The 56,389-nt window shown below is 75.2% G+C and carries 49 protein-coding genes (2 of these 49 cut by a window edge); 33 read left to right on the top strand and 16 right to left on the bottom strand.

Annotation, left to right across the window (positions count from 1 at the left end; genetic code table 11):
- From thiE to thiC, 7 genes are all read left to right on the top strand, one after another.
- Window positions 1-543 carry the 3' portion of a thiamine phosphate synthase gene (thiE, locus tag AB0H57_RS08025; protein WP_357503905.1) on the top strand. It extends 84 nt beyond the left edge of the window, so the window shows 543 of its 627 coding nt (coding positions 85-627); its start codon lies beyond the left edge, outside the window; it ends in the stop codon at window positions 541-543.
- Window positions 537-1,691: a glycine oxidase ThiO gene (gene thiO / locus AB0H57_RS08020; RefSeq protein WP_357503903.1), complete on the top strand. Its 1,155-nt coding sequence runs from the start codon at window positions 537-539 to the stop codon at window positions 1,689-1,691. Before thiE ends, thiO begins: the two co-directional genes overlap by 7 nt.
- Entirely contained in the window at window positions 1,682-1,882 is a 201-nt protein-coding gene (gene thiS, locus AB0H57_RS08015) for a sulfur carrier protein ThiS (protein ID WP_357503901.1), read from the top strand. The genes thiO and thiS overlap by 10 nt, the downstream gene beginning before the upstream one ends.
- Before the next feature lie 5 nt (window positions 1,883-1,887).
- Complete coding sequence (locus tag AB0H57_RS08010) at window positions 1,888-2,658, top strand: thiazole synthase (RefSeq protein ID WP_357503899.1); 771 nt, start codon at window positions 1,888-1,890, stop codon at window positions 2,656-2,658.
- A gap of 74 nt (window positions 2,659-2,732) precedes the next feature.
- On the top strand, window positions 2,733-3,416 hold the full coding sequence (locus AB0H57_RS08005; RefSeq protein ID WP_357504002.1) for a thiamine phosphate synthase: 684 nt from the start codon (window positions 2,733-2,735) through the stop codon (window positions 3,414-3,416).
- Entirely contained in the window at window positions 3,413-4,201 is a 789-nt protein-coding gene (thiD, locus tag AB0H57_RS08000) for a bifunctional hydroxymethylpyrimidine kinase/phosphomethylpyrimidine kinase (protein WP_357503897.1), read from the top strand. Before AB0H57_RS08005 ends, thiD begins: the two co-directional genes overlap by 4 nt.
- Before the next feature lie 18 nt (window positions 4,202-4,219).
- Window positions 4,220-5,812: a phosphomethylpyrimidine synthase ThiC gene (gene thiC, locus AB0H57_RS07995; protein WP_357503895.1), complete on the top strand. Its 1,593-nt coding sequence runs from the start codon at window positions 4,220-4,222 to the stop codon at window positions 5,810-5,812.
- A 52-nt stretch (window positions 5,813-5,864) separates the two neighbouring features.
- On the opposite strand, the gene AB0H57_RS07990 is transcribed toward thiC, so the two are convergent.
- A complete protein-coding gene (locus AB0H57_RS07990; protein WP_357503894.1) occupies window positions 5,865-8,675 on the bottom strand; it encodes a hypothetical protein in 2,811 nt (936 codons plus the stop codon).
- 732 nt (window positions 8,676-9,407) lie between these two features.
- On the opposite strand from AB0H57_RS07990, the gene AB0H57_RS07985 reads away from it, so the two are divergent.
- The 4 genes from AB0H57_RS07985 to AB0H57_RS07970 are packed head-to-tail and all read left to right on the top strand — an operon-like array spanning window position 9,408 to window position 14,140.
- Window positions 9,408-12,716, top strand: coding sequence for a nitrate- and nitrite sensing domain-containing protein (locus AB0H57_RS07985; protein ID WP_357503892.1), 3,309 nt, complete (start codon window positions 9,408-9,410; stop codon window positions 12,714-12,716).
- Window positions 12,713-13,120 (top strand): roadblock/LC7 domain-containing protein, encoded by a 408-nt coding sequence (locus AB0H57_RS07980; protein ID WP_007465177.1) that lies wholly within the window; start codon window positions 12,713-12,715, stop codon window positions 13,118-13,120. The genes AB0H57_RS07985 and AB0H57_RS07980 overlap by 4 nt, the downstream gene beginning before the upstream one ends.
- Window positions 13,121-13,170: 50 nt before the next feature.
- Window positions 13,171-13,536: a DUF742 domain-containing protein gene (locus AB0H57_RS07975; protein WP_357503890.1), complete on the top strand. Its 366-nt coding sequence runs from the start codon at window positions 13,171-13,173 to the stop codon at window positions 13,534-13,536.
- On the top strand, window positions 13,517-14,140 hold the full coding sequence (locus AB0H57_RS07970) for an ATP/GTP-binding protein (protein WP_357503888.1): 624 nt from the start codon (window positions 13,517-13,519) through the stop codon (window positions 14,138-14,140). Before AB0H57_RS07975 ends, AB0H57_RS07970 begins: the two co-directional genes overlap by 20 nt.
- 79 nt (window positions 14,141-14,219) lie before the next feature.
- Here the strand turns inward: AB0H57_RS07970 and AB0H57_RS07965 are convergent, their stop codons facing one another.
- The 5 genes from AB0H57_RS07965 to AB0H57_RS07945 form a co-directional block, all read right to left on the bottom strand.
- Window positions 14,220-15,308, bottom strand: a complete 1,089-nt coding sequence (locus AB0H57_RS07965; RefSeq protein ID WP_357503886.1) for a uroporphyrinogen-III synthase — start codon at window positions 15,306-15,308, stop codon at window positions 14,220-14,222.
- A complete protein-coding gene (nirD, locus tag AB0H57_RS07960; protein ID WP_357503884.1) occupies window positions 15,308-15,646 on the bottom strand; it encodes a nitrite reductase small subunit NirD in 339 nt (112 codons plus the stop codon). The genes AB0H57_RS07965 and nirD overlap by 1 nt, the downstream gene beginning before the upstream one ends.
- Window positions 15,643-18,168, bottom strand: a complete 2,526-nt coding sequence (gene nirB, locus AB0H57_RS07955) for a nitrite reductase large subunit NirB (protein ID WP_357503882.1) — start codon at window positions 18,166-18,168, stop codon at window positions 15,643-15,645. The genes nirD and nirB overlap by 4 nt, the downstream gene beginning before the upstream one ends.
- An 84-nt stretch (window positions 18,169-18,252) precedes the next feature.
- Window positions 18,253-19,680 carry an FAD-dependent oxidoreductase gene (locus tag AB0H57_RS07950; RefSeq protein ID WP_357503880.1) on the bottom strand — a complete coding sequence of 476 codons (1,428 nt, stop codon included), beginning with the start codon at window positions 19,678-19,680 and terminating at the stop codon, window positions 18,253-18,255.
- 61 nt (window positions 19,681-19,741) lie between these two features.
- The gene (locus AB0H57_RS07945; RefSeq protein ID WP_357503878.1) at window positions 19,742-21,898 is read right to left on the bottom strand and encodes a molybdopterin oxidoreductase family protein; all 2,157 of its coding nucleotides are present in this window, start codon (window positions 21,896-21,898) and stop codon (window positions 19,742-19,744) included.
- Window positions 21,899-22,113: 215 nt separating this feature from the next.
- Here AB0H57_RS07945 and AB0H57_RS07940 point away from each other — a divergent pair, with 215 nt between their 5' ends.
- From AB0H57_RS07940 to glmM, 6 genes are all read left to right on the top strand, one after another.
- Window positions 22,114-22,371: a DUF6364 family protein gene (locus AB0H57_RS07940; protein ID WP_357503876.1), complete on the top strand. Its 258-nt coding sequence runs from the start codon at window positions 22,114-22,116 to the stop codon at window positions 22,369-22,371.
- Window positions 22,361-22,654, top strand: a complete 294-nt coding sequence (locus AB0H57_RS07935) for a type II toxin-antitoxin system PemK/MazF family toxin (RefSeq protein WP_222956355.1) — start codon at window positions 22,361-22,363, stop codon at window positions 22,652-22,654. The genes AB0H57_RS07940 and AB0H57_RS07935 overlap by 11 nt, the downstream gene beginning before the upstream one ends.
- A gap of 189 nt (window positions 22,655-22,843) precedes the next feature.
- Window positions 22,844-24,208, top strand: a complete 1,365-nt coding sequence (locus AB0H57_RS07930; protein WP_357503874.1) for a nitrate/nitrite transporter — start codon at window positions 22,844-22,846, stop codon at window positions 24,206-24,208.
- 206 nt (window positions 24,209-24,414) lie between these two features.
- The gene (gene rplM / locus AB0H57_RS07925; protein ID WP_357503872.1) at window positions 24,415-24,858 is read left to right on the top strand and encodes a 50S ribosomal protein L13; all 444 of its coding nucleotides are present in this window, start codon (window positions 24,415-24,417) and stop codon (window positions 24,856-24,858) included.
- A gap of 20 nt (window positions 24,859-24,878) precedes the next feature.
- Window positions 24,879-25,343: a 30S ribosomal protein S9 gene (rpsI, locus tag AB0H57_RS07920; RefSeq protein ID WP_169595863.1), complete on the top strand. Its 465-nt coding sequence runs from the start codon at window positions 24,879-24,881 to the stop codon at window positions 25,341-25,343.
- A 111-nt stretch (window positions 25,344-25,454) separates the two neighbouring features.
- Window positions 25,455-26,810, top strand: a complete 1,356-nt coding sequence (gene glmM / locus AB0H57_RS07915) for a phosphoglucosamine mutase (protein ID WP_357503870.1) — start codon at window positions 25,455-25,457, stop codon at window positions 26,808-26,810.
- A 181-nt stretch (window positions 26,811-26,991) separates the two neighbouring features.
- On the opposite strand, the gene AB0H57_RS07910 is transcribed toward glmM, so the two are convergent.
- From AB0H57_RS07910 to AB0H57_RS07900, 3 genes are read right to left on the bottom strand one after another with little or no spacing between them, the layout of a single operon-like run.
- Window positions 26,992-29,817, bottom strand: a complete 2,826-nt coding sequence (locus AB0H57_RS07910) for an FtsX-like permease family protein (RefSeq protein WP_357503868.1) — start codon at window positions 29,815-29,817, stop codon at window positions 26,992-26,994.
- Between the two features lie 44 nt (window positions 29,818-29,861).
- Entirely contained in the window at window positions 29,862-30,608 is a 747-nt protein-coding gene (locus tag AB0H57_RS07905) for an ABC transporter ATP-binding protein (RefSeq protein ID WP_357503866.1), read from the bottom strand.
- A 2-nt stretch (window positions 30,609-30,610) separates the two neighbouring features.
- Entirely contained in the window at window positions 30,611-33,439 is a 2,829-nt protein-coding gene (locus AB0H57_RS07900) for an FtsX-like permease family protein (RefSeq protein ID WP_357503864.1), read from the bottom strand.
- A gap of 97 nt (window positions 33,440-33,536) precedes the next feature.
- Between AB0H57_RS07900 and AB0H57_RS07895 the strand changes: the two genes are divergently transcribed.
- The gene (locus AB0H57_RS07895; protein ID WP_357503862.1) at window positions 33,537-34,247 is read left to right on the top strand and encodes a helix-turn-helix transcriptional regulator; all 711 of its coding nucleotides are present in this window, start codon (window positions 33,537-33,539) and stop codon (window positions 34,245-34,247) included.
- Between the two features lie 49 nt (window positions 34,248-34,296).
- Here the strand turns inward: AB0H57_RS07895 and AB0H57_RS07890 are convergent, their stop codons facing one another.
- Genes AB0H57_RS07890 through AB0H57_RS07880 form a run of 3 tightly spaced genes read right to left on the bottom strand, consistent with a single transcriptional unit; the run spans window position 34,297 to window position 37,203 of the window.
- Complete coding sequence (locus AB0H57_RS07890; RefSeq protein ID WP_357503860.1) at window positions 34,297-35,394, bottom strand: beta-eliminating lyase-related protein; 1,098 nt, start codon at window positions 35,392-35,394, stop codon at window positions 34,297-34,299.
- Complete coding sequence (locus tag AB0H57_RS07885) at window positions 35,391-36,584, bottom strand: pyridoxal phosphate-dependent aminotransferase (protein WP_357503858.1); 1,194 nt, start codon at window positions 36,582-36,584, stop codon at window positions 35,391-35,393. The genes AB0H57_RS07890 and AB0H57_RS07885 overlap by 4 nt, the downstream gene beginning before the upstream one ends.
- Window positions 36,585-36,594: 10 nt before the next feature.
- A complete protein-coding gene (locus tag AB0H57_RS07880; protein WP_357503856.1) occupies window positions 36,595-37,203 on the bottom strand; it encodes an MmpS family transport accessory protein in 609 nt (202 codons plus the stop codon).
- A 198-nt stretch (window positions 37,204-37,401) separates the two neighbouring features.
- Here AB0H57_RS07880 and glmS point away from each other — a divergent pair, with 198 nt between their 5' ends.
- On the top strand, window positions 37,402-39,315 hold the full coding sequence (gene glmS / locus AB0H57_RS07875) for a glutamine--fructose-6-phosphate transaminase (isomerizing) (RefSeq protein ID WP_357503853.1): 1,914 nt from the start codon (window positions 37,402-37,404) through the stop codon (window positions 39,313-39,315).
- 97 nt (window positions 39,316-39,412) lie between these two features.
- Here the strand turns inward: glmS and AB0H57_RS07870 are convergent, their stop codons facing one another.
- Together AB0H57_RS07870 and AB0H57_RS07865 are read right to left on the bottom strand one after the other, a co-directional pair.
- Entirely contained in the window at window positions 39,413-40,990 is a 1,578-nt protein-coding gene (locus AB0H57_RS07870) for an alpha/beta hydrolase (protein WP_357503851.1), read from the bottom strand.
- 28 nt (window positions 40,991-41,018) lie between these two features.
- Window positions 41,019-41,315: a hypothetical protein gene (locus tag AB0H57_RS07865; protein ID WP_357503849.1), complete on the bottom strand. Its 297-nt coding sequence runs from the start codon at window positions 41,313-41,315 to the stop codon at window positions 41,019-41,021.
- A 177-nt stretch (window positions 41,316-41,492) separates the two neighbouring features.
- Here AB0H57_RS07865 and AB0H57_RS07860 point away from each other — a divergent pair, with 177 nt between their 5' ends.
- The 6 genes from AB0H57_RS07860 to ung all read left to right on the top strand — a co-directional run bounded on the left by AB0H57_RS07860 (window position 41,493) and on the right by ung (window position 47,075).
- Entirely contained in the window at window positions 41,493-41,861 is a 369-nt protein-coding gene (locus AB0H57_RS07860; RefSeq protein WP_357503847.1) for a holo-ACP synthase, read from the top strand.
- A 44-nt stretch (window positions 41,862-41,905) separates the two neighbouring features.
- On the top strand, window positions 41,906-43,399 hold the full coding sequence (locus AB0H57_RS07855; protein ID WP_357503845.1) for an NAD(P)H-hydrate dehydratase: 1,494 nt from the start codon (window positions 41,906-41,908) through the stop codon (window positions 43,397-43,399).
- Between the two features lie 24 nt (window positions 43,400-43,423).
- Window positions 43,424-44,542, top strand: coding sequence for an alanine racemase (gene alr / locus AB0H57_RS07850; protein ID WP_357503843.1), 1,119 nt, complete (start codon window positions 43,424-43,426; stop codon window positions 44,540-44,542).
- Window positions 44,543-44,736: 194 nt separating this feature from the next.
- Window positions 44,737-45,834, top strand: a complete 1,098-nt coding sequence (locus AB0H57_RS07845; protein ID WP_357503841.1) for an alpha/beta hydrolase — start codon at window positions 44,737-44,739, stop codon at window positions 45,832-45,834.
- Entirely contained in the window at window positions 45,831-46,313 is a 483-nt protein-coding gene (gene tsaE / locus AB0H57_RS07840; protein WP_357503839.1) for a tRNA (adenosine(37)-N6)-threonylcarbamoyltransferase complex ATPase subunit type 1 TsaE, read from the top strand. The genes AB0H57_RS07845 and tsaE overlap by 4 nt, the downstream gene beginning before the upstream one ends.
- Before the next feature lie 60 nt (window positions 46,314-46,373).
- Window positions 46,374-47,075, top strand: coding sequence for a uracil-DNA glycosylase (gene ung / locus AB0H57_RS07835; protein WP_357503837.1), 702 nt, complete (start codon window positions 46,374-46,376; stop codon window positions 47,073-47,075).
- Between the two features lie 6 nt (window positions 47,076-47,081).
- On the opposite strand, the gene AB0H57_RS07830 is transcribed toward ung, so the two are convergent.
- Window positions 47,082-47,780, bottom strand: a complete 699-nt coding sequence (locus AB0H57_RS07830) for a helix-turn-helix transcriptional regulator (protein WP_357503835.1) — start codon at window positions 47,778-47,780, stop codon at window positions 47,082-47,084.
- Between the two features lie 188 nt (window positions 47,781-47,968).
- Between AB0H57_RS07830 and tsaB the strand changes: the two genes are divergently transcribed.
- From tsaB to AB0H57_RS07810, 4 genes are read left to right on the top strand one after another with little or no spacing between them, the layout of a single operon-like run.
- The gene (tsaB, locus tag AB0H57_RS07825) at window positions 47,969-48,646 is read left to right on the top strand and encodes a tRNA (adenosine(37)-N6)-threonylcarbamoyltransferase complex dimerization subunit type 1 TsaB (protein ID WP_357503833.1); all 678 of its coding nucleotides are present in this window, start codon (window positions 47,969-47,971) and stop codon (window positions 48,644-48,646) included.
- 11 nt (window positions 48,647-48,657) lie between these two features.
- Complete coding sequence (gene rimI / locus AB0H57_RS07820; protein ID WP_357504000.1) at window positions 48,658-49,101, top strand: ribosomal protein S18-alanine N-acetyltransferase; 444 nt, start codon at window positions 48,658-48,660, stop codon at window positions 49,099-49,101.
- Window positions 49,102-49,104: 3 nt separating this feature from the next.
- Window positions 49,105-50,151: a tRNA (adenosine(37)-N6)-threonylcarbamoyltransferase complex transferase subunit TsaD gene (tsaD, locus tag AB0H57_RS07815; RefSeq protein WP_357503831.1), complete on the top strand. Its 1,047-nt coding sequence runs from the start codon at window positions 49,105-49,107 to the stop codon at window positions 50,149-50,151.
- A gap of 16 nt (window positions 50,152-50,167) precedes the next feature.
- A complete protein-coding gene (locus tag AB0H57_RS07810; protein ID WP_222956376.1) occupies window positions 50,168-50,422 on the top strand; it encodes a hypothetical protein in 255 nt (84 codons plus the stop codon).
- 16 nt (window positions 50,423-50,438) lie between these two features.
- Here AB0H57_RS07810 and AB0H57_RS07805 read toward each other — a convergent pair whose 3' ends face one another.
- On the bottom strand, window positions 50,439-51,179 hold the full coding sequence (locus AB0H57_RS07805; protein WP_357503829.1) for a DUF4142 domain-containing protein: 741 nt from the start codon (window positions 51,177-51,179) through the stop codon (window positions 50,439-50,441).
- Between the two features lie 169 nt (window positions 51,180-51,348).
- Between AB0H57_RS07805 and AB0H57_RS07800 the strand changes: the two genes are divergently transcribed.
- From AB0H57_RS07800 to mmsB, 4 genes are all read left to right on the top strand, one after another.
- On the top strand, window positions 51,349-51,963 hold the full coding sequence (locus AB0H57_RS07800) for a winged helix-turn-helix domain-containing protein (RefSeq protein WP_357503827.1): 615 nt from the start codon (window positions 51,349-51,351) through the stop codon (window positions 51,961-51,963).
- On the top strand, window positions 51,960-53,327 hold the full coding sequence (locus tag AB0H57_RS07795) for an MFS transporter (protein ID WP_357503825.1): 1,368 nt from the start codon (window positions 51,960-51,962) through the stop codon (window positions 53,325-53,327). Before AB0H57_RS07800 ends, AB0H57_RS07795 begins: the two co-directional genes overlap by 4 nt.
- 281 nt (window positions 53,328-53,608) lie before the next feature.
- On the top strand, window positions 53,609-55,156 hold the full coding sequence (gene mmsA / locus AB0H57_RS07790; RefSeq protein WP_357503823.1) for a multiple monosaccharide ABC transporter ATP-binding protein: 1,548 nt from the start codon (window positions 53,609-53,611) through the stop codon (window positions 55,154-55,156).
- On the top strand, window positions 55,153-56,389 hold the 5' portion of the coding sequence (gene mmsB / locus AB0H57_RS07785) for a multiple monosaccharide ABC transporter permease (RefSeq protein WP_357503821.1). It continues 68 nt past the right edge of the window; only the first 1,237 of its 1,305 coding nucleotides appear in the window; its start codon is at window positions 55,153-55,155; its stop codon lies off the right edge, out of view. The genes mmsA and mmsB overlap by 4 nt, the downstream gene beginning before the upstream one ends.

Below are 56,389 nucleotides of genomic sequence, written 5' to 3'. Positions count from 1 at the left end.
GTGGCCCGCGCCGAGCTGGTCGTCCAGGTCCGGGTGACCGACGACGCCACCGACCGCGAGGCGTACGAGCTGGCCCGCGCGGCGGTCGCGCTCTGCCGGCCGTACGGGGCGACCTGCCTGGTCAACGACCGGCTGCACGTGGCGCTGGCGGCCGGCGCCGCGGGCGGGCACGTCGGTGCGGACGACCTGCCCGTCGAGGCGGCCCGCCGGGTGCTCGGGCCCACGGCGGTGCTCGGCGCCACCGCCCGGGAGCCGGACACCGCCGCCGCGGCGGTCGCCGCCGGGGCCGGCTACCTCGGCGTCGGCCCCTGCCACGCCACCGACACCAAGACCGGCCTGCCCGACCCGATCGGCCCCGCGGGCGTGCGCGCGGTCGCCCGGGCGGTGTCCGTACCGGTGATCGCGATCGGCGGGGTGACCGCCGCGACGGTGCCGGCACTGCGCGCCGCCGGGGCGTACGGGGTGGCGGTGGTCGGTGCGCTCTCGGCCGCCACCGACCCGGCCCGCGCCACCGCCGAGCTGATCGAGTCGCTGACGTGTTAAGCGGGGGCCCCGCTACTACCGAAAGCGTTAACCGGGGTCCCTTCCTTGCGGATGTGGGGGTGGTGGGGGCGGGGCCGGTCGGGCTGGCGATCGCGTGGCGGTGCGCGGCTCGGGGACTGCGCGTCGTGGTGCACGATCCGGCGCCCGGGTCGGGGGCGTCGCACGTCGCCGCCGGGATGCTGTCGCCGGTGGCCGAGGCGTACTTCGGCGAGCGGGAGCTGACCGGGCTGCTCGCCGAGTCCGCCGCCCGGTGGCCCGGGTTCGCCGCCGAGCTGGCCGAGGCGGCCGGCGCCGACCTGGGCTACCGCACCGACGGGACGCTGGTGGTCGGGCTGACCGCCGACGACCTGGCCGAGGCGCGCCGGCTCTGGGCGTACCAGCAGGGGCTGGGGCTGCCGATCAGCGCCCTGCGCCCGTCGCAGCTGCGGGACCGCGAACCGGCGCTGGCGCCCCGGGTGCGCGGTGGGGCGGTCGCCCCCGGCGACCACCAGGTCGATCCGCGCCGGCTGGTCGCCGCGCTGCGCACCGCCGCGCGACGGGCCGGCGCCACGCTGCTGCCCGGCGCGGTCACCGCGCCGAACGAGGTGGCCGCGCCGGTGGTCGTGGTCGCCGCCGGCTGCGGCGCCGCCGCGCTGACCGGCCTGCCGGTCCGGCCGGTGAAGGGCCAGGTCCTCCGGCTCCGCGCGCCCGGCCGTGGCGCGCCGGGCTTCCGGCACGTGATCCGGGGGTACGCCGACGGCGAGTCGGTCTACCTGGTGCCCCGGGACAGCGGCGAGGTGGTGGTCGGGGCGACCGTCGAGGAGCGCGCCGACACCGAGGTCACCGCCGGCGCGGTGCTGCGGCTGCTGCGCGCCGCCGTCGACCTGGTCCCCGAGCTGGCCGAGTACGAGCTGGTCGAGGCGTCCGCCGGGCTGCGCCCCGGCACGCCGGACAACGCGCCGATCATCGGACCGCTGCCCGGCCGGCCCGGTGTGCTCGCGGCCACCGGGCACCACCGGCACGGCATCGTGCTCACCCCGGTCACCGCCGACCTGGTCACCGAGCTGATCGTCACCGGCACCCCGGACCCGCTGCTCGCGCCGTTCCGGCCGGACCGGTTCGCCGGCGCGGCCGGGCAACCCGTCACGCAGGAGGAGACGTGGAACTGACCGTCAACGGCGCCGGGCGGGAAGTGCCCGGCGGAACGAGCGTCGAGGACCTGGTCCGCGCCGTCACCGACCAGCGGCGCGGGCTCGCCGTCGCGGTCAACGGGGAGGTGGTGCCGCGCGGCGGGTGGCCGGCCACCGTGCTGCGCGACGGCGACCGGGTCGAGGTGCTCAGCGCCGCCCAGGGCGGGTGAGCGCGGTGGCGCTGACCATCGGCGGCGAGACCTACGGCTCGCGGCTCATCCTCGGCACCGGCGGCGCGGCCAACCTGCACGTGCTGGAGCAGGCCGTCCGGGCCGCCGGCACCGAGCTGGTGACCCTCGCCCTGCGCCGGGTCGACACCAACGCGGTGGCCGGCGGCGGGCTGCTCGACCTGCTGGAGCGGTGCGGGGTGCGGCTGCTGCCGAACACGGCCGGCTGCCACACCGCCGCCGAGGCGGTGAAGGTGGCCCACCTGGCCCGGGAGGCGTTCGGCACCGACCGGGTGAAGCTGGAGGTGATCGGCGACGAGCGCACCCTGCTGCCGGACGGGGTGGAGCTGCTGCGCGCCGCGGAGGAGCTGGTGGCCGACGGGTTCACCGTGCTGCCGTACACCTCGGACGACCCGATCCTGGCCCGGCGGCTGGCCGACGTGGGGTGCGCGGCGGTGATGCCGGCCGGCGCGCCCATCGGCTCCGGCCTGGGGGTGAGCAACCCGCACCACATCCGGCTGATCCGGCAGGGCGTCGACGTGCCGGTGATCCTGGACGCGGGGATCGGCACCGCCTCCGACGCCGCGCTCGCCATGGAACTGGGCTGCGACGGCGTGCTGCTGGCCAGCGCCGTCACCCGCGCCGCCGACCCGGTGGCGATGGCCACGGCGATGCGGTACGCCGTCGAGGCCGGCCGCCTCGCCGCCGGCGCCGGTCGGATCCCCCGCCGGTTCCACGCCCTGGCGTCCACCCCGGACGAGGGGCGGCCCGAGCTGTGACCCGTGCGGAGCGGACCCGCCCCGGGCACCGGGCCGGGCCGGTGGGGGCGCCCGGGCCGGTGGCGCCGGCCGGAATGGTGGGGGCGCCCGGGCCGGTGCCGGCCGGGCCGGTGGTGCTCACCGACCGGCGGCTGGCGCGCGGGCCACTGGTGGGGGTGGTCGCGGCGGCCGTCGCCGGGGGAGTGCGCTGGGTGGTGCTGCGGGAGCGGGACCTGCCCCGGGCCGAGCGGGCCGCCCTCGCCGCCGACCTGCGCCGGGTCCTCGCCGAGGCCGGCGGCACCCTGATCGTCGCCGGGCCGGACCCGCTCGGCGGCGCCGCCGTCCACCTGCCCGCCGCCGGCCCGTACCCGCCGCCCCGGCACACCCTGGTCGGCCGCTCCTGCCACGACGCGGCGGAACTCGACCGGCTCACCACCGAGGACTACGTCACCCTCTCCCCGGTCTTCCCCACCAGGACCAAACCCGGCTACGGCCCGCCGTTGCACGCCGACGGGCTCCGCCGGCTGGTCGCACTCAGCCCGGTCCCGGTCCTCGCCCTGGGCGGCATCGAAACCCCCGCCCAGGTTCGCCGGTGCGTCGCGGCCGGCGCGGTCGGGGTGGCGGTGCTCGGTGCCGTCATGCGGGCGGGCGACCCGGCCGAGACCGCCACCACGTTGCGCGACGCCTTCGACAAGGCGGCCACCACGCTGGGCAGCGCCGTCGAGGAGGCGGCCACCCCCCAGCCGCAGCCCCAACCGCAGCCACGGGAGAGCCAGTGACCCCGAGAACCGTCCTCACCATCGCCGGCTCGGACTCCGGCGCGGGCGCCGGCATCCAGGCCGACCTCAAGGTCTTCGCCGCCCTCGGCGCGTACGGCACCAGCGTGCTCACCGCCGTCACCGCGCAGAACACCCGAGGCGTGGACGCCGTCCTGCCCCTGCCGCCGCAGACCGTCAGCGACCAGCTCGCCAGCGTCCTCGGCGACTTCGCCGTACGCGCGGTGAAGACCGGCATGCTCGGCAGCCCGGCGATCGCCGACGCGGTGGCCGGGGCGGCGCGGGCCGGGCGGCTGCCGCACCTCGTCGTCGACCCGGTGCTGGTGGCGACCAGCGGGCACCGCCTGGGCGTGGTGGCGGCGGTCGAGCGGCTGCTGCCGTACGCGGAGGTGGCGACGCCGAACTGCGCGGAGGCCGCGGCCCTCACCGGACGCCCGGTGACCACGGTCGAGGAGATGGTCGCGGCGGCCGAGGCCCTGGCGGCCGGCGGGCCGGCGCACGTGGTGGTGACCGGCGGCGACGTGGCCGCCGGTGGCGAGGCGGTGGACGTGCTCAGCGGCGGCGGGCGCACCACGCTGCTGCGCGCGCCGCGGGTGGACACCCGGCACAACCACGGCACCGGCTGCTCGTTCTCGGCCGCGGTCGCGGTCCGGCTGGCGGCCGGTGATCCGGTGCCGGTGGCGGTGGCCGCCGCCAAGGAGTACGTCACCCGGGCGCTGACCGGCGCCCGGGACTGGGAGTTGGGCGCGGGACGCGGCCCGCTGGACCACTTCGGCTGGTCGCGTTGACCGCAGAGGGAGGCTGTCATGCAGGCACGGCGCAAGGTGTACGTGGAGGGTTCCCGGCCGGACATCCGGGTGCCGTTCGCCGAGGTGGAGCTGACCGGGGACAACCCGCCGGTACGGCTCTACGACACCTCGGGCCCCGGCTCGGACCCGGCGGCCGGGTTGCCTCCGCTACGCGGACCGTGGATCGCCGAGCGCGGGGACGTCGCCCCGGTGCGCGGCGCGGGCACCCCGCTGGCCGGGGCGGACGGCCGGCGGCCGACGCAGCTCGGGTACGCGCGGGCGGGGCTCGTCACGCCGGAGATGGAGTTCGTGGCGATCCGGGAGGGGATGACGCCGGAGTTCGTCCGGGCCGAGATCGCCGCCGGCCGGGCGGTGCTGCCGCTCAACGTCAACCACCCGGAGTGCGAGCCGGCGATCATCGGCAAGGCGTTCCTGGTCAAGGTCAACGCCAACATCGGCACCTCGGCGGTCAGCTCCTCGGTCGCCGAGGAGGTGGAGAAGCTGACCTGGGCCACCCGGTGGGGCGCGGACACCGTGATGGACCTGTCCACCGGGAAGCGGATCCACCAGACCCGCGAGGCGATCGTGCGCAACTCGCCGGTGCCGATCGGGACGGTGCCGATCTACCAGGCCCTCGAAAAGGTCGGCGGTGACCCGGCGAAGCTGAGCTGGGAGGTGTTCCGGGAGACGGTGATCGAGCAGGCCGAGCAGGGCGTGGACTACATGACCGTGCACGCCGGGGTGCTGCTGCCGTACGTGCCGCTGGCGGTCGGCCGGGTGACCGGGATCGTGTCCCGGGGCGGCTCGATCATGGCCGCCTGGTGCCTGGCGCACCACGAGGAGAACTTCCTCTACACCAACTTCCGCGAACTGTGCGCGCTGCTCGCCCGCTACGACGTGACGTTCTCGCTCGGCGACGGGCTGCGCCCCGGCTCCATCGCGGACGCCAACGACGAGGCGCAGTTCGCCGAGCTGCGCACCCTCGGCGAGCTGACGAAGGTGGCCTGGGAGCACGACGTCCAGGTGATGATCGAGGGCCCGGGGCACGTGCCGATGCACAAGATCAAGGAGAACGTGGACCGCCAGCAGGAGTGGTGCCACGAGGCGCCGTTCTACACGCTCGGCCCGCTGACCACGGACATCGCGCCCGCGTACGACCACATCACCTCGGCGATCGGCGCCGCGATGATCGGCATGTTCGGCACCGCGATGCTCTGCTACGTCACGCCCAAGGAGCACCTCGGCCTGCCGGACCGGGACGACGTGAAGGCGGGCGTGATCGCGTACAAGATCGCGGCGCACGCCGCCGACCTGGCCAAGGGCCACCCCGGGGCGCAGGCCTGGGACGACGCGCTCTCCAAGGCGCGGTTCGAGTTCCGCTGGTCCGACCAGTTCAACCTGTCGCTGGACCCGGAGACCGCGCGGTCGTACCACGACGCGACGCTGCCGGCCGAGCCGGCGAAGACCGCACACTTCTGCTCGATGTGCGGGCCGAAGTTCTGCTCCATGAAGATCACGCAGGAGCTGACGGAGTACGCGGCCCGCGGCATGCGCGACAAGTCGGCGGAGTTCGTCTCCTCCGGTGGGCGGGTGTACCTGCCGCTGGCCTGACGACGCTCGCCGATCCGTCCGGCGCCGGTCGGTCGGCGCCGGACGGTGGCGGTCAGTCGCGGTGGTGCCGGCCGGTGGAGCGCAGCGAGCGGCGTCCCGGCTCCTCGGCCGCCGGCTCGGACGCCTCCTTGGCCAGGCCGGTGACCCAGTCGACGTACTCCTCGTCCCGGGGCGGCAGTGGTTCCTCCGCTGGCGGGCGGTCCGGCTCTTCGGCCCGCGACCGGTTGCGCCGGAACAGCCCCCGCTTCGGGCGGGCCTTCTCCGGGGCCGGCGCGGCGGCCTCCCGATCGCCGTCCGGCTGCTGGGGGACGGCTGGCTCCTCGGCGGCGGCCGGTGCCGGCGGCGGACCCGAGGCCGGCTCCGGCTCCGGCGGCGCGGTACGCCGGAACCCGTTGCCGAAGGCGTCCCAACTCGCCGCCCGGTCCAGGTCGGGCAGCGGCGCGCGGTGCCGGGGGCGGGGCGCGTTCGGCTCGACGCCGTCCGGCCGGCCCGCCCGGTCGTGCTCCTCGGGCTGCGCCGTCCCGGGGCCGGCTGGCCCGGCCAGCGGTGCCCGGCCGAGCGGGGCCGGCCGCCCCGGTGCGACCGGCCAGGCCGGCACCGGGCCGCGCCGCTCCTCGTCCGGCGGGCCCGGGGGGAACGGCGACTCGGCCGGGGCGGGCCGATCGTCGGGCGTGGCCGGCCGGTCGCCCCCGGCCGGGGCTGCCGCCGGCTGTGCGGCGGGCGTGGCTGCGGCCGGCTGTGCGGCGGGCGTGGCTGCGGCCGGCTTCGTCGCGGGCGTAGCTGCCGTCGGCTGTGCGGCGGGCGTGGCTGCGGCCGGCTGCCCGGCGGGCGTGGCTGCCGCCGGCTCCCGCGTGGCGGCGTCCGGGTTGGCCGGCGCGGGGCCGGGCGGATCACCGCTGGCGGCGCTCCCCGGGCGGGCCGGGTCGAGCGGGGCCGGGTCGGGCGCGTCGGCGACGGCCGGGCCGCTGCCGGTGGGTGGTACCTCGGTCGCGGCGGCACCGGCCCGGGACGCGCGGGCCCGCTTCGGCCGGGGCGCGGGCGTCGCCCCGGCCGGCGTGCCGGCGGTCGCGTCCGGTTCGTCCGGGGTCGCGGCCGGTGCGCCCGCCGCCGCGGCGCTGGCCGGGCGGGCCGGGGCGACCGGGTCGGCCCCGGCCGGGGACTTCTCGCCCGTCGCCTCCGCACCGGTCGCCGCCGCGGCGGCGGTCCGGCGACGGGCGCGCTTCGCCGTCGGCGCCGGGCCCGGGGCTTCCGTGCGCCCTGCCGTCGTGCTTTCTGTGCCCGTCGTGGCAGCCGGGCCCGCCGCGGGAGCGGTGGTCGCCGCCGAGTCGGCCGTACGCCGGGTGCGCCGGGGCCGGCGGGGGGTCCCGGCTGCCGCCGCCTTGCCGGCTGCCGCCAGCTTGCCGGCTGCCGTCGCGGCGACCGCACCGGCCATCCCGTCGGCCGGCGTACCCGATCCGCTCGCCGTCGGTGCGCCGGCCGGCCGGGCCGCCGACGGTTCCGCCGGGGCGGTGTCGGCGGGCGATTCGGGGCCGTCGGCCGGCGGCCGGTCGGGGCCGGTGGCGCGGGCGAGGTCGATCCCACCGGCGACTGGCGACCGGTCCGCGCCCGGGGCCGGCGGCAGCTCCGCGCCGGTGGCCGGTACGTCGGTCGCCGGCCGGTCGGACCGGGCCGCGGCCGAGGTGACGCCGGTCGCGGACGAGGCGACGGCGTCCCCGACCGGGGCGGTGGCCGGCGACGCGGACGGGGCCGGCCAGTCCCAGTGCGGCGGCGTGCTCCCGGCGGGCCGGGCGGACTCGAAGAGGTCGGCGTGCGCCCTGCCGGCCGTGGTGCGGAACCCGTCCCGGGCGTCGCCCGGTGCCGCCACCAGGCCCGTGCGGTCGCCGCCGGGCTCCGCGGCCGGTGGCGCGCCGGCCGCCGGGGCGTCCGGCAGCCCGGTCCCGGCGGGCAGCGGGCGGAGGATGTCGGTCGGCGTGATGGCGTCCTGCCGTGACCGCGCGCCGGCCCGGCCGGCCGGCAGGACCGGCCAGCGCAGCAGCGCCGCGGCGGTCGAGCCGAGCACGCCGGTGGCGAGCGCGATGAGGGCCGCGTAGTAGGGCACCAGCTGGTACCGGTCCACGCTGTCACCCGGGCCGGCGGAGAGGTAGGCGAAGGCGATCAGCGCCGGACCGGCCGCGCCGGCCACTCCGCTGACCAGGGGCGGGTGACCGCGCCGGCGGGCCACGGCCCCCGTCGCGGCACCGCTGATCAGGGCCACCACCGGGAGGATCACCAGGGCCAGGCGCTCCGCCGTGTCCGGGGCGAGGCCGTACGGCTCCAGCACCCCGAGCCGGACGGTGGGCAGCGGGCCGCTGCCCACCAGCGACGGCGCCGCCGAGACCAGGGCGAGCAGCCAGACCAGGCCGGCCAGCACCGCCACGTTCCAGCCCAGCGGCGGCCGGAGCAGCACGGCCAGCGCGGCGCCCGCGCCGACCACCGCGCCGAGTACCGCGCAGATGCCGACCGCCCAGACCGGGTCGACGGAGAGGAATTCGGCGGCCCGCGCCGGCTGCATGCACAGTGGCGCCACCACCGTCGCGCCGAGCGCCGCGGCGCCCGCGACGGAGAGTTGCTCCGCCGTCTCGGCCGGCGCCTCGTCACGCCGGACCAGCCGCTCGGTGAGAATCGCGCCGGCCACCGCGGCGAGCGCCGCGAACCAGCTCACCCAGACCAGCTGGGCCGGCCACCGGTTGACCGAGCCGTCCGTGAACTCGCCGGTCAGCCGGACGATGCCGAACCCGTACGCGATGCCGAGCTGACCGGCGCCAGCCAGCACGCTCAAACCGAGCGCCGTGAGGAGCAGTCTGCCCCACGTCCGATTGGCCATGTCGCGCACGTTACGGGCCGGTGCGCCCGATCGCCACCTTGGCGCCGCGCGGCGCGGCGACGCGCCCGAGCTGCGACTATCCCGGGGCGTCGGACCGGACCGCCGGGTCGGGTCCCCGACAGCTCGTCGGGGGTACGCGCGGTGCCCGGCCCGTGCCGTGCGCCGGCCGGGGCGGCGATTGTTCTCGATGGGGCGCCGCTGGCGGGTAATTCGCTTTCTGTCGATGATCCAGCGGCCCGGCCATCGATTTCCGGCTGATCGCCGCCGGAGTCCGGCGGAATGGCGGCCCCGGGGTCGCCGGACCGCCGATCTTCCGGGCCGGTGGCCCGCCGCCCCGGTGCTCCGCCGGCCGGCGGATCGCGTCCGAATCCTGAGTGGATGATCTGTGCCGCACGCCGTACGGTGTGGGGGGAGCTGAGCTGATCCACCGCGATGGGCGCTGCATGTCGGGATGCGCGTCCCACATCGTGGTGATACGCACTGTTAACAAATGCTCACCTTGAATAAGCAGATGACCACTCTGGAGTTACATGCCCTGTTCAGGGACTCGGCAAGTCGGCGGTATTCGGTGCGCGGATCAAGGACGGAATGCCGAACGGCTGATTTCCACCGCATCGCCGCTTCCCAAACAGGATCTTGTCTGATGAAATTCCGGCCGTGTCGCGCGTGGCGCCGTCCGCTGCAGGCGCGGGTCGGCGGTACAGGCGCGGAAGAAACGACGGAGGCGATGTCGTGAGCACCGGACCTACGACCCTGCCCGAAAGCGGTGGCCCCGGCCAGCTCAACCGTCGTCGCGGGCTGCCCCGGCTGCGGGACGCCCGGATCCGTACCAAACTCGCGCTGATCCTCGTCGTGCCGATCGCCGCCGTCATCACGCTGGCCACCGTCCGGCTGGTGGCGGTCGCCGAGGGCGCCGACGACGCCACCCGGGTCCGGTCGATGACCGCGCTCGCCGTCGACGTGTCCGCGCTCTCCGAGAGGCTGCACGCCGAGCGGATGGCCGCCCTGGGCTTCCTGACCGACCCGAAGGGCGCGCCCGACGACTACAAACTGCTGGCCCGCGCCACCGACGAGCGGATCACCGCGTACCAGGCCGCCCGGGGACGGGTCGAGGAGCCGCCGCCGCTCGTCGACGACCTGCTCACCGACATCGACGAAGGGCTGGCCACCCTGCCCGACATCCGCAGGCAGGCGCTCGGCCGCCAGGGGTCGTCGGCCGGGGACCCGGGCCAGCGGTACGAGGAGGTCCTCTCCTCGCTCAGCACGTACGGCGACGCCCTGGCCCAGTCGGCCACCGAGGGGCGCGGGGCCGAGGCCCGGCGGGCGGTGGCCGCGTACGGGCGGGCGCGCGCGGCGGTCGCCGAGGAGGAGGCGGTCGCCTTCACCGCGCTGACCGCCGGCCGGCTCAGCGAGGCCGACTACTTCGCCTTCGTCTCCACGCTGGCCCAGCGCAAGGACGCCCTGCTCGCCTTCTCCGAGACCGCCCAGCAGGGGCAGCGTGAGGTGGTGTCCCGCATCGTCACCGGCGACGCGGTCCAGCAGGCCGACCGGATCACCAGCGAGCTGACCCGCTCGCTCGGCAAGCGGCCCACCCTCAAGGTCACGGACGCGGTCGGCGCGATCGGCGCGATGGACGACCTGATGCGCAAGGCGGAGGTCGAACTCCAGGACCGGCTGGTGGCCGACGCCGAGCGGGCCCGGATCGAGGCCACCCGGCAGGCCGCGCTCGAGTCCGTACTGGTGCTGCTCAGCCTGCTCGTCGCGATCACCCTGGCGGTGGTGCTGGCCCGGTCGCTCAACATCTCCCTGCGTCGGCTGCGGGAGGGCGCGCTGGCGGTGGCGAACCACGACCTGCCCGACGCGGTGACCCGGCTGCAGAACATGGGCAACGTCGGCGAGGGCGGGGTCGAGGAGATCGTCCGCGAGATGCGGGACCCGATCAAGCTCACCAACCGCGACGAGGTGGGCCAGGTCGCGCTCGCCTTCAACGTGGTCCACCGCGAGGCGGTACGTGTCGCGGCCGAGCAGGCCGCCCTCCGGACCAGCGTCTCCACCATGTTCGTCAACCTGGCCCGCCGCAGTCAGACCCTGGTCGACCGCATGATCGGCGAGCTGGACGCGATCGAGCGGGGCGAGGAGGACCCGAAGCGCCTCGCCCAGCTCTTCGAACTCGACCACCTCGCCACCCGGATGCGCCGCAACGACGAGAACCTGCTGGTGCTGGCGGGCGCCGACGCGGGCGTGCCACGCCGGGAGGACGCGCTCCTGGTGGACGTGCTGCGCGCCGCCCAGTCCGAGGTGGAGCAGTACAACCGGATCGAGTTCGGCAGCATCGACACCGACATCTCGATCACGGCGAACGCCGTGAACGACGTGGTGCGGCTGGTCGCCGAGCTGCTCGACAACGCGACCCGGTTCTCCCCGCCGAACACCACAGTGGTGGCCGACGCCCGGCGGATCCGGGACTACGTGCTGGTCCAGGTGGAGGACCGGGGCCTCGGGCTCAGCGAGGACCAGCTCGACTCGCTCAACCGCCGGTTGGCCGCGCCGCCGACCGTCGACGTCGCCGCGTTCCGGCTGATGGGTCTCGCCGTGGTCAGCCGGCTGGCCAACCGGTACGGCATCCGGGTGGAGTTGCGCCGCAACATCGAGGGCGGCACGGTGGCGCAGGTGACGCTGCCGAACGCCACCGTGGTGCTCCCCGCCGACCCCGGCCCGATGCCGCTGCCCACGCGGCCCCGGCCGTCGCTGGCCGCCGAGCCGGGCCCGTACGCCCCGGCCGGTCTGGGCGAGTCGCCGGTCGCCGGTGGCACCGCGACGATCTCCGACGCGTGGCGCACCCCCCGGCCGGCCGGCCACTGGCCCGGGCCGGCCGACGCCCGGGAACTCGCCCCCGAGGTCGGCTTCGGCGCCGCCCCGGTGTCGGCCGTCCCGGTCTCGGCGCAGCCGGTCTCCGGGTATCCCGTCTCCGCGCAGCCGTTCTCCGGGTACCCCGTCTCCGCGCAGCCGGTGTCCGGGTACCCGGTCTCGGCGCAGCCGGTTTCCGGGTACCCGGTCTCCGCGCAGCCGGTGTCGGCGCAGCCGCTCTCCGCGTATCCGATGTCCGGGCAGCCGGCAGCCGGGCAGCACCCCACCTCGTCGGTCTCCGTCCCGCCCGCGTACAGCCCGGCCGCGGCCCAGTCCACGCCGGTCGAGTCGCTGCCCCGGTGGACCGCGCCGGCACCGGTCGAGCCCGAGCCGCCGGTGCTGCCCACCGGTCCGGTCGCCGGCCACGGGGTCGGCGCCGCCCCGGCGCCCTCCGCCGCGCCGTCGCCGTTCCCGGCCCCACCGTCCGCCGCCGCGTCCCTGGTCGCCCGCCCCGACCGGCCGGCCGACTCGCCGATCTTCCGGGAGATGGAGGCGGTCTGGTTCCGGTCCCACGGCAACGACGCCACCGCCATCTTCACCCGGCCGCGCTTCGACGAGGGGCCGCCGGCCGCATCCCGGCCGGAGCCGAGCGCGCCGCCGGCCGATCCGCCGGTGGCGGCCGTGCCGCCCCCACCGCCGTACGTCCCGCCGGCCGCCGCTCCGGCGCCGGAGCCGTACGCGCCGGCCACCGCGCCGGCCGGGCCGGAGCCGTACGCCACGCCCACCGCCGCGCCGGCCGACCCGGTGGCCGAGCCGGAGCCGTACGCGCCGGAGCCGTTCGGCGCCGAGCCGGCGGCGGCCCAACCGGCCGAGCCGGAGTCCGCGCCGCCCGTGTCGGCGCCGCCGCTGATCGACCCCGACGCGTGGCGCACGGCGGCCGACGAGGGCTGGTCGCGGGCCTCCCGGGCGGCCTCGCCGGAGGCCGGCGGCACCACCCGTTCCGGCCTGCCCAAGCGGGTCCCGCAGGCGCAGCTCGTGCCCGGCGGCATCGAGTCGAACAACGGCCGGGACCGCAGCCGGCGCACCCCTGAGGACGTACGCGGTCTGTTGTCGGCCTACCACCGCGGCGTGCAGCGCGGCCGGTCGGCGGGCGCGGACCTGACCATCACCCCCACCAAGGAGACGAGTCGATGAACCGCCCGGCGGCTATGCAGGACATGGGTTGGCTGCTCACCAACTTCGCGGACAGCGTGGCGGGCATCGCCCACGTGGTCGCGGTGTCCGCGGACGGCCTGCTGCTGGCCTCGTCCCGGGACCTGCCCGGAGACCGCGCCGACCAGCTCGCCGCGATCACCTCCGGCGTGGTGAGCCTGACCGAGGGCGCGGCACGGATGTTCAGCGCCGGCGGGGTGCTGCAGACCGTGATCGAGATGGACAGCGGGTACCTGTTCCTGATGTCGATCAGCGACGGCTCGTCGATGGCGGTGCTCGCCGCCCGCAGCTGCGACGTCGGCCAGGTGGGTTACGAGATGGCATTGCTGGTGGAACGGGTCGGCGCCGCCCTGGTGCCGCTGCCCCGGGACGCGGTTCGCTCGTAGGACGGTGATCCGGCGCCGGCGGGCCCCGGCCGAGAGGAGGTGATCGCGAGATGGATCAGCGGCGTGACGACCCGCGTGGCGCGCTGGTGCGGCCGTACGCGGTCACCCGCGGCCGGACCGAGGCGCGCATGGACGTGGCGATCGAGGCGGTGCTGAGCGCCAGCCCCACCGCGGTCGTCGAGTCGCGGTTCGCCGGGCACGACAAGCACCGCATCGCCACGGTCTGCGAGGGCCGGGCCCAGTCGTTGGCGGAGATCGCCGCGTACACCCGGATGCCGCTGGGGGTGGCCCGGGTGCTGGTCGCCGACATGGTGACCGATGGCCTGCTGACGTTACACACTGCCGCTCCCGCCGAGGGCTTCGAGGGGCGGATGGAAATCCTTGAAAGGGTGCTAAGTGGACTTCGCAGGCTATGACCCAGCCGGGGCGGGTCGGAACCGGGGAATCGTCTCCGCGAAGATCGTCATCGCGGGCGGCTTCGGCGTGGGCAAGACCACCCTGGTCGGCGCGATCTCCGAGATCACCCCGCTGACCACCGAGGCCCTGATGACCTCCGCCGGCATCGGGGTCGACGACCCGTCGAAGGTGCCGGGCAAGGAGACCACCACGGTCGCCATGGACTTCGGCCGGATCACCATGGCGCAGGACCTGATCCTCTACCTCTTCGGCACGCCGGGGCAGACCCGCTTCTGGTTCATGTGGGACGAGATCATCCGGGGTGCGGTCGGCGCGGCCGTGCTGGTCGACACCCGCCGGATCGCCGACGCGTTCGCCGCGCTGGACTACTTCGAGAACCGCAACCTGCCGTACGTGGTGGCGCTCAACCACTTCGACGGCTCACCGCAGTACGAGATGGAGGAAGTGCGCGAGTCGTTGGCGATCGCGAGCGACGTGCCGCTGGTGCTCGTCGACGCCCGACGGCGCGAGTCGGTGAAGCAGGTGCTGGTGACGGTGGTCGAGCACGCCATGCTGCGGTTGCAGGCCGAGCACGGCCGGGGCTACCCCGCTCCGGTCGGCTGAGCCGGCCGTCGCCGGGCATGGTCGGGGTGTCAAGCGGGGGCCCCGCCGCTACCGAATGCGTTAACCGGGGCCCGTGCGTTCAATCCAGCCGGAGGCGGTAGCCGCGCTTCACCACGGTCTGCACCACCCGGGGGGCCTTCAGGCCGGCCCGGAGCCGGGCGACGGCCATCTCCACCGCGTGCTCGTCCGCGCCGCGCGGCAGCGTACGCAGCAGCGCGGCGCGGGACAGCACCCGGCCGGGGGAGCGGGCGAGCGCCCGGAGCACCGCCATCGGGGCGGGGGCGAGCGGGCGTAGCTCGCCGTCGACCACGGCGGCGTGCCCGCGCAGGGTCACCAGGTGGCCGCCGGCCTGCACGGTCACCGTGCGGCGGGGCAGCTCGTCGACGATGGTGCGGACCAGCGCCCCGATCCGGGCCCGGCTCGGGGCGCTCACCGGCACCCCCCGCCGGACCAGGGGTTCGGCGGTGACCGAGCCGACGCAGCCGGCCAGCACGTCTCCGCGCAGCGCCTCCAGCACCGTCTCGGTACGGTCGCCGGCCGCCCGCAGCAGGGCCTCCGCCGCCGGCGCCGAGGTGAAGGTGACCGCGTCGACCAGCCGGCCGGCGACCAGGTCGACGAGGCGGTGCAGGGGGGCGGGGTCGGCCGGGGGCGCCCACCGGTAGACGGGCACCTCGATCACCGTCGCGCCCGCCGCCACCAGCGCCTCGGTGCACTCCGGCTGCCGCTCACCGTGCAACTGGAGCGCGATCACCTGCCCGGCCACGCCCCGCCGGACCAGGTGCTCGATCACCTCGTCGCAGCTCTCCGAGGCCGGGGACCAGTGCTCCCGCAGGCCGGCGGCCCGGACCGCGCCGGTCGCCTTCGGGCCGCGCGCCACCACGTACGCGCGGGACAGGACGGTGTGCAGCGGCTCGACCAGCCCCCAGCCCTCCGCCGCCTCCAGCCAGCCGCGCATGCCGATGCCGGTGTTGGCCATCAGCACGTCCGGCGGCCGGCCCAGGCAGGCCCGGGTGGCCTCCCGCAGGTCGGTGTCGTCGGCCAGCGGCACGATCCGCAGGGCCGGGGCGAGCACGACCCGGGCGCCGCGCCGCTCCAGCAGCGCGGCCAGCTCGTCCCGCCGCCGGTCGGCGGTCACGCCGACGGTGAAACCGGCCAGTTCCTCCCGCATCACTGCTCCTGTCGCAACCGCACCTCGACCAGACCCTCCCGGCACCGGATCCCGTGCCGGCGCAGCGCGACGCCGGCCAACTCCAGGCAGCGTCCGGTCCGCAGGTCGTAGACCTGCTTGTGCAGCGGGGACGCCACGGTCGGCAGGCCGCCGCGACTGCCCACGATGCCCCGGGACATCACGTACGCCCCGCCGACGGGATCGAGGTTGTCGATTGCGTACAGCTCGCCGCCGGTGCGGAAGAGGGCCACCTGCACCCCGTCGACCAGTGCGGCCACCCCGCGGTCGGGGTCCAGCCGGTCGAGCGGGCAGACCGGCGTCCAGTCGAGCGTCCTCACCGCCGTACCTCCGGAAGTCCGAGCGTGACCGGCTGCCGGCGATGGTCGGCGCCGGACCCGGCCGCGCGGGCCGGCACCGGCTGTCCGCGTTCCACCGTGAAGGTGATGGACGGGTCCGGCACGTCGGGGGCGTTGACGAAGGAGGTGAACCGGCGCAGCCGCTCCGGGTCCGCCAGCACGTCCCGCCACTCGTCGGAGTACGACGCCACGTGCCGCGCCATGGCGGCGTCGAGGTCGGCGCAGAGGTCGAGCGAGTCGTCCACGATCACCGACCGGAGATGGTCGAGACCGCCGTCCATCGCGTCGATCCAGGCGGCGGTGCGCTGCAACCGGTCGGCGGTGCGGATGTAATACATCAAGAATCTGTCGATCAGCTGGATCAGTGCCGCGGTGGACAGATCGGTGGCGAACAGGTCGGCGTGCCGGGGGCGGAAGCCGCCGTTGCCGCCGACGTAGAGGTTCCAGCCGGTCTCGGTGGCGATGATGCCGAAGTCCTTGCCGCGCGCCTCGGCGCACTCCCGGGCGCAGCCGGAGACCGCCGACTTGAGCTTGTGCGGGGCGCGCAGGCCGCGGTAGCGCAGCTCCAGCGCGACGGCCAGCCCGACCGAGTCCTGCACCCCGTACCGGCACCAGGTCTCGCCGACGCAGGACTTCACCGTGCGCAGCGCCTTGCCGTAGGCGTGGCCGGACTCGAAGCCGGCGTCGACCAGCCGGCGCCAGATCTGCGGGAGCTGCTCGACCCGGGCACCCAACAGGTCGATCCGCTGCCCGCCGGTGATCTTGGTGTAGAGCCGGAAGTCCCGGGCCACCTCGCCGATCACGATCAGCTTCTCCGGGGTGATCTCCCCGCCGGGGATCCGCGGCACCACCGAGTAGCTGCCGTCGCGTTGCAGGTTGGCCAGGAAGTGGTCGTTGGTGTCCTGCAGGGACGCCTGCTCGCCGTCGAGGATGTGCCCGGTGCCGAGCGAGGCGAGGATCGAGGCCGCCACCGGCTTGCAGATGTCGCAGCCACGCCCCCGCCCGTGCTCGGCGATGAGCTGGGAGAAGGTCCGGATGCCGCGGACCCGGACGAGGTCGAACAGCTCCTGCCGGCTGGTGTCGAAGTGCTCGCAGAGCGCGGTCGACTGCCGCACCCCGGCCGCGTCGAGGAGCTGCTTCAGCATCGGCACGCAGGAGCCGCAGCTCGAGCCGGCCCGGGTGCACGCCTTCACCGCCGGCACGTCGGCCGCCCCGCCGGCGATCGCCGCGTCGATCTGTTCCCGGGTCACCGCGTTGCAGGAGCAGACCTGGGCGGCGGCCGGCAGCGCGCCCGCCCCGGAGCCCGCGCCGCCGGTCGGCGCCAGCAGCGCCAGCGGGGGAGCGGGCAGCGGCCCGCCGACGCTCGCCCGCAGCGTCGGGTAGGCGCTCGCGTCGCCGACCAGCACGCCGCCGAGCAGCGTCCGCGCGTCGTCGGAGAGGACCAGCTTCGCGTACGCCCGGGTGGCCGGGTCGGTGAAGGTGACGTCGAGGCAGCCGGGGGTGGTGCCGTGCGCGTCGCCGAACGAGGCCACGTCCACGCCGAGCAGCTTGAGCTTGGTGGCGGTGTCCGCGCCGGGGAAGGTGGCCGCCCCGCCGAGCAGCCGGTCGGCGACCACCTCGGCGGTCACGTACCCGGGGGCGACCAGGCCGTGGCAGGTGCCGTCCACCGCCGCGCACTCGCCGACCGCCCAGATCCGCTCGTCCGCGCTCCGGCAGGCCGCGTCGACCAGCACCCCGCCGCGCGGGCCGAGCGGCAGCCCGGCCACCCGGGCCAACTCGTCCCGGGGCCGGATGCCGGCGGCCACCACCACCAGCTCCGCGTCGACCCAACGGCCGTCGGCGAGCTCCAGCGCGGCGACCGCGCCGTCCGGGCCCGGGCGCAGCGCGCTGGTGGCCACCCCGAGGTACGGGGTGACGCCCAACTCCTCGACATAGCGGCGGAGCATCGCCCCGCCCGCGTCGTCCACCTGCGCCGGCATCAGCCGGGGCGCGAACTCGACCACGCTGGTGTCCAGGCCCAGCAGCCGCAGCGCGTTCGCCGCCTCCAGCCCGAGCAGGCCGCCGCCGATCACCGCCCCGGTCCGCCGGCCCCGGGCGTGCTCTCGGATCGCTGCGAGGTCGTCCAGGGTCCGGTAGACGAAGACCCCCGGCAGGTCGGTGCCGGCGACGGGCGGCACGAACGGGTACGACCCGGTGGCCAGCACCAGCGCGTCGTACGGGTACTCGCCGCCCGCCGTGGTCACCAGCCGCCGGGCCCGGTCGATGCCGAGGGCCGGCTCGCCCAGGCGTAGCTCCACTCCGTCGTCGGGGGTGTGCAGGTTCAGTTCCTCGGCGCTCACCCCGTCGAGGAAGGCCGAGAGCCGCACCCGGTCGTACGCCGGCCGCCGCTCCTCGGCGAGCACCGTCACCCGCCAGCGCCCGTCCCGGTCCCGGGTCCGCAGCGCCTCGACGAACCGTTCGCCGACCATCCCGTTGCCGACGACCACCACCTTCGGACCGGCCATCGTGTCACCTCCTCGCGCTTCGTCGCTGGTCATCACGGCACCGCCACGGAGCTGGTCATCACGGCACCGCCACGGTGTTGGTCATCACGGCACCGCCACGGAGTCCGCCGCGGCCAGCCAGCCCACCACGCCGGCGAGCGCGTCCCGGCAGCCGCCGCAGCCGGTGCCGGCCCGGGTCGCGGCGACCACCTCGTCGACCGTCCGGGCGCCACCGCGCCAGCAGCCCACCAGCGCTCCCTTGCTGACGTCGTTGCACTGGCACACCGTGGCCCCGTCCGGCATCAGCGCCGGCGAGGTCGCCGCCGCGGCCGGCGCCGTGCCGGAGGCCCGGCCGAGCAGCAGCGACCGCCGGTCCACCGGCACCGGCCCGCCCCGGTCGAAGAGCTGCACCACGGTGCCCACCGCCGGGTTGTCGCCGAGCAGGATCGCGGCGGTCAGCCGGTCACCGTCGATCCGCAGCCGGGCGTACGTGCCGCGGGTCGCGTCGCTGAACACCAGTTCCTCGCCGGGGCCGACGCCGGGGTCGCCCATCGCGGCGAGGTCGATGCCGGCCGCCTTGAGCCGGGTCACCGGCGGTCGGGGCCGGTACCGGGCCGTCGGCTCCTCGCCGCTGAGCAGCCGCGCCACCACCCGGGCCTGCGCCCAGGCCGGGGCGACCAGGCCGGTCGGCGTGCCGTCGTGCTGCGCGCAGTCGCCGATCGCCGAGACGTCCGGGTCGCTGGTGCGCAGCCGGTCGTCCACCACGATCCCGCGCTGCGCGGCCAGGCCGGCGGCGGTGCCCAGCGCGGTGTCCGGGCGTACCCCGCAGGAGAGGACCAACAGGTCGGCGGCGAGCGTACGGCCGTCGGCCAGACCGAGGCGGACCTGATCGGTGTCGGCGGCCACCCGGGTCGCCGGCACCCCGAGCACGGTGCTGACGCCCAGCCCGGCGAGGGTGCCCGCGAGCACCGCCCCGGCCGCGGCGTCGAGCTGCCGCTCCATCAGCCACGGCGTGGGGTGCACCACGGCCACGTCCAGTCCCCGGGCGGCGAGCCCGCGCGCCGCCTCCAGCCCGAGCAGGCCGCCACCGAGCACCAGGGCGCGGCGGGCCCGCCGGGCGGTGGCGAGGATCCGGCGACAGTCGGCGAGGGTGCGGAAGGTGGCCACCCGGTCGGGCAGGTCGGCCGAATCGAGGCCGGGCAACGGGGGCACCACGGCCCGGCTGCCGGTGGCGAGCACCAGATGGTCGTACGGGATCCGGTCGCCGTCGGCGGTGCGTACCTGCCGGGCCGCCCGGTCGATCGCCACGGCGGTCACCCCGGTGCGCAGGTCGACACCCTGGCCGGAGACCTCGGCCAGTTCCACGTCCGGCTCGTCGATCTTCCCGGCCAGCAGGGTGGAGAGCAGGATCCGGTTGTACGCCCGGTGCGGCTCCGCCCCGAGCACGGTGACCTTCCGGTCCCCGCCCCGGGCGTGCAGTTCGGCGGCGAGCCGGGACCCGGCCATCCCGTGACCGACGATCACGACCCGCATGGCCGTCCCCCGTTTCCCTCGGGCCGGCCCGGTGGCCCGGCGAGCCTGCTGGTCCGGCCGCTCATGCCTTCTCCACCCGGACCGCGCAGATCTTGAACTCGGGCATCCCGGAGACCGGGTCCACCGCGTCGTTCGTGACCGAGTTCGCCCGCGCCGGGCCCGGCCAGTGGAACGGCGTGAACACGGTGTCCGGCCGGATCGCCGGGCTGATCCGGGCCGGCGCGCGCAGCTCGCCGCGGCGGGAGACCACCCGCAGCTCGTCGCCCTCGGCCGCGCCGAGCCGGGTGGCCAGGTCCGGGTGGAGTTCGACGAAGCCGCCGGGCGCGGCCCGGCACAACGCGGTGACCCGCCGGGTCTGCGTGCCGGACTGGTACTGCGCGAGAACCCGCCCGGTGGTCAGGTGCAGCGGGTACTCGGCGCAGATCGGCTCGGCGGCCGGCCGGTGGCGTACCGGCTGGAACCGGGCCCGGCCGTCCGGGGTGGGGAACGACTCCGCGAACAGCCGCGGGGTGTCCGGCCCGTCGGGCTCCGGGCAGGGCCAGAAGACGCCCTCGTCGCGGGTGATCCGGTCCCAGGTCACGCCGGCGTAGTCGGCCGGTCCGCCGGCCGAGGCGCGGCGCAGTTCCGCGAACACCGTCCGCGGGTCGGTCGGGAAGCCGTCGGCCTGCCGCGCGCCGTCCGGCGGCGAAAGCGGACCGCCGCCGGCGGGGACCCCGGCCCGCAGGCGGGCGGCGAGGGCGGCGAGCACCTCCAGATCGGTACGGACCCCGGGCGGGGGCGGGCGCAGCGCGCGGCGGCGCAGCACCCGGCCCTCCAGGTTGGTCATCGTGCCGTCCTCCTCCGCCCACTGGGCCACGGGCAGCACCACGTCGGCCAGCGCGGCCGTCTCGGAGAGCAGGAAATCCGCGACGACCAGCAGATCGAGCCCGCGCAGGCGGCCTTCGACCCGGGCCGCGCGGGGCGCGGAGACCACCGGGTTGGAGCCGAAGACGAGCAGCGCCCGGGCGCCGCCCGGCGTGCCGAGGGAGTCCAGCAGCTGGTACGCCGGTACGCCCGGCCCGGGCAGTTGGTCGGGCTCGACGCCCCAGACGCCCGCGACGTGTGCCCGGGCCGCCGGGTCGTCGATCCGGCGGTAACCGGGCAACTGGTCGGCCTTCTGCCCGTGCTCCCGCCCGCCCTGCCCGTTGCCCTGCCCAGTCAGGCAGCCGTACCCGGAGCCGGGGCGGCCGGGCAGGCCCAGGGCGAGAGCCAGGTTGACGAACGCGCTGACCGTGTCCACGCCCTTGCTGTGCTGTTCCGCCCCGCGTGCGGTGAGGATGATCGCCCGGTCCACGGTGGCCAGCGCGCGGGCGGTCGCCTCCAGGTCGGCCACCGGCACCCCGCAGAGCCGTTCCACCTCGGCCGGCCAGTATCCGGCCACGGTCCGGCGGACCTCGTCGAAGCCGGTGGTGCGGGCGGCGACGTACGGCCGGTCGACCCAGCCCTCGGTGAGCGCGACGTGCAGCAGCGCGTTGGCCACCGCGAGGTCGGTGCCGGGCAGCGGTTGCAGGTGCAGGTCGGCCTGGCGGGCGGTGGCGGTGGCCCGGGGGTCGACCACGATCAACCGGCCGCCCCGGCTGTGCAGGTCGGTCAGGTGGCGCATCAGCGGCGGCATGGTCTCCGCCGGGTTGGCGCCGACCAGGAGCACGGTCTGCGCGTGGCCGAGGTCGGCCACCGGGAAGGGCAGCCCTCGGTCGATCCCGAAGGCGCGGATGCCGGCGGCCGCGGCCGACGACATGCACCACCGGCCGTTGTAGTCGATGTGCCGGGTGCCCAGCGCCACCCGGGCGAACTTGCCGAGCGCGTACGCCTTCTCGTTGGTCAGCCCGCCGCCGCCGAAGACCGCGACCGCGTCCCGGCCGTGTTCGCCCTGCACGGCGCGGATCCCGGCGGCGACCCGGTCGAGCGCCTCGTCCCAGCTCGCCGGGCGCAGCTCTCCGGTCGGGTCCCGCAGCAGCGGTGCGGTCAGCCGGTCCCGATGGTCCAGCAGCTCGCCGGCGGTCCACCCCTTCTGGCACAGCCCGCCGCGGTTGGTCGGGAACTGCCGGGGGAGCACCTGGACCCCGTCGTCGCCGTCGCGCAGGAGCATCGCGCACTGGAGCGCGCAGTACGGGCAGTGCGTCTCCGCCTGGCGGGGGACGGCACCCGGTAGCGTCGCGGAGCGTGCACGGTCGGTCATGTCCGAGAAGCGTGCCGACGGGCGGTTTCCGCGCCGGGTCCCTTGTGTTTCGGCCCTGTCAAGACCGCCTCACACCGCACCTGGGCGGGCGACCGGTCGGCAGGGTCGCCGGTGCGCCCCTGGTCGGCCCGGCTCCGGCGGCGGCGCCTGTCCGGTTTGTCGCCGGGGCAACGCGAGGATGACTGGCGGTCATACCAGTGGGTAGTCTCGTCGGCATGACCGCGAAGGTGACGCTGTCGTTCTCCGACGAGACGATCGAGGAGGCGCGCCGGTTCGCCCGGCGGGAAGGGCTGTCCCTCTCCGCCTGGATGGACCAGGCCGCCCGGGAGAAGGCGCTGCGCGAGGTCTTCGCCGCGCACGCTGCCGCGGTCGGCCGCGCCGGCCTCGACCTGGAGTCCGCCGCCCTCGCCGACGCCGACGAGGTGGGCATGGTCGACGACGTCCTCTTCGGCGGGCGCCCGCGTGCTGCGTAGGGGCGAGGTCTGGCGCATCGAGGGCGCCCGGGAACGCCTCGGCCTGGTGATCAGCTCTGACGTCTACAACTCCACCGAGGTGCCGATCGTGATCGTGGCCGAGGTGGTCGAGGAGACCCTGCTGCGCGACTCGCCGCTGGCCGTCCGGATGGGCGGGTACGTGGTGATGCCCGACCGGCTCTCCTCGCCGATGAAGAAGTGGTTCACCGAGTGCGTGGACGTCGCGGACACCGAGACCATGCAGCGGGTCGGCCGGGCGTTGCGCATCCTCCAGGAGCTCTGACCCGGCCCGTCTGCTCACCACCGGGCCGGCCGGTCGGTGCGGGGCCCGTTGCCTCCCCGAATTCCCGGCCGAACCTCGCGGTAATTCCGGCTTCCTACGGTGCTGCCGGGCGCCCGCCCCTCCCCGGTCCGCCGGCGGATCGGGCGACCGCCCCTGGACGCCGCCGCCGGGCCGTGAGGAGAACCGCTGATGACCACCCTTGTCGAACCCGCGGAGAGCGGTGAGGTCGACCTGCGACGCCGGCCCGGCCGGTGGATCGGCCACTGGGCGCCGGAGGACCCGGCGTTCTGGCAGGCCGTGGGCCGGCGGACCGCCCGCCGGAATCTGATCTTCTCGATCTTCGCCGAGCACGTCGGCTTCTCGGTCTGGCTGCTGTGGAGCATCGTCGTCGTCCGGCTCGACGACGTCGGCTGGCAGCTCACCACCAGCCAGGCGCTGTGGCTGACCGCGCTGCCCAGCGGGGTCGGCGCGCTGCTGCGGCTGCCGTACACCTTCGCGGTGCCGGTCTTCGGTGGGCGGAACTGGACGATCGCCTCCGCGCTGCTGCTGGTCGTGCCCTGTGCCGGCCTGGCCTGGGCGGTCAGCCACCCGGAGTTCGGCTACCTGCCGCTGATGCTGATCGCCGCCACCGCCGGCCTCGGCGGCGGCAACTTCGCCTCCAGCATGGCGAACATCTCGTTCTTCTATCCGGAGCGGGAGAAGGGCTGGGCGCTGGGGCTGAACGCGGCCGGCGGCAACATCGGCGTCGCCGTGGTGCAGTTCCTGGTGCCCCAGGTGATCGTGCTGGGCGGCGGGCTCGCCCTGGCCCGGGCCGGGCTGATGTACGTCCCGCTGGCGGTGGCCGCGGCCGCCTGCGCCTACCTGTTCATGGACAACCTGGCGGAGGCGAAGGCGGACGTCGGGCCGGTCTGGTCAGCGCTGCGGCACCGGGACACGTGGTTGATGTCCCTGCTGTACGTCGGCACGTTCGGCTCGTTCATCGGCTACTCGGCGGCCTTCCCGACCCTGCTCACGTCGAGCTTCGGCCGCCCCGACATCGCGCTGGGCTGGGCGTTCCTCGGCGCCGGTGTCGGCTCGGTGTGCCGCCCGCTCGGCGGCCGGCTGTCCGACGCCGTCGGCGGCGCGCGGGTGACGGTGGGCAGCTTCGCGCTGATGGCCGCCGGGGCGTACGCGGCGCTCTGGTCCGTCGAACACCGGCACCTGGGCGTCTTCTTCGCCGCGTTCATGGCCCTGTTCGTCGCCACCGGGATCGGCAACGGCTCGACCTACCGGATGATCTCGAAGATCTTCCTGGTCAAGGGGGAGGATCTCGGCGGCTCCCCGGAGACGATGCTGGCGATGCGACGGCAGGCGGCGGGGGCGCTCGGGGTCATCTCCGCGGTCGGCGCGTTCGGCGGGTTCCTCGTCCCTATCTGCTACGCCTGGGCGAAATCGACCTACGGCGGCATCCAGCCGGCGCTCCGGTTCTACCTCGGGTTCTTCGTCCTGCTGCTGGTCGTCACCTGGGCCGCCTACGTCCGGCCGGGGTCGCGGATGGCCCGGGCCCGGGTGTGACCCGTACCGCTGTCCGGGCCGAGGGGACGCCGGGTGACCCCGTTTTGACCTGCAGACCGGGCGGCGGGTATCGTTGCCTGCTGTTGTACGACATCCAGAGGCGTGCCGCATCAGGTACGCTTGGTCGTTCGTGCGCGCTGGTTCGACCTGGAGAACGGGTCACCTCGGCGCGCGACCCCAGACCGACGACGAGACAAGGTAGACCTGTGCGTACGTACAGCCCGAAGCCGGGTGAGATCGAGCGTCAGTGGCACGTCATCGACGCCTCTGATGTCGTGCTGGGCCGCCTGGCCACCCACGCCGCCACGCTGCTGCGCGGCAAGCACAAGCCGACTTTCGCGCCGCACGTCGACACGGGCGACTTCGTCGTCGTCGTGAACGCGGGCAAGGTCGCGCTGACCGGCAACAAGCGGCAGCAGAAGATCGCCTACCGCCACTCCGGCTACCCGGGTGGTCTGAAGCAGGTCGGCTACGAAGAGCTGCTGGCCAAGCGTCCCGAGCGGGCCATCGAGCTGGCCGTGAAGGGGATGCTCCCGCACAACAAGCTCGGCCGTCAGCTGATCAAGAAGCTGAAGGTCTACGCCGGCGCCGAGCACCCGCACGTCGCGCAGCAGCCGGTGCCGTTCGAGATCAAGCAGATCGCGCAGTGAGCGCGGGCGAAGGAAGCAGCATGACCGACATCACCGTCACCGAGGTCGCCCCCGAGGCCACCGAGGCGCCGGCGCCCGTCGCCCGCGCGCCCCGTGGCGACCGCCCGATCCAGACCGTGGGTCGGCGCAAGGAGGCCATCGTCCGGGTCCGCATCGTGCCCGGCACCGGCAAGATCACCTGCAACGGCCGCGACCTCGAGGCGTACTTCCCGAGCAAGGTGCACCAGCAGCTGATCAAGGACCCGCTGGTGACCGCCGAGAAGCCCGAAGCCTTCGACGTCATCGCCAACCTCCGCGGCGGCGGCACCACCGGCCAGGCCGGCGCGCTGCGCCTCGCCATCGCCCGGGCGCTGATCGTCAGCGAGCCGGACGACCGCCCGGCCCTGAAGAAGGCCGGCTTCCTCACCCGGGACGCCCGGGTCAAGGAGAGCAAGAAGTACGGCCTCAAGAAGGCCCGTAAGGCTCCTCAGTACTCGAAGCGCTGATCAACAGCTGCACGTTGTACTTCTGACGGACGGCCGGGTTCGCCTCCCCGCACGGGAGGTGGCCCGGCCGTCCGCCTTTCCCCTGGAACAGCTCATCGGAGGTTGGCGGGTATGGGCCGGTTGTTCGGCACGGACGGCGTACGCGGGCGGGCGAACGCGGATCTCACCCCGGAGTTGGCGCTCGCGGTGGCGGTCGCCGCCGCGCACACCCTGGCCGAGACGGACAAGAGCCATCCCCCGCTGGCCGTGGTCGGCCGGGACACCCGGGCCAGCGGCGAGATGCTGGAGGCGGCCGTGGTCGCCGGGCTGACCAGCGCCGGCGCGAACGTCGTCCGGGTCGGCGTGCTGCCCACCCCGGCGGTGGCCTTCCTCACCGCCGAGACCAAGGCCGACCTGGGGGTGATGCTCTCCGCGTCGCACAACCCGATGCCCGACAACGGGATCAAGCTCTTCGCCGCCGGCGGGCACAAGCTGCCCGACGAGCTGGAGATGAAGATCGAGGCGGCCGTCGAGGCGAACGCCACCACCGCCTGGGAGCGGCCGATCGGGGCCGGCGTGGGCCGGGTGCACGACCTGCTCGACGGCGCCGACCACTACGTGCAGCACCTGGTCGGGACCGTGCCGCACCGGCTGGACGGGATCAAGGTCGTGGTCGACTGCGCCAACGGCGCCGCCGCGGACGTCGCCCCGGTGGCGTACCGGGAGGCGGGCGCCGAGGTGATCGCGATCCACGCGGAGCCCGACGGCCTGAACATCAACGACGACTGCGGCTCCAACCACATCGACGCGCTGCGCCAGGCCGTGGTCGAGCACGGCGCGCACCTGGGCATCGCGCACGACGGCGACGCCGACCGCTGCGTCGCGGTGACCGCCGACGGCGACGAGGTCGACGGCGACCAGGTGATGGCGATCCTCGCCCTGGCCATGCGGGAGGCCGGCACGCTGACCGGGGACACCCTGGTCGCCACGGTGATGAGCAACCTCGGCCTGCGGCTGGCCATGTCGCGCGAGGGCATCCGGCTGGTGGAGACCAAGGTCGGCGACCGGTACGTGCTGGAGGAGCTGCGCGCCTCCGGGCTGGCCCTCGGCGGCGAGCAGAGCGGCCACATCGTCCTGCCCGCGCACGCCACCACCGGCGACGGCGTACTGACCGGGCTGCACGTGATGGCCCGGATGGCCGCCACCGGCCGGTCCCTGGCCGACCTGGCCGGGGTGCTCACCAAGCTGCCCCAGGTGCTGATCAACGTGCCGGTCGGCGACCGTACCGTCGGCGCGTCGGCACCGGCGGTGCATGCCGAGGTGGAGCGGGCCGAGGCCGAGCTGGGCGAGACCGGCCGGGTGCTGCTGCGCCCGTCGGGCACCGAGCCGCTGGTCCGGGTGATGGTCGAGGCGGCCACCGAGGCCATCGCCCGGGAGGTCGCCGAGCGGATCGCCGAGCAGGTGCGTACCGCCAGCCCGGCCGGCTGACGCTGCGCACCGGACGGTCGCCGTCGGCGGTCCGGCGCGGCGCGTCAGCGCTCACCGGACCGCCGATCCGAGCCGTACCCGTCAGCGGGTTCCGGCCGCCGCCACGGCCCGGCTCAGGGCGCCGGAGGTCACGGCCCGGCTCGGGGCGCCGGGCGTCACGGCCCGGCTCGGGCGCCGGGCGTCACTGCTCGGCGAGCAGCCGGGCGACCGGCATCCGGTGCAGCAGGGCCGCCGGCACCAGCGCGGCCAGCAAGGTGAGGAGGACGCCGGCGCCGGCCACCACGCCGGCGACCAGCGCCAGCTCGCCGGGCAGGTCGCCGACGAGCGCGGCGGCGCCGGCCAGCCCGAGCGCGGCCCCGGTGCCGGCGCCGAGCACGCCCAGCGTGAATCCCTCGTAGGCGATCAGCCGGGCCAGTGCCGCGTCGGTCCAGCCCATGGCGCGCAGGGCGGCCAGCTCGGCCGCCCGGTCCCGGATGTTGAGGTAGAGCACGTCCGCCACGGCGGCCGCGCCCAGCAGGACGGTCGCGACCGCGGCGGTGGTGTCCGCGCCGCGCACGCTGAGCGAGACGGTGTCGCCGAGCAGGCTGCCGACGATGGCCCCGCGGAACGCGTACGCGGCGGCGCCGACCAGCGTCAACGCGGCGACGCCGAGGGCCAGCGCGCCCGCGCCGAGCGCCGTACGCCCGGGGGTGCGCAGCACGTTGACCAGCGCCAGCCCGAGCAGCGCGCGGGGCCGGCGGGCCCGGCCCACCCCGGCCACCGGTGGGCGCAGCGCGGCGGCCGGGTGGGTCCGCGCGGCCCGCAGCGCCGGCGTCAGGCCCGCGACCAGCGCCAGCAGCAGCGCCACCGGTACGGCGAGCAGCGCCCGCCGCCAGTTCACGTCGATGCCCAGGGCGGCGCCGAGCGGGACCGACAGGCCGACGGCCAGCAACCCGGCGGCCAGCCCCAGCGCGGCGACCTCGCCGAGGATGAGCGCGCCGATCCGCCGGGCCGGCCAGCCGAGGCAGGCGAGCACCGCCAGTTCGGAGCGCCGGTCGCGGACGGCGGCGGAGACGGCGTTGGCGAGGAAGAGCACGCAGACCACCAGCACCAGCACGAACAGCACCACGCTCTTGCGGTCCACCGCCTTCGTGATCACCGACGCGACGCCGAGCGCCGACCAGTTCTCCGTCAGCCGCAGTTCCGGGCGGCCGAACGAGCCCGCCGGCAACTCCACCGTCTGCGGGGCGGGAGAGGAGCCGAGGGTGATGTCCACGTCCAGCCCGGTCTCGGTGGCGATCCGCTCGGCGACGAGCCGCACGTGCTCGGCGGAGCGTTCGCTGTAGCCGGCCACGTCGGCGACCCGGACCCGGATGGCGCTGATCGGCGCGGCCACCTGGGGGCTGGCGCTGCCCGCCAGCAGCTTCGGGACGCTGGCCAGGTTGGTCAGCAGCAGCGGCGGGGCGGACAGGTAGCCGGCCGGGTTGCCGCTCGGCTCCAGCGGACGGCCGCCCAGCGTCGCCCGGCTGCGCTCGTCGGCGCCCTCGGCGCGCGGCGGCTCGTACGTCTCCAGCGGCACCTTGCCGACGTCGCTGAACCCGGTCAGCTGCTCCGGGTCGAACAAACCCACCGACCGCCACTGCCGCAGGACGGCGGTGGATCGGGTGGACTGGGGGATGCCGAGCGCGGCCAGCGGCCGGAACGGGATGTCCTCGGTCAGCCAGGGCCGTGCGGTCGCGATGGACCGGTCGGTGCCCACGTAGACGTCCGGGTTGGGGGCCGCGGGCCGGGCCCGCAGCACCCCGTCCGGGCTCCGGTCATAGCTGGCCTGGCCGGGCTGGGCCACCCGGGAGAGCTGCCCCCAGCAGCATTTCGCGCCGTCCGCGCCGCCGCCGAGCTGCGACCGGTACGCGCCCGCCGCGTCCTGCTCGGTGCCGCCGACCGGAACGCTCGGCGCGCCGCGCAGCACGCCGGCCAGGTCCGCCGGGGCGACGTCGGCGATGCTGCCCCGGGGGGTGATCCGGCGCCACGTGGTGCGGATCGCGCCGTCCAGGTAGGGCCGGGCGCTGACCAGTACGGGCAGGGTGTGGATCCGGGAGCCGGCCAGCTGCCTGGTCTGTACGTCGTCGCCGGCCACCAGGGGCCGGCCGCCCACCACCGCGTCGGTGAGCCCGACCAGCCGCTGCTCGGCGTCCGGGTCGACGGCGGCGAGCAGGAACGGCACCGTCAGGGACTGCCGGACGACCAGCCGGTCGGACGACCGGGCCGGCGGCGAGCCGGGGGTCTGCGGGGCGGGGCTCTCGAACCGCCCGTCGGGCAGCAGCCGGAACGCCTGCACCGACCAGGTCTGGCGCTCGGTGAGGGTGGCCATCGAGGGGGCCAGGTACCAGCGCGGGTCGCAGACCGGGGCGCTGCGACCGCCCGGCAGCACCTCGCGCGGCACGTCGCCGCAGAGGTCCGAGGCGTAGCGGCGGCCGTCGCTGTACCGGATGGCGTCGGAGCGGAACCCGCCGGGGTTGTCCGGATACAGCAGCTGGTGCTTCGTCACGTAGACGTAGAGCGGCTCGGCCGGCGCGTGGCTGAGCCCGCGTTCGGCGAGGAAGGCCCGGTCGATCCGGATCACCTGACGGTCCAGCGACGGGTCGACGGCGGCGGTCAGGTCCAGCGGCAGGTCGACCTCGGTGGTGGAGTGGCCGAGCATCGCGATCGGGGCGGCGACGTCCACCCCGGTCACCGTCCTGACCCGCTCGTACTGCTCGCTGGTGATGCCGCCGTAGGAACCCGACAGGTAGTTGGGGCGGACCAGCCCGCGTTCGGCCTCCAGCGGGGTGCGGGTCCCCGCCGGCCGGACCAGGATGTCGTACGCGGCGCGGGTGCCCCGCTGCACGTCGCCGGTGACCGCCAGCCGGGAGGTGGTGGTGGCCCCGGTCAGCACGACGAAGCCGGTGGTGGCCACCAGTACGCCGACCAGCAGGGCGACCGAGCGACCGGCCCGGCCACGGACCTGACGCCAAACGAACCCGAACATCTCGTCCCTTCCTCGTGCCTGCTGGTCTGGTTCGGCCGGACCGGCTACAGCCGGAGCCGGGCCACCCGCTCGTAGGTGTCGGCCGGGTCCTCGCCGGCGGTGAGGTCGGCGTCCTCCACGATCCGCCCGTCGGCGAGCCGGATCAGCCGGTCGCACCGGGCCGCGATGGCCCGCTCGTGGGTGGCCAGCAGGATCGTCATGCCGTGCCGGTCCCGCAGGTCCAGCAGCAGGTCGAGGATCTGGGCGCCGGTGGTCGAGTCGAGGTTGCCGGTGGGCTCGTCGGCCAGCAGCAGCCGCGGCGCGCCCATCAGCGCCCGGGCGATCGCCACCCGCTGCTGCTGGCCCCCGGAGAGCTGGGCGGGCAGGGCGCGTTCCCGGTCGGCCAGGCCGACCGCGGCCAGCAGTTCCCGGGCCCGGGTGGCGTGGTCGGTGCGCCCCCGGCGGGGCAGCACCGGCGCGATCACGTTGTCCAGCACGGTCAGCGCGGGCAGCAGGTGGTAGCGCTGGAAGACGAAGCCGATGCCCTGCCGGTAGCGGGCCAGCGCGCCCCGGCGCAGCGCGGTGACCTCCACGTCGTCCACCGTCACCGTGCCCCGGTCGGCCTGCTCGATCGCGCCGATCAGGTGCAGCAGGGTCGACTTGCCGGAGCCGCTCGGCCCGGTCAGCGCCACCACCGACCCGGGCGCTATCTCCAGCGACACCTCGTCGACGGCGGTGAGCCGCTCGGCGCCGCTGCGGAACTGCCGGACCAGCCCGGCCACGCGGACCGCGCTGCCCGTGATGCTGTCCATGGTCACTCCTCTGCGAGTAGTTGTGCGGTGGGGAGGCGGCGCAGCAGCGCGGCCGGGACGAGCGCGGCCAGGCAGGTGACCAGCACGCCGGCCAGCGCGACGGCCGCCGTCACCAGCGCCAGCGCCGCCGGCAGCGCGCCGACCAGCCAGGCCGCCCCGCCGAGGCCGAGCCCGGCGCCGGTGAGCGCGCCCAGCAGGCCGAGCAGCAGCCCCTCGTAGCCGATCAGGCGGCCCAGCGCCGCGTCGGTCCAGCCGGTGGCCCGCAGCGTGGCCAGTTCGGCGGCCCGGTCCCGGATGTTCAGGTAGAGCACGTCGGCCACCGCGGCGGCACCGAGCAGCACGGTGGCCACCGCCGCCAGGGCGTCCGCGCCGCGCACGCTCAGCGACACCAGGTCGCCGAGCAGGCTGCCCACGATGGCGCCGCGGAAGGCGTACGCGGCGGCGGCCACCAGGGTCAGCGCGGCCACCCCGATGGCCAGCGCGCCCGCGCCGAGCAGCGTGCGACCGGGGGTGCGGACCAGGTTGGCCAGGGCGAGGCCCAACAGGGTGCGCGGCCGGCGTACCCATCCGGCGGCGGCCACCGGCGGACGCAGCGCGGCGGCCGGGTGGGCGCGCGCGGCCCGCAGCGCCGGCGCCAGCCCCGCGACCAGCGCCAGCAGCAGGGCCACCGGTACGGCCAGCAGCGCCCGCCGCCAGTGCACGTCGATGCCCAGGGCGGCGCCGAGCGGCACCGCGAGACCCACCGAGAGCAGGCCGGCGGCCAGCCCCGTCGCGGCGACCTCGCCGAGGATCAGCGCCCCGATCCGGCGGGCCGGCCAACCGAGACAGGCGAGCACCGCCAGCTCCGGGCGGCGGTCCCGGACGGCCGCGGAGACCGCGTTGCCGAGGAAGAGTACGCAGACCACCAGCACCAGTACGAAGAGCACGGCGCTCTTGCGGTCCACCGCCTTGGTGATCACCGACGCGACGCCGAGGGCCGACCAGTTCTCGGTCAGCCGCAGGTCGGGCCGGCCGAACGTGCCGGCCGGCAGCTCGACGGTCTGCGGGGCGGGGGAGGAGCCGAGGGTGATGTCCACGTCGAGGCCGGTGGCCTGGTTGATCCGCTCGGCGACCAGCCGGACCCGCTCGGCCGACCGGTCGCTGTAGCCGGCCACGTCCGCCACCCGGACCCGGATGGCGCTGATCGGCGTGGCGCGCTGCGGGCTTCGCCCGCCTTCGAGCAGCTTCGGGACGCTGGCCAGGTTGGTCAGCAGCAGCGGCGGGGCGGAGAGATAACCGGCGGGGTTGCCGCTCGGCTCCAGCGGCTGCCCGCCCAGCGTGGCCCGGCTGCGCTCGTCGGCACCCTCGGCGCGCGGCGGCTCGTACGTCTCCAGCGGCACCTTGCCGACGTCGCTGAACCCGGTCAGCCGCTCCGGGTCGAAGACGCCCACCGCCGACCAGTACCGGAACGCCGCGGTGTGCCCCTCCTGCAACGCCAGCGGCCGGGCCGTCCGGGAACCCCGGTCGTCGGCGAGCCAGGGGCGGGGCATCGGGTTGTAGTTGAACTGCTGGCCGTACACCTCGGGGGCGGCCGGCGGTTGCGGTTCGGGGCGCAGCGTGCCGTCCGGCAGCCGTCCGTACCGCACGTCGCCGGACTGCACCACCCGCTGCAACTGGCCGTTGCAGCAGCCCGTGTCGCTGATCCCGGCCTCGACCATCGCCCGGTGCCCCTGCGCCACGTCGGCCCGGCGCTCGCCGGCGGGCACGCCCGTCCGGCCACTCAGCGTCCGTTCCAGGTCGAGCACCGAGATCTCGCCGGGGTTCACCCCCGGCAGCCGGCTGAGCCGGGCGGTCAGCGTCTCGTCGACGAAGGGCCGCGCGGTGACCAGGACCGGGAACTCGTGGTTGACCGCCGTGCCGAGCTTGCGGACCTCGACCGCGTCGTCGGCGCGTACCGGCCGGCCGGCGACCACCGCGTCGGCGAGGCCGACCAGGCGTTGTTCGGCCGCCGGTTCCACCGCCGCCAGCAGGAACGGCACGGTCACGGTGTACGCCATGACGAGCCGGTCGGCGGTGGTGCCGGCCTCGTCGTCGGCGGTGGCCAGGACGTGCGGTCCGGCCTCGAACCGGCCGTCGGGTCGCAACCGGACCGCCTCGACCCACCAGTCCTGCCGCTCCGAGTAGGTCCCGCGATCACCGAGCAGGGCCGACCTCGGGTCGCAGATCGGCACGCTCCGCCCGACGGGCAGCACCTCGCGGGGGACCACCCCGCAGGTGGGGTCGACCGGGTACGAACGGCCGTCCGAGTACCGCCAGCGGGTGGCGCTCGACCCGCCGGTGAGGTCGGGGTGCACGAGCGGGTTCTTCGTCACGTACACGTAGCGGGGTTTGCCGGGGGCGGCGGAGAGGCCGCGCTCGGCGCGGAACGTCGGGTCGACCCGGATCACCTGGCGGGCCAGCGACCGGTCCACCGCGTCGGTGAGGTCGAGCGGGGCCGGCACGCCGGTGGTGGAGTATCCGAGCATGGCGATGGGCGCCGCCACGTCGACCCCGGCGACCGCCTCGACCTGCCGGTACTGGTCGAGGGTGATGCCGCCGAAGAGCCCGGAGAGGTAGTTGGGCCGGACCAGCCCGCGCTCGGCCTCCAGCGGGGTGCGGGTGCCCTGCGGCCGGACCAGGATGTCGTACGCGGCGCGGGTGTCGCGCTCGACGGTGCCGGTGACGGCCAGCCGGGAGGTGGTGGTGGCGCCGGTCAGCACGACGAAGCCGGTGGTGGCCACCAGCACGCCGACCAGCAGCGCCACCGACCGTCCCGTTCGGCCACGTAGCTGCCTCCAGATGAACCGGAACATGTCGCGCCTCCCCGTGTGCTGTCCCCACTCTGGGCGATACATTGTCACAATGCAAGGCCCGTCGGGGGGCCCTGCCGGGAACCAATCGGAGGAGACGGTGGCGATCCAGCACGCGGTCCTGGCCCTGTTGGCGCGTGGCCCCAGCTACGGGTACGAGCTCAAGGGCGCCTTCGAGGCGGCGGTCGGGCCGCAGTGGGGGCCGCTGAACATCGGGCACCTCTACCAGATCCTCGACCGGCTCTCCCGAGACGACCTGGTGATCGCCGAGCGGCAGGCCCAGCCGGTCAAGCCCGACCGGGTGGTCTACGAGATCACCGCCGCCGGCCGGTCCGAACTGGACCGTTGGCTCGCCGAGCCCAGCCCGCGCAGCGGCGGCTTCCGGGACGACTTCTTCCTCAAGGTCACCGCGGCGGCCCGCGCCGGCGTGCCGGACACCGTCCGGGCCGTGCTCGGCAACCAGCGCGGCCACCTGATGCGGGAGCTGCGCAACCTCGACGGCCTGCGGCGCCGCGCCGACGACCCGGTGGTCCGGCTGCTGCTGTCGGCGGCCACCCGGCACGTGGAGGCCGACCTCGCCTTCGTCGACGACGCGGAGGCGGCCCTGCTCACCGACGGCGGCGCGACGCTGGCCACCCTGGCGGCCCGCCCGAGCTCCGGCGGCGCGTCGGCCGACCCCGGCCTCGGAGCGGCCCGCGCCGGGTCCGATCCGGGTGCGGTTGTTGTCCCCCCAGCGACAACAACCGCGCCCACGACGCCCGACCCTGGCGAAGAGCCGGCCGACCCGGGCCCCGCCCGCCAGGCCGGCTGACGGCCGGGGACGCTGCCGGGTCGCCGCCGGGCCCGGTGGCTCCCGGGGTTCAGGAGGGCGGGAGGCGGCGGAGGAAGCGGTGCGCCAGGTCGACGACCCGGTCGGCGTCCAGCTCCAGGGCGGGCGCGGCCACCGTCACCTCGGCCAGGGCCGTCCCGGGCAGGCCGGTGTCCCGCCAGCCGGTGACGAACCACGCCCTCTCCTCCTCGGCGAGGGCGAGGTTGGCCGCGTCCAGGGCCGGCGCCGGGTGCGGCAGCCAGAGCCGGAACTGGTGGGTGTGCGGCGGCGCCGGGTGGACCCGCGCGCCGGGCAGCGTGGCCAGCGCCTCGGCCACCACCTTCGCGTGCCCGACGTAGTCGGGTAGCCGGGGCAGCTCCCGGTCCAGGCCGGCGAGCGCGGCCAGCGCCGCCGGCCACTGCTGGAAGAGGTTGCCGCCGTGCCGGTGCCGCCAGGCGCGCGCGTACCGGACCAGCTCGGCCGAGCCGGCCAGCGCCGCCCCGGAGTGGCCGCCGAGGGACTTGTAGAACGAGACGTACGTGCTGTCGGCGAGGGCGGCGATCTCGGCCGCCGAGTGCCCGAGGTGGACGGTGGACTCCCAGAGCCGGGCCCCGTCCAGGTGCACCCGCGCGCCCCGCTCCCGGGCCGCCGCCGCCACCGCGACCAGCTCGTCCCAGCTCGGCAGGACGAAGCCGGCGTCCCGCAGCGGCAACTCCAGCAGCAGCGTGCCGACCGGTTCGTCGAGTGCGGCCACGTCGTCGGCCGTCGGGTTGCGCGGCGCGTCCGCGGTCCGGACCGCCCGCAGGCCGCTAAGCAGCGCGTACGCGTCGCGCTCGTGCACCAGCGGGTGGCTGAGCGGGTGCAGGCCGACCGCCGTACGGCCGGTCAGCTCGGCGCCGTACCGCATGGCGACCTGCTGGGCCATCGTGCCGGTGGGAAAGAAGGCGACCGCCTCGGTGCCGAGCAGCGCGCCCACCCGGCGTTCCAGTTCCTCGACCGCCCCGCCCTCGCCGTAGAAGTCGAGCGCCAGCTCGTCGGTGCGGCCGGCCCCCAGCGCGGCCAGCTGCTCCCGCACCGACGCCGGCCGTACGCCGGAGAGCACGGTGTCGCAGCCGCGCTGCGCGAGCATCCGGCGGGCCCGGTCGGTCACCCGTCCTCCCGCAGCCGGCGCAGCCGGGTGCCGGCCTCGGCCAGCACCTCGGGTCGCTTGCAGAAGGCGAACCGGACCAGCCGCCGGCCCGCCTCCACGTCGTCGTAGAAGACCTGGGTCGGCACCGCCACCACACCGCACCGCCGCGGCAGCGACCGGCAGAACTCGATCCCGTCCCGACCACCGAGCGGGGTTACGTCGGCGGTGACGAAGTAGGTGCCGTCCGGGGTGAACACCTCGAACCCGGCCTCGCGGAGCGCGCTGCCGAGCTGGTCGCGTCGGGCCTGCATGCCGTCGCGGAACCCGGTGAAGTAGTCGTCCGGCAGGGCCAGCGCCACCGCCACCGCCGGTTGCAGCGGCGCGGCGTTGACGAAGGTGAGGAACTGCTTCACCCGCAGCACGGCCGAGACCAGTGGCGCGGGCCCGCTCGCCCAGCCGACCTTCCAGCCGGTGCAGGAGAACGTCTTGCCGGCCGAGGAGATCCGCAGGGTCCGCTCCCGCATCCCGGGCAGCGTGGCCAGCGGCAGGTGCGACGCCGCCGCGTCGGTGAAGACCAGGTGCTCGTAGACCTCGTCGGTGACCGCGTAGGCGTCGTATTCCTGGCAGAGCTCGGCGACCAGGGCCAGCTCGTCGGCGGTGAAGACCTTGCCGGTGGGGTTGTGCGGGGAGTTGAGCAGCACCAGCCGGGTCCGCGGCCCGAAGGCGGCGCGCAGCTCCGCCGGGTCGACCGCGTACCGGCCGTCGGCGCCGGGACGCAGCGTCACCGGCCGGCGGACCGCGCCGGCCAGGGCGATCGAGGCGGCGTACGAGTCGTAGTACGGCTCGAAGCAGACCACCTCGTCGCCCGGCTCGCAGAGGGCGAGGATGCTGGCGGCGACCGCCTCGGTGGCGCCGGCGGTGACCACGATCTCGCCGTCCGGGTCGTACTCCAGTCCCCAGAAGCGGGCCTGGTGCGCCGCGATCGCCGCGCGCAGCTGCGGCACGCCGGGGCCGGGAGGGTACTGGTTGTGTCCGCCGCGCAACGCCTCGGCGGCGGCGGCGAGCATCTCCGGCGGGCCGTCGCTATCGGGAAAGCCCTGGCCGAGGTTGACCGCGCCGGTGCGTACCGCCAGCGCGGACATCTCGGCGAAGATGGTCGTCCCGAACGGCCGCATCCGGGCCACCAGCGGATCGACGTTCGCGGTCGTCACGCCGGTCAGCCTACGGGCCGCCGCTCAGATCGGTCACCTGGGCGCTGCAGTCGGCGACCGGTACCGCACCGGCGGCGGTGTTGCGCGCTCGTTCCACCCCGTCGACCAGCAGCCGGCACCGGATGCCGCCGTCGCCACGCTGCCGGCTGGCGAGCAGGTTGACGGTCGCGCCGGTCGCGGCGATGAGCTCGGCCCGCCACGGCAGCCGGCCGGCCTCGACGGTTTCCGGCGCCCTGCCCTCCACCCAGTACGTGACGCTGACCGGCCCGTCGCCGGTCACCTCGTAGACCACCCGGTGCGCGCCGGCCGACCCGCTCGGCGCCGGGGTGGCCCCCTCCAGCACGCCGGTCAGGTCGTCCGGCCGGGGCGACGCGCTCTGCCCGCTCGCCGCCGTGTGGGCCGGCTCCGGGATGGTCCACACCCCCTGCCGCTGCAGGACGGTGACCAGCGCGACGGCCGCCGCGACCCCGGCGGCAAGCCCGCGCAGCACCCGGCGGGCCGACGGCCGGCGCGGGGTGTCGAACGGGTGCTCCGACAGCCGACCGCCCAGGTCGGCCCACGGGTCCCGGGGGTCCTCCACCGGGCCTCGGCGGGGCGGGGGCGGGGTGGGGTCGGACATCAAGTCGCCTTCCGGGCTTGCTGGCGGATCCGCGACATCCTGCCAAATCCCACCACCGGAGGTCGACCCCCTGCCGGCGCGAGCCAACGGTGCTTTGTCCCCCGGAGGCCCCGGCTCGACCCAATCGCTCAATTCCTGTGCTCGAAAACCCGCCTTGCGAGCACATGGAATGAGCGAAACTCGGCTAGGCTGGCCTTCATGTGTGGAATCGTGGGTTACGCCGGCGCCCGCCCGGCGCTGGGCATCGTGCTCGACGGGCTGCGGCGGCTCGAATACCGGGGCTACGACTCGGCCGGCGTGGCGGTCGTCTGCGACGACGTGCTGCTGACCGAGAAGAAGGCCGGCCGGCTGGCCAACCTGGAGAAGGTGCTGGCCGAGCGCGGGGCGACCGATCCCGAGTCCTGCGCCGCCAGCCCGCTCAACATCGGCGACGGCACCACCGGCATCGGGCACACCCGCTGGGCCACCCACGGCGGCCCCACCGACCGCAACGCCCACCCGCACGTCGCCCCGGACGGCCGCACCGCCGTCATCCACAACGGCATCATCGAGAACTTCGCCAGGCTCCGCGCCGAGTTGGAGGCGGACGGTGTCGAGTTCACCAGCGACACCGACACCGAGTGCGCCGCCCACCTGCTCGCCCGGGCGCTGGCCGACCTGCGCGCCGCCGGCGAGGCCGACGGCCCGCTGCTGCTCTCCTCCGCCATGCGGGTGGTCTGCCAGCGGCTGGAGGGCGCGTTCACGCTGCTCGCCGTCGACGCCGGCATCCCGGGCGCGGTGGTCGGCGCCCGGCGCAACTCGCCCCTGGTGGTCGGCCGGGGCGACGGGGAGAACTACCTGGCCAGCGACGTGTCCGCGTTCATCGAGCACACCCGGGACGCGGTCGAGCTCGGCCAGGACCAGATCGTGCTGATCACCCCGGACAGCATCGAGATCACCGACTTCGCCGGCCGGCCCGCCGCCGGCAAGGACTTCCACATCGACTGGGACGCCTCGGCCGCCGAGAAGGGCGGCTACGACTGGTTCATGCTCAAGGAGATCGAGGAGCAGCCGCAGGCGGTCGCCGACACCCTGCTCGGCCGGCTCACCGAGAGCGGCGAGATCGCCCTCGACGAGGTCCGCCTCAGCGACGAGGACCTGCGCGACATCGACAAGATCTTCATCGTCGCCTGCGGCACCGCGTACCACTCCGGCCTGGTCGCCAAGTACGCCATCGAGCACTGGACCCGGATCCCCTGCGAGGTGGAGCTGGCCAGCGAGTTCCGCTACCGCGACCCGGTGCTCGACCGGTCCACCCTGATCGTGGTCATCTCGCAGTCCGGCGAGACGATGGACACCCTGATGGCGCTGCGCCACGCCAAGGAGCAGAAGGCCCGGGTGCTGGCCGTCTGCAACACCAACGGCTCGACCATCCCGCGCGAGTCCGACGCCGTGCTCTACACCCACGGCGGCCCGGAGATCGCGGTCGCCTCGACCAAGGCGTTCCTCACCCAGCTCGTCGCCTGCTATCTGATCGGCCTGCACCTGGCCCAGGTGCGCGGGATCAAGTTCGCCGACGAGGTGGGCGCGGTGGTCGCCCAGCTCCAGGAGATGCCAAGCAAGCTGCGCGAGCTGCTGAGCCGGATCGAGCCCGTCCGCGCGCTCGCCCGCGAGCTGCGCGCCGAGCCGACCGTGCTCTTCATCGGCCGGCACGTCGGCTATCCGGTGGCCCTCGAGGGCGCACTCAAGCTCAAGGAGCTGGCGTACATGCACGCCGAGGGCTTCGCCGCCGGCGAGCTGAAGCACGGCCCGATCGCGCTGATCGACAAGGGCACCCCGGTGATCTGCGTCGTGCCGTCCCCGGTCGGCCGGGGCATGCTGCACGACAAGGTGGTCTCCAACATCCAGGAGGTGCGGGCCCGGGGCGCCCGCACCATCGTGATCGCGGAGGAGGGGGATGAGGCCGTGGTCCGCTACGCCGACCACCTGATCCTCGTGCCGCGTACACCGACGCTGCTCGCCCCGCTGGTCACCACCGTGCCGTTGCAGGTGCTGGCCGCCGAGATCGCCGCCGCCCGTGGCCACGACGTGGACCAGCCCCGCAACCTGGCCAAGTCGGTGACCGTCGAGTAGCCCACCGGCCCTCCGGGGCGGTCCCCGAGTTGCCGCATCCTGCGCCGTCCCGGGTCGGGTTGGGCCGATTGCCGCATTCTGCGCCGTCCCGGGGCGGTCATCGGCCCAGCACGATCCGGGCCATGCCGTCCAGGGCCGGGTTCGCCGGCTCCCAGTAGCCGGTGTGCCCGTACCGGCCGCTGGGAAAGCGCCGGCCGCCGAACGCCGGGTCGCTGGGGTCGTGCCCGAACCAGAGCTCGTGCCGGTCGTGACCGCGCAGCACCGGGCCGACCGGCGTCTGGTCGAGCAGTGCCCGGCCGAGCAGCTCGGGCAGCGGCCGGGCCTGCCGGATCACGTCGTCCGGCGCGGTGGCCGCCCAGACCTGCCCCGATGGCACCCGCAGCTCCCGGGCCTCGGCCACGCCCACCCCGGGCGAGCCGACGAAGACCAGCGCGTCCGCGCCGAGACCGTGGTCGCGGGCGGCGACCCCGACCACCACCGACCCGTAGCTGTGGCCCAGCACGGTCTGCCGGGCCGGTGCCCCGTCGTGGCTGGCCCGCAGCCCGTCCTGGAAGCGGCTCAGCGCGGGGCCGGCGTCGCGCGCCTGGCCGGAGCGGGCCGCCTGGTCGAGGAAATCCGGCGCGTCGTAGTCCAGCCAGAGCACCGCGGCCGTGCCCGCGGCGGGGGCGAGGGCGTCGCAGCGGGCCAGCACCCGGGCCGCCCGGCCCAGCTCACCCGCGGCACCGGCCAGGTCGGAGGTCATCCCCGGCACGTAGGTCAGCACGTGGTCGGCGTGATCCGGGTCGCCCAGCGCGACGATCGCCCGGCCGTCCCCGGCCGGGTCGAGACCGAGCAGGTACGCCCGCGGCGGCCCGGCCGCCAGCCGGTCGGCCAGCGCGTCCAGCCCGGCCAGGGCCGCCTCGGCGGGACCGCGACCGGGCCGGCCGAGGAACCGGCGCCACCGGGCGAGCAGGACACCCCGGTGCACGCCGAGCAGCAGCCGGTTGGCCTGGTCCCGGGCCGCCACCGGGACCCCGTCGAGCCGCCCGACCAGGTGCGGCTCGTGCCAGACCAGCCACCGGCGCTCGGCCGGGGTGAGCCCGCTCCACCAGCGCCCGACCAGCGCCGGCCCCGCCCCCGCCGGTGGCCGCCACGCCGGGGGCGCCGCCACCCAGCCCGACCCGGCCGCGACGGCCAACTCGGCCAGCCGGCCGGCCGCCTCCCGGTCGGCCCGGTCCGCCGCGGCGAGCGCCGCGCCGATCGCCGTCGACACCTGCGTCACCGTCGGGCCGACCCGGTCCGGCGTGCGGCGGACCGCCGGATCGGCCCGGACCCGGCCGGCCCGGTCGACCGCCACCCCGGCCCGCTCCGCCAAGGCGACCGCCTCGGCCAGCCGGGCCTTCGCCACGCGCAGCCGGTCGGCGAAGACGGCCAGCGTCTGGTCCACCTCGATCAGGGCCGGCCGGATCGCGGCCAGCTCGGCCCGCAACCGGGCGAACCGGTCCTGCGCGGCGCCCGCCGCCGCCCCGGACCAGCCGCCGCGCAGCGCCGCCGCCCCGTCGGCCAGCTCGTCCGCCCGCGCGTCGACCTGGGCGGTCAGCCCGCGCCAGGCGACGCCGGTGGCGTACCAGCCGGCCGGGTCGGCGGACCAGAGCCGCTCGTAGGCCGCGACGGGCGCGGCGGGACGGCCGGTCATCACGCCACCGCCGAGCCCGGCCGCCCGCTCACCGCTCGGTGGCGGCCAGCCGCCGGGCCGCCCGGTCGTCCACCGCCCGGTAGCCGTCGGCGGCCGTGCGGACCGCCCCGGCGCTCTCCGCCAGCCGGCGGCCCAGGTCACCGGCCCAGCCCCGGACCGCCGTCGCCAGGTCGGCCAGCGCCGGGTCGGCCTGCCAGCCCGCCACCTCCGGCGCCGGCGGAAGCCCGCCGGCCAGCCCCCGCACCAGCCGGTACGCGTCGCCGTCGAACACCCCGGCCACCCGGCGCAGCAGGTCGGGATGGACGGTCAGCGGCTCCTCGCTCATGGTCGGACTCCTCGCCCTCGCCGGACATCGACAGCTGCGACGCTAGGCGGTACGGGGACGGTCCCGCCGCCGCTGTGGACGGCGGTCGGCGGCCGTACGCCGGGGTTGTCCACAGGTGTTGCCCGGCGCGGATCCGGCGGCTAATCTCCGGCCCCGCGCGCCGGTAGGGTGGCTTTCGTGATCGTCGCGGTCGGCATCGACGTGGTCCTGGTGGCGCGGTTCACCCGCGCGCTGGAGCGCACCCCGTTGCTGGCGGAGCGGCTGTTCACCGAGGCGGAGCGGTTCACCCGCTCGGGCAACCCGCGCTCCCCGGAGTCGCTGGCCGCCCGGTTCGCGGCCAAGGAGGCGGTGGTCAAGGCGCTCGGCGCGCCGGCCGGGCTGAGCTGGCACGACTGCGAGATCGTGCCCGACCCGGACGGCCGGCCCTGGCTGACCGTGTCCGGCACGGTGGCCGCCGCGGCGGCCGACCGCGGGGTGAACCGCTGGCATCTCTCGTTGTCGCACGACGGCGGGATCGCCTCGGCCATGGTGGTGGCGGAGCGTTGACGGGCCGGCGGGCCGCGGCCCGCCCGGGGGACGGGACGGGTGGCATGAAGCCGGTGTGGCGGGTCGCGGACGTACGCGCGGCGGAGGCGGGCCTGATGGCGACCCTGCCGCCGGGGGCGCTGATGAAGCGCGCGGCGGCCGGCCTGGCCCGCCGCTGCGCGCTGCTGCTCGCCGACCGGGGCGGGGTGTACGGCGCGCGGGTGCTGCTGCTGGTCGGCGCCGGCGACAACGGCGGCGACGCGCTCTACGCGGGCGCGCTGCTGGCCCGCCGCGGGGCGGCCGTGGCGGCGCTGCCGACCACTCCGGGGCGGGCGCACGCCGAGGGGCTGGCCGCGTTGCGCGCCGCCGGTGGGCGGCTGGTGGACCGGCCGCCGGCCACCGTCGACCTGGTGCTCGACGGGATCGTCGGCATCGGCGGGCGGGGCGGGCTGCGGGAGACCGCCGAGCAGCTCGCCGCGAGCCTCGCCGACCGCTGCGGGCGGGACGGCGCCCGGGCCACGGTGGTCGCGGTGGACGTGCCGAGCGGCGTCGCGGTGGACACCGGGCACGTGCCGCCGACCGCCGCCGGCCGGCCCGGCGCGGTCTCCGCCGACGTGACGGTGGCCTTCGGCGCGCTGAAGCCCGCCCTGGTGGTGGGTCCGGCAGCGGCGCTGGCCGGCCAGGTCGAGCTGGTCGACATCGGGCTCGGGCCGTGGCTGCGCGGTACGCCGGCGCTCCAGGTCGTCGAGGGGTCCGACGTCGAGCGGTGGTGGCCCGAGCTGGGCGCGTCGGCGGAGAAGTACACCCGGGGCGTGGTCGGGGTGGCGACCGGCTCGGCGACGTACCCGGGCGCGGGGGTGCTCTCGGTCGGCGGCGCGCTGGCCGGGCCGACCGGCCTGGTCCGCTACGCGGGCGGCGCCCGGGCGGAGGTGCTGCACCAGCATCCGTCGGTGATCGCCACCGGGCGGGTGGCCGACGCCGGCCGGGTGCAGGCGTGGGTCTGCGGCTCCGGGCTGGGCACCGGCGAGGAGGCCGCCGCCGAGCTGCGCGCGGTGCTCGCCGCGCCGGTGCCGGTGGTGCTCGACGCGGACGCGCTGACCATGCTGGTGGACGGGAAGATGGCCGACCGGCTGCGGGACCGGGAGGCGCCGATCGTGGTCACCCCGCACGACCGGGAGTACGCCCGGCTCTGCGGCGAGCAGCCGGGCGCGGACCGGGTCGGGGCCGCGCTGCGGCTGGCCGCCTGGATGAACGCGGTGGTGCTGCTCAAGGGGGACCGCACGGTCGTCGGCACGCCGGCCGGCCGGGCGTACGTCAACCCGACCGGCACCCCGGCGCTGGCCACCGGGGGCACCGGCGACGTGCTGGCCGGCCTGCTCGGCTCGCTGCTGGCGGCCGGGGTGGCGCCGGAGCGGGCGGCGGCCGCGGCGGCGTATCTGCACGGGCTGGCCGGCCGGGAGGCGGCCCGGGGCGGCCCGGTGACCGCACCCGACGTGGCGACCGCGCTACGGCCGGTGGTCGGTCGGCTGGCCGGAACGCACCGCTCCGGGCCGAGGTGATCTACCGGGAAGTAGGCTGGGGCCATGTGGCAGGCCGAGGTACGCGTCGACCTCGACGCGATCCGTGACAACGTGGCCCGGCTGAGGGCGGGCACCAGCGCCGAGCTGATGGCGGTGGTGAAGGCGGACGGCTACGGCCACGGCATGGTCCCGTCCGCCCGGGCCGCGCTGGACGCCGGGGCGGACTGGCTCGGCGTCTGCACCCTGGACGAGGCGCTCGGGCTGCGCCGGGCCGGGATCACCGCGCCGGTGCTGGCCTGGCTGCTCGCGCCCGGGCTGCCGCTGCACGAGGGGGTCGCCGCCGGCGTCGACCTGGGGGTGGCGAGCCTGCCCCTGCTGGACGAGATGATCGAGGCGAGCCGCCGGGCGGACCGCCCGGCCCGGCTGCATCTCAAGATCGACACAGGGCTGTCCCGCGGCGGCGCCACCGTCGCCGACTGGCCGGTGCTGCTGGAGGCCGCCGCGAAGGCTCAGGCCGACGGCCTGGTCGAGGTGGTCGGCGTGTGGAGCCACCTCGTGTACGCGGACATGCCCGGCCACCCCACCACGGACCGCCAGCTCGCCGTCTTCCACGAGGGCCTGGCCATGGTCGAGCGGGCCGGGCTGCGTCCCCGCTACCGGCACCTGGCCAACTCGGCCGCCACGCTGACCCGCCCGGACACCCACTTCGACCTGGTCCGCCCCGGCATCGCCTGCTACGGACTGTCCCCGATCACCGGGGAGCGGTTCGGGCTGCGCCCGGCGATGACCGCCCGGGCCCGGGTGACGCTCACCAAGCGGGTGCCGGAGGGCACCGGCGTCTCGTACGGCCACACCTACACCACCGCCCGGGAGGCGAACCTGGCCGTGGTCCCGCTCGGCTACGCCGACGGGGTGCCCCGGCACGCCTCCAACGTCGGCCCGGTGCAGCTCGGCGAGGTGCGGCGGACCATCTCCGGCCGGGTCTGCATGGACCAGTTCGTGCTCGACTGCGGCGACGACCCGGTGGCCGCGGGGGAGGTGGCGACCCTGTTCGGCAGCGGCGAGCACGGTGAGCCGCTCGCCGACGACTGGGCCGAGGCGGTCGGCACCATCAACTACGAGATCGTCACCCGGTTCGGCGGCAGCCGGGTGCCCAGGGTCTACGACGGCGAGCGCCCGTGAGCGGGAGGAGTGAGCCGGGGTTGCGAGCCCCGCAGTCGCGAACCGAGGTGGCCCCGTGAGCGCGAGGAGTGAGCCGGGTTTGCGAGCCCCGCAGTCGCGAACCGAGGTGGCCCCGTGAGCGCGAGGAGTGAGCCGGGGTTGCGAGCCCCGCAGTCCTGCCGCCGCCGTTCGGGCCGAGCAGCTCAGGTGGCGCGATGAGCTCGGCGCGCCGGTTCCGCGTGCCGCGGCCACGGACCGCCGCCGGCCGGGTCGCCGGGGTGGTCGGGGCCGCGGTCGGCGTGGCCGCCGCCGGGCTCGCCGCCGGCGTGGCCAGCGAGCGCGCCCTGGTCCGCCGGCTCAAGGCCGACCCGACCGACCCGTACGCGCACGAGGTCTTCGGCGACCTGCCCTACGACGAGGCGTACCGGCTGGAGATGCCGGACGGCACCGACATCCACGTCGAGGTGGTGGAGCCGAGGCAGCCGGTCGAGGGGCACCCGACCGTGGTGTTCGTGCACGGATTCTGCCTGGACATGGGGACGTTCCACTTCCAGCGCAAGCTGCTCACCGAGCGCGGCGACTACCGGATCGTCGCGTACGACCAGCCGGGGCACGGCCGGTCCGGCCGGCTGGAGACCGGGGAGTACGACCTCGAACGGCTCGGCCGCACGCTGCGCCGGGTGATCGACGCGACCACCCCGGAGGGGCCGCTGGTGCTGGTCGGTCACTCGATGGGCGGGATGACCATCATGGCGTTCGCCGAGCTGTTCGGCGAGCTGTTCGGCGACCGGGTGGTCGGCACGGTGCTGATGGCGACCTCGGGCGGCCTGCTGGCGGAGAGCAGGCTGGTGGCTCCGGCGCTGCTCAGCCGGGTCGGCGCGCCGGTGCTCTACATGGTCAACAACGCCACCCGGTACGGCGGCACGGTGATCGAGCACGCCCGCAGGTCGACGCAGAACGTGGCCTGGCTGCTCACCCGCCGGCTCGGGTTCGGCACGCCGAAGCCCAGCCCGGCGCTGGTCTCGTACGTCGAGACGATGAACTCCCGGACCTCGGCCGACACGGTGACCCGCTACCTTCGGACGCTGGCCACCCACTCGCGGCTGCCGGCGCTGGCCGCGCTGGCCGGCACGCCGGTGCTGGTGGTGGTGGGTGACAAGGATCTGATCATCCCGGCCGCCCACTCCGACGAGATCGTGCGACGGCTGCCGCACGCTGCGGCGGTCAAGATCCACGAAAGTGGTCACGTGGTGATGCTGGAGCACGCGGACCAGGTCAACGCCGCGCTGACGAGGTTCCTGGAGGGATTGTGAGTCACGTCGTCGAGCTGCCCACCGCGGCCGACACCCAGGGGTTCGGCCGCCGGCTGGCCCGCCTGCTGCGCCCCGGCGACCTGCTGTTGCTCACCGGTCCGCTGGGCGCCGGCAAGACCGCGCTGACCCAGGGCATCGGCGCCGGCCTGCACGTACGGGGCGACATCACCTCGCCCACCTTCGTCATCGCCCGGGTGCACCGGCCGGACCCGGACCGCGGCGGCCGGGTGGCGCTGGTGCACGCCGACGCGTACCGGCTGGGCGACGCCGCCGACCCGCGGGCGGAGATCGACGACCTGGACCTGGACGCCTCGGTGGACGACTCGGTGACCGTGGTCGAGTGGGGTGAGGGCATGGTCGAGCAGCTCGCCGACGCCCACCTGCGGGTCCGCATCGACCGCCGCGACGACGACACCCGGGTGGTGGAGCTGGAGCCGGTCGGCGGCGACTGGGCGGTACGGCTGACGGCCCTCGGCTGAGGTTTGTCGGACCGGCTGCCTAGTCTTCCCGGGACGGTCCCGACAGGCGAAAGGTTGCCGATGCCCGACGACGCCCCCACGCTCGACCTGCTTGCGCTGCTCCCGGAGGCGTGGCACGCCGCGCTCGCCCCGCACCTCGACCCGGCCCGTACCGGGGCCCTGGCCGAGTTCGTCGCCCGGGAATACGCGACACAGACCGTCTTCCCGCCGGTCGAGGACCTCTTCTCCGCCTACCGGCGGTGCGGGCTGGAGCAGTGCCGGGTGCTGATCCTGGGACAGGATCCGTACCACAAGGCCGGGCAGGCGCACGGGCTGAGCTTCAGCGTCCGGGAGGGGGTGAGCGTCCCGCCGTCGCTGCGCAACGTCTTCAAGGAGCTGGGCGAGGATCTCGGCGTGCCGAAGCCGCGCAGCGGCAACCTGGACGGCTGGGCGGCGCAGGGCGTGCTGCTGCTCAACGCGGTGCTCACCGTCCGCCAGGCCACGCCCGGGTCGCACGCCAACTCCGGCTGGGAGGAGTTCACCGACGCCACCATCCGCGCCCTCGACGCCCTGGACCAGCGGGTGGTGTTCCTGCTCTGGGGCGGTTACGCCCGCAAGAAGGCCGCCCTGGTCACCAACCCGCGGCACGTGGTGCTGGAGGCCGGCCATCCCAGCCCGATGAATCCGCGCGGCTTCCTCGGCAGCCGCCCGTTCAGCGCGGCCAACAAGGCCCTCGCCGACGCCGGGCTGCCCACGATCGACTGGGAGCGCACCGCCGGCTGACCCGGCTCAGCCGGCCTGCTGCCGCTGCCGGTGGCGGCGCAGCAGGTCGGCCGCCCGCGGATCGGTCAGCTCCACCTGCACCAGCGGCACCACCCGGTAGCCGCGCCCGCCGTGTCGCACCTCGATGCCCTCCGGCAGCTCGGCGCACATCTGCGCCCGGATCTCGCCGTGCTTGGTCAGCCACCGGTGCTCGCCGGGCTCCTCCGGCTCGATGTGCACCCCGCCCCACTCGGCCCATCGGGCGTTCCACCGTTGCGCGTAACCGGCCTCCAGCCAGCTGGTGAACCGGGCCGAGTCGCGCCAGCGCAGGGCGATCTCGACCGCCTCGGCCGGCACCGGCGCGCCCTGGAGCACCGCCGCGGTCGCGCCGGTGAGCAGGTTCGGCAGGTCGCCCAGCCGGTCGAGGAGCCGGTCCAGCCCGAGGTCGTCGATCACCTCGGCGAGCGGTCGGGAGGCATGCTCGGCCAGCCGGGCGTCGAGATGGGCGTCGAGTGGTTCCACGTCGACGGTGAGCTGCACCTGCATCGCGGCCAGCAACCGTTCGAGCGCCGGCAGGCTGGGGGAACGGTCCCCGCGTTCGACCCGGGCGACCGTGGCCTGACTGACCCCGGCCAACTCGGCCAGTTGGCGCTGGTTCAGCTCGCGGAGCTGCCGCTGCTGACGGATCACCGTGCTCAGCATGGTGCTCAGGCGGGACTCGGGCATCCCGGAATCCTGGCCCACACCGCCGTGAGTCTGATACCTGAGAGTCATCAAAATGACTCTCGGGTATCAAGCTCAATCGCATTCATGCCGGGGCGGGGACTACCGAGCGTGAGTCCGGGTCCGGCAGGCGGGCCGGCGGGCCGGGGGCGTCACGGGTGGTAACCGGTGGGCGGCTACGCTGGCATACCGTGCTCGTACTCGTGGTGGATTCCTCGACCCCCGCGGTGACCGCGGCGCTGGCGGAGGTCTCGGTGGACGGCGTCGCGCTGCGCGCGCACCGCTGCACGGTCGACGCCCGCGCCCACGGTGAGCTGCTCGCCCCGCAGGTCGACGCGGTGCTGGCGGACGCCGGCGCCCAGGCCGCCGACCTGACCGCCGTGGTCGCCGGGCTCGGCCCGGGCCCGTTCACCGGGCTGCGGGTGGGGCTGGTCACCGCCGCGACCATGGGACAGGTGCTCGGCATCCCCACGTACGGCGTCTGCTCGCTGGACGGTGTCGGCCACCCGGCGGCGGCCGGCGAACCGGTCCTGGCGGCCACCGACGCCCGGCGCAGGGAGATCTACTGGGCGGTCTACGACGGTGCCGGGCAGCGGATCGTCGGCCCGGACGTGGACGGCCCGGCGGTCGTCGCCGAGCGGGCCCGCGGGCTCGCGGTCACCGTCGCGGTGGGGGACGGCGCCCAGCGGTACGCCGACGTCCTCGGCCTGCCGGTGCGGGACGAGCCGCGCTACCCGGACCCGGCGGCGCTGGCCCGGCTGGCCGCGGAGCGGATTCGGGCGGGCGCGGCGACGGAGCCGCTGACCCCGCTCTACCTGCGTCGCCCGGACGCCGTGGCGGCGACCGGCCGCAAGCCGGTCCTGCCGTGAGCCGTCCGCCGGTGCGGCTGGAGCGGTTCCGTTGGTGGCACGTCGAGCAGGTGCTGCCGATCGAGGCGGACCTCTTCGGCGCCGAGCAGTGGTCGGCGGCGATGTTCTGGAACGAACTGGCCAACGGTCACTTCTATCTGGTCGCCACCGACGACGGCGGGGCGGTGTTGGGCTACGCGGGGCTCACCGTGCAGGCCGACGAGGCGTGGGTGCAGAACATCGCGGTGCGCCGCGACGCCCAGCGGCGCGGCCTGGGCCGGACGCTGCTGGAGGCGCTGCTCGCCGAGGCGGCCCGGCGCCGTGCCCCGAACGTGCTGCTGGAGGTCGCCGCCGACAACGCGCCGGCGCAGAAGCTGTACGCGGCCTACGGCTTCGAACCGATCGGCGTGCGCCGCGGCTACTACCAACCGAGCAACACCGACGCGCTGATCATGCGGCGCGGGACGGACGGATAGGCGATGGCTGACGAACCCCTGATCCTGGGCATCGAGACCTCCTGCGACGAGACCGGCGTCGGCATCGTGCGCGGGCACACCCTGCTCGCCGACGCGCTCGCCTCCAGCGTCGAGGAGCACGCCCGGTTCGGCGGGGTGGTGCCCGAGGTGGCCAGCCGCGCCCACCTGGAGGCGATCGTGCCGACCATGGACCGGGCCCTCAAGGAGGCCGGGGTGACGATCGCCGACGTCGACGCGATCGCCGTCACCTCCGGTCCCGGGCTGGCCGGCGCGCTGCTGGTCGGCGTGGCCGCGGCGAAGGGCTACGCGCTCGCCGCCGAGAAGCCGGTGTACGGGGTCAACCACCTCGCCGCGCACGTCGCCGTGGACACCCTGGAACACGGCCCGCTGCCCGAGCCGGCGATCGCGCTGCTGGTCTCCGGCGGCCACTCCTCGCTGCTGCGGGTCGACGACCTGGCCACCGGCGTGACGCCGCTCGGGGCCACCATCGACGACGCCGCCGGGGAGGCGTTCGACAAGGTGGCCCGGCTGCTCGGCCTGCCGTTCCCGGGCGGCCCGCCGATCGACCGCGAGGCGCGGGCCGGGGACGCCGCCGCGATCGCCTTCCCGCGCGGCCTCACCGCGGCCAAGGACCTCGCCGCCCACCGGTACGACTTCTCCTTCTCCGGCCTCAAGACCGCGGTCGCCCGCTGGGTGGAGGCGCGGCAGCGGGCCGGCGAGCCGGTGCCGGTGGCCGACGTGGCGGCCTCGTTCCAGGAGGCGGTCTGCGACGTGCTCACCGCCAAGGCGCTGGCCGCCTGCCGGGCCGACGGCATCGAGACGCTGGTCATCGGCGGGGGCGTGGCGGCGAACTCGCGGCTACGGGCGATGGCCGAGCAGCGGGCCGAGAAGTACGGCATCCGGGTCCGGGTGCCTCGGCCGAAGCTCTGCACCGACAACGGCGCGATGGTGGCCGCGCTCGGCTCGCACCTGGTCGCCGCGGGGGTCGCCCCGAGCCGGCTGGACCTGCCGGCCGACTCGGCCATGCCGCTCACCGTGGTCAGTGTCTGAGCCGGGGGAGGGTGCCGTGATCGTACGGATGTGGGAGGCGCGGGCCGAGCCCTACGGCTTCGCCGACCTGATCAGCTGGGTGTGCGACACCGCGCTGCCCGATTTCGAGCACGACCCGTTGCACCTGTCCAGCGAGGTCTTCTCCGCCACCGATCACCGGGTGGTGGTGATCTCCAAGTGGCGGAGCAACCCGCGCCCGCTGCCCGACCCGCCGGCGACGCTGCTCGCCCGGCCGCCGCACTCCTGGGACTTCACCCAGGTCGACCGCTGACCCGGCCGGGGCGGGGTCAGCCGCGTCGCAGCACCCGGTAGGTGGCCAGGCCGGCGGTGCCCAGGGCGGCGAGGAAGACCAACCACACGACCGTGGTGCTGACCCCGGTCGACGGGCCGACGGGGGCGCCGGCCCGGGCGGCGGCCAGCAGCGAGTCGCTCTGCGCGGGCGGCAGCGCCGCCGGCGGGAGTTGCTGCCAGCGGACCAGACCGGTGCTCTCCAGCATCGTCATGTGGTCACCGACGAACTTGTTCGCCTCCTCGGCGAGCTTGCGCACGATCGGGTCGCGGGTGCTGGCCCGGACCGCCCCGATCACCGGGAAGATCTTGCCGTGCGCGACCCGCAGCCGGGTGACGAAGATCTGGTCGAACTGGGCGCCCCGGGCCTCCTGCATCTCGCCCAGCCACCCCTTCTGCTCGGCGGTCGGGTCGGTCGGCAGGGTCGTTCCCAGCTTGTTGGCGGCGTCCACCACCAGTTGGTCGAGGACGCCGTGCTGCCGGGAGATCTCCGCGCCGATCTCGCGGACCTTGGCCGACTGGCCCTTCTCGGCCGCCATCTGCCCGGCCGGCATCTCCCAGAGCCCGGCCAGCCGTACGCCGTTGAGCAGGGTCATGTCGGCGGCGTTGAGCTGGGCCCCGGGCGCCGCCACCGCCGCGCCGGGCAGCGCGCCCAGACCGGCCAGTACCGCCACGAGCAGGACGGCCGCCCGGCGGAGCCGGTGCCCGGGTCGACGACGTACGGAATCCAGCGGTGCCATCCTGCGGTGCCTCCTCCTGGCGGGCCTGACCTGATCGACCCGGCGGCCACCGGCCGCCCGTCGCCCACTGGTACGGCCCCGCCCGCCGATCGGTTCACCGGCGCACCCGCAATTCCTCATTACCAAGAACTCTTTGCAAAGACGTCTTTGCAAAGGTATGTTGCGACACATGACGCCTCAAGAGATCCGGCCGGACGCGACCTCGCTGCGGGGGCTCGCCCACCCGCTGCGGGTGCGCATGCTCAACCTGCTCCGCGAGCAGGGCCCGGCCACCGCGACACTGCTCGCCGTGCGGCTCGGCCAGTCCACCGGCGCCACCAGCTACCACCTGCGCCAGCTCGCCCAGTACGGCTTCGTCGAGGAGGATCCCGGCCGGGCCGCCGGCCGGGAGCGCTGGTGGCGCGCGGCGCACCGCAACACCGTGCTGGAGGGCGACGTGGGGCAGGCCGCGCCGGTCGAGACGGAGACCTACCTGCGGGCCGTGGCGGCGGCGTACGCCGAGCGGGTCGACCGCTGGTTGGGCGAGCTGCCGGCGCTGCCCCCCGCGTGGAGAGAAACCTTCACGCTCAGCAACTGGCGGCTGCGGCTCACCACCACCGAGGCGGCCGAACTGCACGGCCGGCTGTTCGCCCTGCTGGAGAGCTACCGGCGCGACGCCCCGGACGTCGAGGCGCCGGCCGACGCCGAGTCCGTGATGGTGCAGGCCCAGGTGATGCCCTTCCTGCGCCCTGCGGAGGACCGCCCCACCGAGGACGAGGGGCGCGGCGAGGGGGCGGACCGGTGAGCCGGCGCAGGGGCCCGCTGGTCGGCCTGCTCGCCGCCGAGCTGATCTCGCTGACCGGCACCCGGATGAGCATGGTGGCGCTGCCCTGGTTCACCCTGACCACCACCGGCAGCGCGGGCCGGGCCGGGGTGGTCGCGTTCGCCGAGATGCTGCCGTACGTGCTGGCCTGTGGGCTCGGCGGGCCGCTGCTGGACCGGGTCGGGCACCGGCGGGCGAGCGTGTCGGCCGACGTGGCCAGCGCTGCGGTGCTGGTGGCCGTGCCGCTGCTGTACCACGCCGGGCGGCTCGATTTCGGCCTGCTGGTCGCGCTGATCGCGCTGGTGGGGCTGCTGCGCGGGTTCGGCGAGACGGCGAAGCGTGTCATCTTCCCGGACGCGGTGGCGGTGTCCGGGATGGCGCTCACCCGGGCCACCGCCCTGCACGACGGGCTGGGCCGGCTCGCCACGCTGCTGGGCGCGCCGCTGGCCGGTGTACTCATCGCGGTGCTGGACGCTCCGACGGTGCTGGCGCTGGACGCGGCGAGCTTCCTGCTCGCCGGTCTGGTGCTGGTCGCCCTGGTGCCCGCCGCCCTGCGGCCTCCCGCGGACCCGGCGGTCGTGCCGGCCAGGGCGGCGGCGGGTTCGGCGGCCGTGGCGCCTGCGGGCCGGCTCGCCGGCTACCTCGCCTCGCTGGCGGAGGGGCTGCGGTTCCTGCTGCGGGACCGGCTGGTCCGCGTGGTGACCGTGCTGCTCTTCGTGACCAACCTGGCCGACGCCGCGTACGGTGCGGTGCTCGCCCCGGTCTGGGCGCGGGAGGTGGTCGGGTCCCCGGCGGCGCTCGGCGTGCTCTCCGCCACGTTCGCGGTGGGTGCGGTGCTCGGGAACGTGGTCTTCACCGCGCTCGCCCCCCGGGTGCCGAGGTTCGCCACCTTCGCGGTGGGCTTCGTGCTCGGCGGGGCGCCCCGGTACGTGGCCCTCGCCCTGGTGGACCGGCTCTGGGCGGTCTACCTGATCTCGTTCGTGGCCGGTCTCGGGCTGGCCGCGATCAACCCGATCCTGGGCGCGCTGACGTACGAGCGGATCCCGGCGGCGCTGCGGGCCCGGGTGCTCGGGCTGGGGCACGCGATCTCCTGGGGCGGGATCCCGCTGGGCGGCCTGCTCGCCGGGTTGCTCACCGACAGCTCCTCACTCGTGGTGGCCGCCCTGGTGTTCGGTGGGGCGTACCTGGCGGTGACCGCGTGGCCGCTGCTCAGCCCCGCGTGGCGGCAACTGGACCGGCCCGACGGCCCGAACCCCGCCACCGACCTGCCGGTTGCCCAGCCGCACGCCGGCCTCCCAGCCGACCAGGAGCCGCTCGCGGACGGCCGAACGACCGCCGCCCGCTGACGGTCTGTCATGTCGATCATGGTGTTGGCGGGGGAGTCGGCATTTCCCCGCCAACTTCATGATCAACGCGTGTTTGGCCGGGTCGGGCGGGCCGGGGCTGTGACGGGGGTTACTTGGCGGTAGGGTGCGGCACCCATATTGCCGCATTGTTACGAAATTGCTCTGCCTGGCGGTTGCAGATCATGTCCCGGCCGCAATACGTTGCCGACGGCAACAAAAAACGTTGCGAGGCCCTCGACCCCTCCGGAGGAGTCCATGACGTTGGCGAGGCGGTGCGAACGATGAGCGACGCGCCCATCCTTTTGGAGATGCGTCGCATCACCAAGGAATTCCCCGGTGTCAAGGCTCTCTCCGACGTCAACCTGGTGGTGCGCACCGGAGAGATCCACGCCATCTGTGGCGAGAACGGCGCCGGCAAGTCCACCCTGATGAAGGTCCTCAGCGGGGTCTACCCGTACGGCTCGTACGAGGGGCAGATCCGCTACCAGGGCGCGGAGACCCGGTTCTCGGACATCCGGGCCAGCGAGCAGGCCGGGATCGTGATCATCCACCAGGAGCTCGCGCTCATCCCGAACATGTCGATCACCGAGAACATCTTCCTCGGCAACGAGCCGCGGCGCCGCGGCGCGATCGACTGGAAGGGCGCGAACCGGATGGCGCTGGACCTGATGGCCCGGGTCGGCCTCCAGGAGGACCCGGACACCCTGGTCAGGGACATCGGCGTCGGCAAGCAGCAGCTGGTGGAGATCGCCAAGGCGTTCGCCAAGGACGTCAAGCTGCTCATCCTGGACGAGCCGACCGCCGCCCTGAACGAGGCCGACTCTCAGCACCTGCTGGACCTGCTGCGCGGCTTCCGCTCGCGCGGCATCACCTCGATCATGATCTCGCACAAGCTCAACGAGATCGAGGCGATCGCCGACCAGATCACCATCCTGCGCGACGGCCGGACGGTGGAGACGCTGGACGTCAAGGCCGACGGCGTCGACGAGGACCGGATCGTGCGGGGCATGGTCGGCCGGGAGCTGAGCAGCCGGTTCCCGGACCACACCCCGAAGATCGGCGAGGTTTTCTTCGAGGTCCGCGACTGGAACGTCCGGCACCCGATCTCCGCCGAGCGCAAGGTGTGCAAGAACGAGAGCTTCGTGGTCCGGCGCGGCGAGATCGTCGGCTTCGCCGGCCTGATGGGTGCCGGCCGCACCGAACTGGCGATGAGCGTCTTCGGCCGCTCCTACGGGGTGTACGAGTCCGGCACGATCATCAAGGACGGCAAGGAGATCGTGCTGAAGTCGGTGGCGGACGCGATCGCCCACGGGCTCGCGTACGTCAGCGAGGACCGCAAGGCGATCGGCCTCAACCTGCTCGACGACATCAAGGCGTCCACGGTGGCGGCCAAGCTGTCCAAGATCTCGCGGCACGGCGTGCTCGACGAGGTCGCCGAGTACAAGGCAGCCGAGGGCTACCGCCGGGAGTTGCGGACCAAGGCCCCGACGGTGGACGAGAGCGTCTCCAAGCTCTCCGGTGGCAACCAGCAGAAGGTCGTCCTGGCGAAGTGGATGTTCACGGACCCGGACCTGCTGATCCTCGACGAGCCGACCCGCGGCATCGACGTGGGCGCCAAGTACGAGATCTACGCCATCATCCAGCGGCTCGCCGACCAGGGGAAGGGCGTCGTCGTCATCTCCTCGGAGCTGCCCGAGCTGATCGGGCTCTGTGACCGCATCTACACCGTCTTCGAAGGCGCCATCACCGGCGAGATCGCCCGGAAGGACGCGGACCCGGAGACCCTCATGAAGCAGATGACCTCGACCAAGAGGATGCAGACAGCATGAGCCGCTACAAGGACCTGCAGAAGAACCTCTTCGGCGGCACCACGTCGAACGCCCGGCAGTTCGGGATGATCTTCACGCTGGTGGCGATCGTCGTCCTGTTCCAGATCCTGACGGACGGGCTGACGCTGCGGTCGGACAACCTGATCGCCTTGTTCCAGCAGAACTCGTACATCCTCATCCTGGCCATCGGCATGCTGATGGTGATCGTCGCCGGGCACATCGACCTGTCGGTCGGTTCGGTGGCGGCCTTCACCGGCATCCTGGTGGCCAAGTCGATGTTCGAGTGGTCGCTGCCCTGGCCGGTGGCCATCCTCTTCGGGCTGGCGATCGGCGCGGCGATCGGCGCCTGGCAGGGCTTCTGGGTCGCCTACATCGGCGTCCCGGCGTTCATCGTGACGCTGGCCGGCATGCTGCTGTTCCGGGGCGGCAACCAGTTCATCGGCAACGCGAACACCATCCCGGTGCCGGAGGGCTTCCGGGTGATCGGCTCCGGGTTCCTGCCCGAGGTCGGGCCGAACACCGGCTACAACAACCTGACCCTGCTGCTCGGCCTGGCCGCCTGCGTGGCCGTGGTGTGGCGCGAGTTCCAGGCCCGCCGTACCCGCCGGGAGATGGACGCCGACCCGGCCCCGATGTGGATCTCGGTGCTCCGGATGGCGGTCATGGTCGGCGTGATCGTCTTCGTCACGCTGCGCTTCGCCAGCGGTCGGGTCGGCACCAGCTTCCCGGTCTCCGGCATCATCCTGGTCGCGCTGATGCTCGCGTACTCCTTCTACACCCGCAACACCGCCGGCGGCCGGCACATCTACGCGGTCGGCGGCAACTCGCGAGCCGCGGAGCTCTCCGGTGTGAAGCTCAAGCGGGTCAACTTCTTCGTCATGATGAACATGTCGACCCTGGCCGCGCTGGCCGGCATGATCTTCGTGGCCCGCTCGGCGGCCTCCGGGCCGCAGGACGGCAACGGCTGGGAGCTGGACGCGATCGCCGCGGTCTTCATCGGCGGCGCGGCCGTCTCCGGCGGCATCGGGACCATCAGTGGCTCCATCGTCGGTGGTCTGGTCATGGCCGTGCTCAACAACGGCCTGCAACTGCTGGGCGTCGGCACCGACCGCGTCCAGATCATCAAGGGCCTGGTCCTGCTGCTGGCCGTCGCGCTCGACGTCTACAACAAGAGCCAGGGACGCTTCTCCATCATCGGCAGCCTCACCCGCAACTTCCGCCGAGACCCACCCG

The sequence above is a fragment of the Micromonospora sp. NPDC050686 genome (assembly GCF_040654475.1).
Taxonomy (GTDB): domain Bacteria; phylum Actinomycetota; class Actinomycetes; order Mycobacteriales; family Micromonosporaceae; genus Micromonospora.
Note: the sequence above shows the minus strand (reverse complement) of the source record. Positions and strands in the feature narration are given on the sequence as shown.

Bases quoted from the DNA above. Each gene is read 5' to 3' on its own strand.
- AB0H57_RS08005 (WP_357504002.1), top strand. From the start codon at position 2,733: ATGGTGGGGGCGCCCGGGCCGGTGCCGGCCGGGCCGGTGGTGCTCACC.
- thiC (WP_357503895.1), top strand. From the start codon at position 4,220: ATGCAGGCACGGCGCAAGGTGTACGTGGAGGGTTCCCGGCCGGACATC.
- AB0H57_RS07990 (WP_357503894.1), bottom strand. From the start codon at position 8,675: ATGGCCAATCGGACGTGGGGCAGACTGCTCCTCACGGCGCTCGGTTTG.
- AB0H57_RS07980 (WP_007465177.1), top strand. From the start codon at position 12,713: ATGAACCGCCCGGCGGCTATGCAGGACATGGGTTGGCTGCTCACCAAC.
- AB0H57_RS07975 (WP_357503890.1), top strand. From the start codon at position 13,171: ATGGATCAGCGGCGTGACGACCCGCGTGGCGCGCTGGTGCGGCCGTAC.
- AB0H57_RS07965 (WP_357503886.1), bottom strand. From the start codon at position 15,308: ATGCGGGAGGAACTGGCCGGTTTCACCGTCGGCGTGACCGCCGACCGG.
- nirB (WP_357503882.1), bottom strand. From the start codon at position 18,168: ATGGCCGGTCCGAAGGTGGTGGTCGTCGGCAACGGGATGGTCGGCGAA.
- AB0H57_RS07950 (WP_357503880.1), bottom strand. From the start codon at position 19,680: ATGCGGGTCGTGATCGTCGGTCACGGGATGGCCGGGTCCCGGCTCGCC.
- AB0H57_RS07945 (WP_357503878.1), bottom strand. From the start codon at position 21,898: ATGACCGACCGTGCACGCTCCGCGACGCTACCGGGTGCCGTCCCCCGC.
- AB0H57_RS07940 (WP_357503876.1), top strand. From the start codon at position 22,114: ATGACCGCGAAGGTGACGCTGTCGTTCTCCGACGAGACGATCGAGGAG.
- AB0H57_RS07930 (WP_357503874.1), top strand. From the start codon at position 22,844: ATGACCACCCTTGTCGAACCCGCGGAGAGCGGTGAGGTCGACCTGCGA.
- rpsI (WP_169595863.1), top strand. From the start codon at position 24,879: ATGACCGACATCACCGTCACCGAGGTCGCCCCCGAGGCCACCGAGGCG.
- glmM (WP_357503870.1), top strand. From the start codon at position 25,455: ATGGGCCGGTTGTTCGGCACGGACGGCGTACGCGGGCGGGCGAACGCG.
- AB0H57_RS07910 (WP_357503868.1), bottom strand. From the start codon at position 29,817: ATGTTCGGGTTCGTTTGGCGTCAGGTCCGTGGCCGGGCCGGTCGCTCG.
- AB0H57_RS07905 (WP_357503866.1), bottom strand. From the start codon at position 30,608: ATGGACAGCATCACGGGCAGCGCGGTCCGCGTGGCCGGGCTGGTCCGG.
- AB0H57_RS07900 (WP_357503864.1), bottom strand. From the start codon at position 33,439: ATGTTCCGGTTCATCTGGAGGCAGCTACGTGGCCGAACGGGACGGTCG.
- AB0H57_RS07880 (WP_357503856.1), bottom strand. From the start codon at position 37,203: ATGTCCGACCCCACCCCGCCCCCGCCCCGCCGAGGCCCGGTGGAGGAC.
- glmS (WP_357503853.1), top strand. From the start codon at position 37,402: ATGTGTGGAATCGTGGGTTACGCCGGCGCCCGCCCGGCGCTGGGCATC.
- AB0H57_RS07870 (WP_357503851.1), bottom strand. From the start codon at position 40,990: ATGACCGGCCGTCCCGCCGCGCCCGTCGCGGCCTACGAGCGGCTCTGG.
- AB0H57_RS07865 (WP_357503849.1), bottom strand. From the start codon at position 41,315: ATGAGCGAGGAGCCGCTGACCGTCCATCCCGACCTGCTGCGCCGGGTG.
- AB0H57_RS07855 (WP_357503845.1), top strand. From the start codon at position 41,906: ATGAAGCCGGTGTGGCGGGTCGCGGACGTACGCGCGGCGGAGGCGGGC.
- alr (WP_357503843.1), top strand. From the start codon at position 43,424: ATGTGGCAGGCCGAGGTACGCGTCGACCTCGACGCGATCCGTGACAAC.
- AB0H57_RS07845 (WP_357503841.1), top strand. From the start codon at position 44,737: ATGAGCTCGGCGCGCCGGTTCCGCGTGCCGCGGCCACGGACCGCCGCC.
- ung (WP_357503837.1), top strand. From the start codon at position 46,374: ATGCCCGACGACGCCCCCACGCTCGACCTGCTTGCGCTGCTCCCGGAG.
- AB0H57_RS07830 (WP_357503835.1), bottom strand. From the start codon at position 47,780: ATGCCCGAGTCCCGCCTGAGCACCATGCTGAGCACGGTGATCCGTCAG.
- tsaD (WP_357503831.1), top strand. From the start codon at position 49,105: ATGGCTGACGAACCCCTGATCCTGGGCATCGAGACCTCCTGCGACGAG.
- AB0H57_RS07805 (WP_357503829.1), bottom strand. From the start codon at position 51,179: ATGGCACCGCTGGATTCCGTACGTCGTCGACCCGGGCACCGGCTCCGC.
- AB0H57_RS07800 (WP_357503827.1), top strand. From the start codon at position 51,349: ATGACGCCTCAAGAGATCCGGCCGGACGCGACCTCGCTGCGGGGGCTC.
- mmsA (WP_357503823.1), top strand. From the start codon at position 53,609: ATGAGCGACGCGCCCATCCTTTTGGAGATGCGTCGCATCACCAAGGAA.